General features: G+C 30.1%; 58 protein-coding genes. 32 read left to right on the top strand and 26 right to left on the bottom strand.

The window, feature by feature from the left end:
* Nucleotides 1–70: 70 nt before the first annotated feature.
* Together ACTF56_RS09445 and ACTF56_RS09440 are read right to left on the bottom strand one after the other, a co-directional pair.
* On the bottom strand, nucleotides 71–973 hold the full coding sequence (locus ACTF56_RS09445) for a carboxypeptidase-like regulatory domain-containing protein (RefSeq protein WP_438966657.1): 903 nt from the start codon (nucleotides 971–973) through the stop codon (nucleotides 71–73).
* Nucleotides 974–1,081: 108 nt separating this feature from the next.
* Nucleotides 1,082–1,858, bottom strand: coding sequence for a class I SAM-dependent methyltransferase (locus tag ACTF56_RS09440; RefSeq protein WP_438966656.1), 777 nt, complete (start codon nucleotides 1,856–1,858; stop codon nucleotides 1,082–1,084).
* Nucleotides 1,859–2,147: 289 nt separating this feature from the next.
* Here ACTF56_RS09440 and ACTF56_RS09435 point away from each other — a divergent pair, with 289 nt between their 5' ends.
* Nucleotides 2,148–3,155: a hypothetical protein gene (locus ACTF56_RS09435; RefSeq protein WP_438966655.1), complete on the top strand. Its 1,008-nt coding sequence runs from the start codon at nucleotides 2,148–2,150 to the stop codon at nucleotides 3,153–3,155.
* Nucleotides 3,156–3,175: 20 nt separating this feature from the next.
* Here ACTF56_RS09435 and ACTF56_RS09430 read toward each other — a convergent pair whose 3' ends face one another.
* The 3 genes from ACTF56_RS09430 to rho form a co-directional block, all read right to left on the bottom strand.
* Nucleotides 3,176–4,159, bottom strand: a complete 984-nt coding sequence (locus ACTF56_RS09430) for a YheT family hydrolase (protein WP_438966654.1) — start codon at nucleotides 4,157–4,159, stop codon at nucleotides 3,176–3,178.
* An 18-nt stretch (nucleotides 4,160–4,177) separates the two neighbouring features.
* Nucleotides 4,178–5,014, bottom strand: coding sequence for a CvfB family protein (locus ACTF56_RS09425; protein ID WP_438966653.1), 837 nt, complete (start codon nucleotides 5,012–5,014; stop codon nucleotides 4,178–4,180).
* A 157-nt stretch (nucleotides 5,015–5,171) separates the two neighbouring features.
* Nucleotides 5,172–6,887 (bottom strand): transcription termination factor Rho, encoded by a 1,716-nt coding sequence (gene rho / locus ACTF56_RS09420; protein ID WP_438966652.1) that lies wholly within the window; start codon nucleotides 6,885–6,887, stop codon nucleotides 5,172–5,174.
* Nucleotides 6,888–7,072: 185 nt separating this feature from the next.
* Between rho and ACTF56_RS09415 the strand changes: the two genes are divergently transcribed.
* Nucleotides 7,073–7,483, top strand: a complete 411-nt coding sequence (locus ACTF56_RS09415; RefSeq protein WP_438966651.1) for a DUF4293 domain-containing protein — start codon at nucleotides 7,073–7,075, stop codon at nucleotides 7,481–7,483.
* Between the two features lie 83 nt (nucleotides 7,484–7,566).
* On the opposite strand, the gene ACTF56_RS09410 is transcribed toward ACTF56_RS09415, so the two are convergent.
* Together ACTF56_RS09410 and ACTF56_RS09405 are read right to left on the bottom strand one after the other, a co-directional pair.
* Entirely contained in the window at nucleotides 7,567–8,031 is a 465-nt protein-coding gene (locus ACTF56_RS09410) for a hypothetical protein (RefSeq protein WP_438966650.1), read from the bottom strand.
* A gap of 81 nt (nucleotides 8,032–8,112) precedes the next feature.
* On the bottom strand, nucleotides 8,113–8,607 hold the full coding sequence (locus ACTF56_RS09405) for a metallophosphoesterase family protein (protein ID WP_438966649.1): 495 nt from the start codon (nucleotides 8,605–8,607) through the stop codon (nucleotides 8,113–8,115).
* A 119-nt stretch (nucleotides 8,608–8,726) separates the two neighbouring features.
* Between ACTF56_RS09405 and truA the strand changes: the two genes are divergently transcribed.
* The 3 genes from truA (at nucleotide 8,727) to lpdA (ending at nucleotide 12,971) form a co-directional block, all read left to right on the top strand.
* Nucleotides 8,727–9,464, top strand: coding sequence for a tRNA pseudouridine(38-40) synthase TruA (truA, locus tag ACTF56_RS09400; protein WP_438966648.1), 738 nt, complete (start codon nucleotides 8,727–8,729; stop codon nucleotides 9,462–9,464).
* Between the two features lie 64 nt (nucleotides 9,465–9,528).
* Nucleotides 9,529–11,283: an ABC transporter ATP-binding protein gene (locus tag ACTF56_RS09395; RefSeq protein ID WP_438966647.1), complete on the top strand. Its 1,755-nt coding sequence runs from the start codon at nucleotides 9,529–9,531 to the stop codon at nucleotides 11,281–11,283.
* A 299-nt stretch (nucleotides 11,284–11,582) separates the two neighbouring features.
* Nucleotides 11,583–12,971 carry a dihydrolipoyl dehydrogenase gene (lpdA, locus tag ACTF56_RS09390; RefSeq protein WP_438966646.1) on the top strand — a complete coding sequence of 463 codons (1,389 nt, stop codon included), beginning with the start codon at nucleotides 11,583–11,585 and terminating at the stop codon, nucleotides 12,969–12,971.
* A gap of 96 nt (nucleotides 12,972–13,067) precedes the next feature.
* On the opposite strand, the gene ACTF56_RS09385 is transcribed toward lpdA, so the two are convergent.
* The 4 genes from ACTF56_RS09385 to ACTF56_RS09370 form a co-directional block, all read right to left on the bottom strand.
* Entirely contained in the window at nucleotides 13,068–14,246 is a 1,179-nt protein-coding gene (locus ACTF56_RS09385; RefSeq protein WP_438966645.1) for an AIR synthase related protein, read from the bottom strand.
* A 140-nt stretch (nucleotides 14,247–14,386) separates the two neighbouring features.
* Complete coding sequence (locus ACTF56_RS09380) at nucleotides 14,387–15,253, bottom strand: OmpA family protein (RefSeq protein WP_438966644.1); 867 nt, start codon at nucleotides 15,251–15,253, stop codon at nucleotides 14,387–14,389.
* A 58-nt stretch (nucleotides 15,254–15,311) separates the two neighbouring features.
* Nucleotides 15,312–16,064, bottom strand: a complete 753-nt coding sequence (locus ACTF56_RS09375) for an OmpA family protein (protein ID WP_438966643.1) — start codon at nucleotides 16,062–16,064, stop codon at nucleotides 15,312–15,314.
* Between the two features lie 88 nt (nucleotides 16,065–16,152).
* Nucleotides 16,153–18,342, bottom strand: coding sequence for a glutamine synthetase III family protein (locus ACTF56_RS09370; RefSeq protein ID WP_438966642.1), 2,190 nt, complete (start codon nucleotides 18,340–18,342; stop codon nucleotides 16,153–16,155).
* A gap of 175 nt (nucleotides 18,343–18,517) precedes the next feature.
* Between ACTF56_RS09370 and ACTF56_RS09365 the strand changes: the two genes are divergently transcribed.
* Nucleotides 18,518–19,462 carry a TerC family protein gene (locus tag ACTF56_RS09365; protein ID WP_438966641.1) on the top strand — a complete coding sequence of 315 codons (945 nt, stop codon included), beginning with the start codon at nucleotides 18,518–18,520 and terminating at the stop codon, nucleotides 19,460–19,462.
* Nucleotides 19,463–19,533: 71 nt separating this feature from the next.
* Here the strand turns inward: ACTF56_RS09365 and ACTF56_RS09360 are convergent, their stop codons facing one another.
* On the bottom strand, nucleotides 19,534–20,040 hold the full coding sequence (locus tag ACTF56_RS09360; protein ID WP_438966640.1) for a hypothetical protein: 507 nt from the start codon (nucleotides 20,038–20,040) through the stop codon (nucleotides 19,534–19,536).
* A gap of 88 nt (nucleotides 20,041–20,128) precedes the next feature.
* On the opposite strand from ACTF56_RS09360, the gene ACTF56_RS09355 reads away from it, so the two are divergent.
* Both ACTF56_RS09355 and ACTF56_RS09350 read left to right on the top strand, forming a co-directional pair.
* Complete coding sequence (locus tag ACTF56_RS09355) at nucleotides 20,129–20,707, top strand: DUF1543 domain-containing protein (RefSeq protein ID WP_438966639.1); 579 nt, start codon at nucleotides 20,129–20,131, stop codon at nucleotides 20,705–20,707.
* A gap of 2 nt (nucleotides 20,708–20,709) precedes the next feature.
* On the top strand, nucleotides 20,710–20,850 hold the full coding sequence (locus ACTF56_RS09350) for a hypothetical protein (protein ID WP_438966638.1): 141 nt from the start codon (nucleotides 20,710–20,712) through the stop codon (nucleotides 20,848–20,850).
* A 33-nt stretch (nucleotides 20,851–20,883) separates the two neighbouring features.
* Here the strand turns inward: ACTF56_RS09350 and ACTF56_RS09345 are convergent, their stop codons facing one another.
* Entirely contained in the window at nucleotides 20,884–24,309 is a 3,426-nt protein-coding gene (locus ACTF56_RS09345) for a methylmalonyl-CoA mutase family protein (protein ID WP_438966637.1), read from the bottom strand.
* A 132-nt stretch (nucleotides 24,310–24,441) separates the two neighbouring features.
* Between ACTF56_RS09345 and ACTF56_RS09340 the strand changes: the two genes are divergently transcribed.
* Nucleotides 24,442–25,155 (top strand): DUF4197 domain-containing protein, encoded by a 714-nt coding sequence (locus ACTF56_RS09340; protein ID WP_438966636.1) that lies wholly within the window; start codon nucleotides 24,442–24,444, stop codon nucleotides 25,153–25,155.
* A 167-nt stretch (nucleotides 25,156–25,322) separates the two neighbouring features.
* Here ACTF56_RS09340 and ACTF56_RS09335 read toward each other — a convergent pair whose 3' ends face one another.
* Together ACTF56_RS09335 and ACTF56_RS09330 are read right to left on the bottom strand one after the other, a co-directional pair.
* Nucleotides 25,323–26,105 (bottom strand): alpha/beta fold hydrolase, encoded by a 783-nt coding sequence (locus ACTF56_RS09335; RefSeq protein ID WP_438966635.1) that lies wholly within the window; start codon nucleotides 26,103–26,105, stop codon nucleotides 25,323–25,325.
* A 58-nt stretch (nucleotides 26,106–26,163) separates the two neighbouring features.
* Nucleotides 26,164–26,970, bottom strand: coding sequence for an ABC transporter substrate-binding protein (locus tag ACTF56_RS09330; protein WP_438966634.1), 807 nt, complete (start codon nucleotides 26,968–26,970; stop codon nucleotides 26,164–26,166).
* A gap of 34 nt (nucleotides 26,971–27,004) precedes the next feature.
* Here ACTF56_RS09330 and ACTF56_RS09325 point away from each other — a divergent pair, with 34 nt between their 5' ends.
* Nucleotides 27,005–29,014 (top strand): T9SS type A sorting domain-containing protein, encoded by a 2,010-nt coding sequence (locus ACTF56_RS09325; protein ID WP_438966633.1) that lies wholly within the window; start codon nucleotides 27,005–27,007, stop codon nucleotides 29,012–29,014.
* 1 nt (nucleotide 29,015) lies between these two features.
* On the opposite strand, the gene ACTF56_RS09320 is transcribed toward ACTF56_RS09325, so the two are convergent.
* Nucleotides 29,016–29,519, bottom strand: a complete 504-nt coding sequence (locus ACTF56_RS09320) for a hypothetical protein (protein WP_438966632.1) — start codon at nucleotides 29,517–29,519, stop codon at nucleotides 29,016–29,018.
* A 1-nt stretch (nucleotide 29,520) separates the two neighbouring features.
* A complete protein-coding gene (gene pyrF / locus ACTF56_RS09315) occupies nucleotides 29,521–30,339 on the bottom strand; it encodes an orotidine-5'-phosphate decarboxylase (protein WP_438966631.1) in 819 nt (272 codons plus the stop codon).
* A 154-nt stretch (nucleotides 30,340–30,493) separates the two neighbouring features.
* On the opposite strand from pyrF, the gene ACTF56_RS09310 reads away from it, so the two are divergent.
* The 13 genes from ACTF56_RS09310 to ACTF56_RS09250 all read left to right on the top strand — a co-directional run bounded on the left by ACTF56_RS09310 (nucleotide 30,494) and on the right by ACTF56_RS09250 (nucleotide 39,452).
* Nucleotides 30,494–30,679, top strand: coding sequence for a CsbD family protein (locus tag ACTF56_RS09310; protein WP_438966630.1), 186 nt, complete (start codon nucleotides 30,494–30,496; stop codon nucleotides 30,677–30,679).
* Between the two features lie 106 nt (nucleotides 30,680–30,785).
* Nucleotides 30,786–31,907, top strand: a complete 1,122-nt coding sequence (locus ACTF56_RS09305) for an AI-2E family transporter (protein WP_438966629.1) — start codon at nucleotides 30,786–30,788, stop codon at nucleotides 31,905–31,907.
* A gap of 3 nt (nucleotides 31,908–31,910) precedes the next feature.
* Nucleotides 31,911–32,750: a mechanosensitive ion channel family protein gene (locus tag ACTF56_RS09300; protein ID WP_438966628.1), complete on the top strand. Its 840-nt coding sequence runs from the start codon at nucleotides 31,911–31,913 to the stop codon at nucleotides 32,748–32,750.
* 43 nt (nucleotides 32,751–32,793) lie between these two features.
* The gene (locus ACTF56_RS09295; protein WP_438966627.1) at nucleotides 32,794–33,360 is read left to right on the top strand and encodes a helix-turn-helix domain-containing protein; all 567 of its coding nucleotides are present in this window, start codon (nucleotides 32,794–32,796) and stop codon (nucleotides 33,358–33,360) included.
* A gap of 6 nt (nucleotides 33,361–33,366) precedes the next feature.
* The gene (locus ACTF56_RS09290) at nucleotides 33,367–33,813 is read left to right on the top strand and encodes a response regulator (protein ID WP_438966626.1); all 447 of its coding nucleotides are present in this window, start codon (nucleotides 33,367–33,369) and stop codon (nucleotides 33,811–33,813) included.
* Nucleotides 33,813–36,035 (top strand): PAS domain-containing protein, encoded by a 2,223-nt coding sequence (locus ACTF56_RS09285; protein ID WP_438966625.1) that lies wholly within the window; start codon nucleotides 33,813–33,815, stop codon nucleotides 36,033–36,035. The genes ACTF56_RS09290 and ACTF56_RS09285 overlap by 1 nt, the downstream gene beginning before the upstream one ends.
* 95 nt (nucleotides 36,036–36,130) lie before the next feature.
* Nucleotides 36,131–36,685, top strand: a complete 555-nt coding sequence (locus ACTF56_RS09280; RefSeq protein ID WP_438966624.1) for a hypothetical protein — start codon at nucleotides 36,131–36,133, stop codon at nucleotides 36,683–36,685.
* A 206-nt stretch (nucleotides 36,686–36,891) separates the two neighbouring features.
* Complete coding sequence (locus ACTF56_RS09275; RefSeq protein ID WP_438966623.1) at nucleotides 36,892–37,539, top strand: porin family protein; 648 nt, start codon at nucleotides 36,892–36,894, stop codon at nucleotides 37,537–37,539.
* 14 nt (nucleotides 37,540–37,553) lie between these two features.
* A complete protein-coding gene (locus ACTF56_RS09270) occupies nucleotides 37,554–37,706 on the top strand; it encodes a lmo0937 family membrane protein (RefSeq protein ID WP_438966622.1) in 153 nt (50 codons plus the stop codon).
* Between the two features lie 18 nt (nucleotides 37,707–37,724).
* Nucleotides 37,725–37,994: a YtxH domain-containing protein gene (locus tag ACTF56_RS09265; RefSeq protein ID WP_438966621.1), complete on the top strand. Its 270-nt coding sequence runs from the start codon at nucleotides 37,725–37,727 to the stop codon at nucleotides 37,992–37,994.
* A gap of 8 nt (nucleotides 37,995–38,002) precedes the next feature.
* Entirely contained in the window at nucleotides 38,003–38,398 is a 396-nt protein-coding gene (locus ACTF56_RS09260) for a hypothetical protein (protein WP_438966620.1), read from the top strand.
* Nucleotides 38,385–38,744 carry a hypothetical protein gene (locus tag ACTF56_RS09255; protein WP_438966619.1) on the top strand — a complete coding sequence of 120 codons (360 nt, stop codon included), beginning with the start codon at nucleotides 38,385–38,387 and terminating at the stop codon, nucleotides 38,742–38,744. Before ACTF56_RS09260 ends, ACTF56_RS09255 begins: the two co-directional genes overlap by 14 nt.
* Nucleotides 38,745–38,789: 45 nt before the next feature.
* Nucleotides 38,790–39,452, top strand: coding sequence for a hypothetical protein (locus ACTF56_RS09250; RefSeq protein ID WP_438966618.1), 663 nt, complete (start codon nucleotides 38,790–38,792; stop codon nucleotides 39,450–39,452).
* A gap of 69 nt (nucleotides 39,453–39,521) precedes the next feature.
* On the opposite strand, the gene prfA is transcribed toward ACTF56_RS09250, so the two are convergent.
* The gene (prfA, locus tag ACTF56_RS09245) at nucleotides 39,522–40,595 is read right to left on the bottom strand and encodes a peptide chain release factor 1 (RefSeq protein WP_438966617.1); all 1,074 of its coding nucleotides are present in this window, start codon (nucleotides 40,593–40,595) and stop codon (nucleotides 39,522–39,524) included.
* A gap of 201 nt (nucleotides 40,596–40,796) precedes the next feature.
* Between prfA and ACTF56_RS09240 the strand changes: the two genes are divergently transcribed.
* A complete protein-coding gene (locus tag ACTF56_RS09240; protein ID WP_438966616.1) occupies nucleotides 40,797–42,962 on the top strand; it encodes a TonB-dependent siderophore receptor in 2,166 nt (721 codons plus the stop codon).
* Nucleotides 42,963–43,098: 136 nt separating this feature from the next.
* A complete protein-coding gene (locus tag ACTF56_RS09235; RefSeq protein WP_438966615.1) occupies nucleotides 43,099–43,647 on the top strand; it encodes a PepSY-associated TM helix domain-containing protein in 549 nt (182 codons plus the stop codon).
* A gap of 53 nt (nucleotides 43,648–43,700) precedes the next feature.
* Here the strand turns inward: ACTF56_RS09235 and ACTF56_RS09230 are convergent, their stop codons facing one another.
* A complete protein-coding gene (locus tag ACTF56_RS09230) occupies nucleotides 43,701–45,167 on the bottom strand; it encodes an aminoacyl-histidine dipeptidase (RefSeq protein ID WP_438966614.1) in 1,467 nt (488 codons plus the stop codon).
* A 95-nt stretch (nucleotides 45,168–45,262) separates the two neighbouring features.
* Here ACTF56_RS09230 and ACTF56_RS09225 point away from each other — a divergent pair, with 95 nt between their 5' ends.
* Nucleotides 45,263–46,324 (top strand): DUF3810 domain-containing protein, encoded by a 1,062-nt coding sequence (locus ACTF56_RS09225; RefSeq protein ID WP_438966613.1) that lies wholly within the window; start codon nucleotides 45,263–45,265, stop codon nucleotides 46,322–46,324.
* 14 nt (nucleotides 46,325–46,338) lie between these two features.
* Here the strand turns inward: ACTF56_RS09225 and ACTF56_RS09220 are convergent, their stop codons facing one another.
* On the bottom strand, nucleotides 46,339–46,836 hold the full coding sequence (locus ACTF56_RS09220; protein WP_438966612.1) for a YkgJ family cysteine cluster protein: 498 nt from the start codon (nucleotides 46,834–46,836) through the stop codon (nucleotides 46,339–46,341).
* An 89-nt stretch (nucleotides 46,837–46,925) separates the two neighbouring features.
* Between ACTF56_RS09220 and ACTF56_RS09215 the strand changes: the two genes are divergently transcribed.
* On the top strand, nucleotides 46,926–47,627 hold the full coding sequence (locus tag ACTF56_RS09215) for a class I SAM-dependent methyltransferase (protein WP_438966611.1): 702 nt from the start codon (nucleotides 46,926–46,928) through the stop codon (nucleotides 47,625–47,627).
* Nucleotides 47,628–47,630: 3 nt separating this feature from the next.
* Here ACTF56_RS09215 and ACTF56_RS09210 read toward each other — a convergent pair whose 3' ends face one another.
* Nucleotides 47,631–48,263: a 7-carboxy-7-deazaguanine synthase QueE gene (locus ACTF56_RS09210; protein ID WP_438966610.1), complete on the bottom strand. Its 633-nt coding sequence runs from the start codon at nucleotides 48,261–48,263 to the stop codon at nucleotides 47,631–47,633.
* Between the two features lie 126 nt (nucleotides 48,264–48,389).
* Between ACTF56_RS09210 and ACTF56_RS09205 the strand changes: the two genes are divergently transcribed.
* A complete protein-coding gene (locus ACTF56_RS09205; RefSeq protein WP_438966609.1) occupies nucleotides 48,390–48,755 on the top strand; it encodes a cupin domain-containing protein in 366 nt (121 codons plus the stop codon).
* Nucleotides 48,756–48,757: 2 nt separating this feature from the next.
* Here ACTF56_RS09205 and ACTF56_RS09200 read toward each other — a convergent pair whose 3' ends face one another.
* Nucleotides 48,758–50,104: an FAD-dependent oxidoreductase gene (locus ACTF56_RS09200; RefSeq protein ID WP_438966608.1), complete on the bottom strand. Its 1,347-nt coding sequence runs from the start codon at nucleotides 50,102–50,104 to the stop codon at nucleotides 48,758–48,760.
* Between the two features lie 140 nt (nucleotides 50,105–50,244).
* Here ACTF56_RS09200 and ACTF56_RS09195 point away from each other — a divergent pair, with 140 nt between their 5' ends.
* Genes ACTF56_RS09195 through ACTF56_RS09180 form a run of 4 tightly spaced genes read left to right on the top strand, consistent with a single transcriptional unit; the run spans nucleotide 50,245 to nucleotide 53,903 of the window.
* On the top strand, nucleotides 50,245–50,901 hold the full coding sequence (locus tag ACTF56_RS09195; protein ID WP_438966607.1) for a flavin reductase family protein: 657 nt from the start codon (nucleotides 50,245–50,247) through the stop codon (nucleotides 50,899–50,901).
* Nucleotides 50,882–51,046 carry a DUF2256 domain-containing protein gene (locus ACTF56_RS09190; RefSeq protein ID WP_438966606.1) on the top strand — a complete coding sequence of 55 codons (165 nt, stop codon included), beginning with the start codon at nucleotides 50,882–50,884 and terminating at the stop codon, nucleotides 51,044–51,046. Before ACTF56_RS09195 ends, ACTF56_RS09190 begins: the two co-directional genes overlap by 20 nt.
* Nucleotide 51,047: 1 nt before the next feature.
* Entirely contained in the window at nucleotides 51,048–52,337 is a 1,290-nt protein-coding gene (locus tag ACTF56_RS09185) for a DASH family cryptochrome (protein ID WP_438966605.1), read from the top strand.
* A gap of 33 nt (nucleotides 52,338–52,370) precedes the next feature.
* Nucleotides 52,371–53,903: a cryptochrome/photolyase family protein gene (locus tag ACTF56_RS09180; protein WP_438966604.1), complete on the top strand. Its 1,533-nt coding sequence runs from the start codon at nucleotides 52,371–52,373 to the stop codon at nucleotides 53,901–53,903.
* On the opposite strand, the gene ACTF56_RS09175 is transcribed toward ACTF56_RS09180, so the two are convergent.
* The 4 genes from ACTF56_RS09175 to kynU all read right to left on the bottom strand — a co-directional run bounded on the left by ACTF56_RS09175 (nucleotide 53,900) and on the right by kynU (nucleotide 57,365).
* Nucleotides 53,900–54,508 carry an NUMOD4 domain-containing protein gene (locus ACTF56_RS09175; protein WP_438966603.1) on the bottom strand — a complete coding sequence of 203 codons (609 nt, stop codon included), beginning with the start codon at nucleotides 54,506–54,508 and terminating at the stop codon, nucleotides 53,900–53,902. The genes ACTF56_RS09180 and ACTF56_RS09175 overlap by 4 nt on opposite strands.
* A 5-nt stretch (nucleotides 54,509–54,513) precedes the next feature.
* Nucleotides 54,514–55,596: an agmatinase family protein gene (locus ACTF56_RS09170; protein ID WP_438966602.1), complete on the bottom strand. Its 1,083-nt coding sequence runs from the start codon at nucleotides 55,594–55,596 to the stop codon at nucleotides 54,514–54,516.
* Between the two features lie 80 nt (nucleotides 55,597–55,676).
* Complete coding sequence (locus ACTF56_RS09165; RefSeq protein ID WP_438966601.1) at nucleotides 55,677–56,039, bottom strand: four helix bundle protein; 363 nt, start codon at nucleotides 56,037–56,039, stop codon at nucleotides 55,677–55,679.
* Between the two features lie 51 nt (nucleotides 56,040–56,090).
* On the bottom strand, nucleotides 56,091–57,365 hold the full coding sequence (kynU, locus tag ACTF56_RS09160; RefSeq protein WP_438966600.1) for a kynureninase: 1,275 nt from the start codon (nucleotides 57,363–57,365) through the stop codon (nucleotides 56,091–56,093).
* Between the last annotated feature and the right edge of the window lie 306 nt (nucleotides 57,366–57,671).

The raw sequence follows: 57,671 nt of genomic DNA, 5'->3' as shown, positions 1-57,671 counted from the left end.
ATTGGTTCGTATTGGTAGTGATAAAAAGTTAAAAAGATTTTGCTCACTATCATACCTGTTTTTTTGAAACTTATTTTTCTAAATAAATTTCATAATAATTGTTGTCCGTTACTTTAATTTCTTTTTCAGATAATCCAAAAAAATTAACAACCAGAATATCATTAAATGATGCCGTAATTTCAAACTTGCCATAAACATCACTAAAGGTTTCTGTATCTGTTTTTTTATTTTTTATAATCGCACCAAAAATTAATTCATTAGTTGCTTTTTCAATAATTTTTCCAATGACTTTTTTCTCTTTAAGAATTTCATTGTCTGGAATTGTTTTTACTGAATAATCTGAGACTTTATTTTGAGTAATTGGCGGTTCAACCTCTTTAATTCGTTCTATTTCTTCTAATTGAATGTTGACTTCTTCCCTATCCACTTTAACTTTTCTCGTTTTCATTCCTGCCAAACTAAAAACTAAAGTATCATTTGAAGAAGCATTTAGGTAATATTTTCCGCCAAAATCAGTAGTTGTACCTCTTGTGTTTTTGTCAATTTTCACTGTTGCAAAAGGTAAAGGTTCTCCATTATTTTTATTTAAAACTTTCCCATACACTTTAAGATCAAAAACATTTATGTTAACTTTTATCACATTTTCGTTTTCCTGATTATTTACAGCAACCGTAAATGAGTGTCGAAAATTACCCACTGCGTTATTCAAAATTTTGACGTTTAAAGTATCTGACTGATTTGGAAGAATTGGTTTTTTATGGTGTTCAATAGTAGATGTTGCGTTAGAACTTTGACATTTTGTAATTAATAAGGGCTCCTTTCCAATATTGGAGAAAGGAATTTTTAAAGTGGTAGTCTGCCCAATGGATACAGGTGGAAGATTATATTCTAAAGTACTAAACTTTATTTGACCTTGACTGAACGCAAATAAAGGAAAAAGAAATAGAAATTGTATACACATAGTTAATTTCATAATCTTATTATTTTAAATGTACATTTTGTTTCATCATGAATTTGATCCCATTGAACAGCTGCATTAAATGTTTTGTAAGAGGTTAAATATTGCTATCCTGCTTTTCATCTAATTTCCTTTGTATTTGCAAACCATTATTTGTTTTTCCGACTCATTGTTGAATGTTTCTTCGTTAAAATTTCCAAACTTGTGAATAATCGTAAAACCAGAAGTTTTTAAATAGCTGTCTAATTCTTGCGGAAAATACATTCGCATGTCTAAATTTTGTATCGAATGGAATTTGTCATTTATGAAATAATGCCATTGAATTCTATTAATTTGGGTTGCATTTTCATACTTCATAGTTTGCTCAATTACTACTTTTCTATTGTCGGTGGTTGTATATGATGCTATTTTATTTTGTACTTTTTCGGCTTCAATTATATAGCGCATGTTTGGGTTATAGCAATCTAAAAGAAATAAACCTTCCTTTTTAAGGTGTTTTTTTACGCTACTAAAGGTATCAAACAAATCTTGATTTTGATAGAGGTGATGAATCGAATTGAAGGGAATAAAAATTAAATCATACTTATTAGGTAGTGCTAAAGTTCGAATATCGGCTTCTATAAAATCTATATCTAAATGTTCCTGTTGGGCTTTTAAATTTGCTTGTTTTAACATGGATTTTGAATTATCAACACCGCAAATGTGAAGTCCTTCATTTGCAAGAGGAAGCGTAAGTCTGCCCGTTCCACAACAAAGTTCTAGTACTTGAGCTTCTTTATTTGTCGGCATCCATTTTTTATAAAACTGTAAATCTGTAAGAAACGTATTTAATCCATCGTATAAGTTGGCATCATAAATCAAATCTCCAACTTTGTATTTAGTGTTTGTTTTATCTTCCAAAATTCATTTTTTTAATAACGTTGTTGTGACTTTAAGAATGTATTTGTGCGTTCATTTTAACCTTGATTTTACAAATTCAAAAGATTCTTTGTGTAAAAATCGGAATAATCTTTGAAATTGCTGTTACTTGAAACAACTTTTTATTGGTTTTGCTTTTTGAACTATGACCAGCTGATTTGATGGATTTTTTGGTGTCAGAAAGACGAACTAATTTATTTTTTTTTGTATAATGGGTAACAATTTATAAACTCATTTGATATGAGGATAATAACTCTAAAATTATATCCAAATGAAAAATCTAAATCCAACCTTCAAAACTGTTTTTTTTGCAACACTTGTTTTCTTCGCTCTTAGTTGTGATAATGAAAATCAAAACGACAATCCTAATGAAAATCAAAATGAAACCTTAGAACTTTTAAGTATTAGTGCTTCTTCTACCGATAATGCCTGCAATGAATGGAATCTACTTTCCGGAAATACTGTTGGCACTATAGCTTCTTTTCCAAGTTTTATAAATTTAAGATCTTTAGACCCTATCACTTCTCCTGCAGGATTATTAGCCCAAACCACAATGACGCATCAGTGTTCTGCTTATGACAATATCAATAAAAAATATGCTGTAGCTTTGGGTGAAACTGTAGTTATTTATGATTTAACATCACCTGCTGTTCCTGTTCCTACCAGTTATTTAATTGCACCGCCAGGGAGTTCAACCTCATCATATATTTTAGCTATGGAATATGTTGGCGGTCAATTATACGTAGTGCATGGCGGAGAAATCAAAACTTTAATTGCTGGTGTTCCAACTTCTTTTGGTGTTCCTGTTGTATTGCCAAGTATAGGCATCATGTCGGATACGATTTCTAATTTTACCAAAAATGGAACTACAATCTATTTTATTTTAAAAGGAAAACTATTCACTTTTGATACTCTTACCAACAGTTTGACTAATGTACCTGTTTCAGGTTGGTCGTCTGGAATTGATTATAATGGAGTAGAATTTTATTCAGGAAAACTGTATGCTGCCAAACGTCACTCCCTAACTTGGGGTACACCCGATGATTTTGCAACCATTACATTAACTGGTTCAGAGTCTCTAATTCCAATTACAACTTATGCAGTAGATTTTAGTAGAATTTCATCAGCTGTAGATCCAAATACAGGAATTTACTATTTAAGTAGTTCTGACGGATTTGGAGTTAATACCAATACTTTAACAGAGATTAATTTGATAAGCAACACCCATAACACGAGCACTATTGCAGGGTATCAGTTTGGATTGCAAATCAAAAATTAAATTAGTAAACCGTAATGCTATTAAGTGTTACGGTTTATTTTTTGGATGGATTTAATAAATTCTAAAGCTCTAATTTCTGCATAAGAATAGTTAGAATTTTTAACAGGAAAAGCGCAATGTCCTCCATATTTAGGAGTTTCTAAATGAATGTTGGTTTTATTTTGAGCTGTTGCTGTAGGAAAACAACCTGGTCCTAAAAAAGGGTCATCAAAAGCATTAAGAATTAATACTGGTAAAGTAATATGGTTTAAGCTTCGTGCTGGTGACACTTTATTGTAGTACTCTTCTTTATCGGCAAAACCGTGCATGGGTGCAGTAAAATGATCGTCTAAATAATCAAAATCTTTGCATTTTTTGATGTTTTCCCAAGGCATTAAATTGGGAAACATTGCCGCTTTTATATGAAGTTTCTTTTTCAAATCCAGTACAAAGTTTTTCATATAAATTTGATTGAACCCTTTTTTTAAGGCTTCTGCACAAGCTTTTACTTCAACGGGAACAGAAATAGCTATTCCAGCTTTAATTTGAGAATGTATTTCTGAATGTCTTCCTAAATAATTGAGCACTTGTCCAGCACCTAATGAAAAACCAATTAAGTAAATTTCTTGACTCTTTTTACTTAAAGCAAATTGAATGACAGCATCTAAATCTTCAATAGAAGCATGATGGTATAATTGAGGCAATCGATTCATAAATCCACCACAACTGCGATTATTCCAAGCAAATACTGAAAAATTTTCTTTTAAAAAATAATCCGCACAACTGTTGATGTACGTTCGTTGCGAATTGCCTTCTAATCCGTGACATAAAATAACCGTTTTATGGTGATTCTGCAGTTTATAATCTACCGTTAAGAAATCACCATCTTTTAATTCGAGTTGTTCACGAGTGTATTTTGGTGCAGCAAATGTTTTAAATTTTGCTGCGTAAATGGTCGAAAAATGGGCGTTTTTATGAAAAAAAGGAATTAATGCGTCATATTTTGAACGGCTGAAATAGGGCATATTTATTTCATTTAAGCTTTAAACTAAATAAATTCCGTTTTCTTTAATTTCAATCAATTTTTGACGGTATAAATTTCCTACAGCTTTTTTGAACGTTTTTTTACTCATTTTCAAAACCGTTTTAATGTCTTCAGGATGTGAATTATCATTTAAACCTAAAAATCCTCTGTTGGCTTTTAATTCGTCCAAGATTTGTTGCGAATTGGGTTCAATAGCTTCTACTCCAACTTTTCTTAAATAAACATCAATTTTTCCATCTTCACGAACTTGCTTAATGTAGCCTTTCATTCGTTTGCCTGGTTTTATGTCGTCATAAGTTTCATTAGCATAAGCCAACCCTTTGTGTTTTTCATTAATGATAACATTGATTCCTGCTTCAGTAATGTGCGAAACAATTAAATCTACTTCTTCATTATTTTCTAAAGTTACATTGTCATTGGACAAAAATTTATTGGTTCTGCTTGTTGCCACTAACCTATTCGTTTTTTCATCTAAATAACAATATACCAAATAACGCTTATCCACTTCCATTGGACGTGCTTGTTCTTTGAAAGGAACAAACAAATCTTTTTCCAATCCCCAATTCATAAAAGCACCAAATTTATTGATGTAATTGACTTTTAAATGGGCAAATTCATTTAATTTAATGTAAGGTTTTAGCGTAGTTGCTACAGGTCGTTCTTCATGATCTAAATATACAAAGACCGTAATTTCGTCACCAATTGAAAATTCTTTGGGTACATATTTATTGGGAAGTAAAACGTCATGTGCTTCGTTTTCACCATCACCTAAAAATAATCCGACTTGTGTATCTCTAAGTATTTTTAAGGTATTGAATTGTCCTAATTGTAGCATTTTGTATTTATTTTGAGCAAAGTTAGTTTAAAAGTTTAAGAGTTTAAAAGGTTTGGAAATTTAGTATAAAAAAAACTCCCAAATCAATGAGAGTTTTATATAAATTTTATTCGGTTTAAAGAGTACTGAGTACTAAAAACTGAACACTAAACACTTCCTAATTATTCATTGAAATTAAGAATTCTTCATTATTTTTCGTTTTCTTGAATCTATCATTTATAAAATCCATAGCTTCTACAGGATTCATGTCTGCTAAATATTTACGCATGATCCACATTCTCTGAATGGTATTTTCATCTAAAAGTAAATCATCTCTTCGTGTACTTGAGGAAACTAAATCAATAGCAGGGAAAATTCGTTTGTTGGCAATTCTTCTATCCAACTGAAGTTCCATGTTACCAGTTCCTTTAAATTCTTCAAAGATTACTTCATCCATTTTAGAACCTGTTTCTGTTAATGCAGTTGCGATGATACTTAATGAACCTCCATTTTCAACATTACGTGCTGCTCCAAAGAAACGTTTTGGTTTTTGTAAAGCATTGGCGTCAACACCACCACTTAACACTTTTCCTGAAGCGGGTTGCACCGTGTTATAAGCTCTAGCCAAACGAGTAATAGAATCTAATAAGATGACTACATCATGACCACATTCGGTTAAACGTTTTGCTTTTTCTAAAACGATATTGGCAATTTTAACATGTTCTTGAGGTTCACGGTCAAAAGTGGAAGCAATAACTTCTCCTTTTACACTTCGTTGCATATCGGTAACCTCTTCAGGTCTTTCATCAATAAGTAAAACTATTAAATATACTTCTGGATGATTGGTTGCAATAGCATTAGCAATGTCTTTTAATAACATTGTTTTACCCGTTTTTGGTTGCGCAACAATCATTCCACGTTGTCCTTTTCCAATTGGAGCAAATAAATCTAAAATTCTTGTAGAAATAGTGCTACCTCTTTCTGCTAAATTAAATTTCTCTTTTGGAAAAATTGGCGTTAAATGTTCAAATGAAATTCTATCTCTAACTACTTGCGGGTCATGACCATTAATTTTAGATACTTTCACTAATGGAAAGAATTTTTCTCCTTCTTTTGGAGGACGAACTACTCCTTTTACAGTATCTCCTGTTTTTAATCCAAACAAACGAATTTGTGAAGTTGATAAATAAATATCATCTGGTGACGCTAAGTAATTATAATCCGATGAACGTAAAAATCCGTAACCATCAGGCATCATTTCTAAAACACCTTCACTTTCAATAATTCCGTCAAACTCATAATCGGGTTCTCTAAAATTATTCTTTTTTGGAGCTGGTGCTTTTACTTCTTTTTTTACTGGTGCTTCGGTATTTGCAACCTTTGGACCAATATAACTTGGATGGTTCGGGTTGTTTTGATTGGCTTTTTCAATAATAGCTCTTCTTTGTTCCTCTGTTAATTGTGGGCCTTTCTTTTCTGGCTTTGCCGCTTCTTCTTTTGCAGGAGCATCCTCTTTTACAGGTTCCTTTTTTACAGGTTTTACTACTGTTTTAACAGATTTGTTTTCAGGTGCTTTTGCAATCCCTTTTGCTTCAAGCTTTTCTTCAGCAATACCTGCTGTATTTGCCGCTGTTACTTTAGGAGTTACTTTTGGTTTTGGTGCAGCCTTAGCTTTTGGAGTTGCTTTGGGTTTTGCACTAGTAGTTGGCTTTACAACTTCTTTTGTTTTTGCTTCTACAATTTCTGTAGGAAGTGGATTCATAGCTTGATGATCTAATATTTGATAAATTAATTCATCTTTTTTTAAGCTACTTATTTTTTTGATTTTTGCAACTTTGGCTATTTCTTGCAAATCAGAGAGTTTCATCTCATTTAATTTTTCAATATCAAACATAAATGTTTTTGGGTAAAATTAGTTTTTTGTGGAATACTAGTTAAATTTTTCTATGTAAGAAAGTAATATAACTTTTCGTAAATGAAGTGATTACGATTTTGTTGTGCAATAATACAATTTTTTTACTACAAAACAATAGTATTTTAAAAAAAGAAAACTTAATTTTGGCAAATAAACCATAAAAAATGATTCAAAGGATACAATCTCTATATTTATTTGTGGCATCGCTTTTAACAGGTGTAGTACCTTTCTTTTTTCCTATTTGGAAGAATGCAGCAAAGCAACCTGTTTTTATGACAAGCGATGTTGTTTATATAGTTTTGTTTGGATTATCAACTGTAATGTCGTTGATTTGTATTTTATTATTTAAAAATAGACAAAATCAATTTGTTTTAAACCGATTGAATATCATATTGAACTTTATTTTAATAGGATTATTTGTGTATCGAACGCTAAGTTTATCTGGAGAAATGCAAGTTTCTGAGAAAGGTATTGCGATGTTTGTTCCTTTATTTTCTATCTTATTACTAGTTTTGGCCAACAAAGCTATTAAAAAGGACGAAGATCTCGTAAAATCTGTGGATCGATTAAGATAAACCTATCATCTTAGTTTATTAGTGCGAAGAAAACCCGATTCGAAAGTTTCGGGTTTTTTTGTGGTCTAAAATGAATGCAATAACTACATTCTTTCCATTAGGGTTGTTAAATACATGAAGGTGCCTTTTTCATTAAAAACTAAAATAAAATAATTGGTATCATCGGAAATTGCGACATTATAAAAAACTTTATCTTCTTCTTTTACAATAAACGAAGCTTGGTTTAACTCAAATGAAGGGTAATTATCTATTAAATAACTAGTAATATTTTCATTTAATGAGTTTACGGAAATACTTTTTTCAATTGCTTTAATTGCACCATCTTCTGAATAACTTACAAGATATTTTGAATTTCCTTTTAAAAATTCAGCTTCAAATCTTAGATCATTATTGTTTTTTCCTCTATAAAAAATAGACCAACTTAAATCTAAAACATCTTTAAACTCTTTATCAAAATTAGATTGTACCACAAAAGGCAACGCTATTTTATCTTGAGCGTTAGATAATAAAGTGAAAAATAAAATTAGAATTGTAAATGATTTTTTCATAATGTTGTTTTTTTAATTTGTTATAATTTACAACATATATTGCTCAAAATCAAGGTCTTTAATAAAACTTTATCATAAAAGTTATTTTCTTCCTATTTCAACCACTTCTAAATCTTTAATTTTATCCTTATCAATCACAAATCGCAACATAGTTCTAATTTGATGGAATCCCGATTTTCCAGCTGCTCCGGGATTCATGTGTAACAGATTTAATTTTTTATCAAATTGTACCTTTAAAATATGGGAATGACCACAAATAAAAAGTTGGGGCGGATTACTGCTAATTTCATCTCTAATTGCTTGGTTGTATTTACCAGGATAACCACCAATATGCGTAATCCAAACATCAACATCTTCACACATAAAACGATTGTTTAGTGGAAATTCTAATCGTGCCTTATCATCATCTATGTTACCAAAAACAGCTCGCAACGGTTTAATTTTCTTAATTGCATCCGTCACTACCAAGTTTCCAATATCACCTGCATGCCAAACTTCATCTGCTTGATGAACGTATTTTAAAATGGTGTCATCTATATGACTGTGTGTGTCGGAAAGCAGTAATATCTTAATCATATCACAAAAATAGCTTAATTATTTAAATTGAAATTGTCATTGCTGCTGAATTTTGTAATTTTGCTGACTATGTGAGAAATCTTATAACCTTTTAAACACATAACCTTTTAACCTCTAGAATGAGATACTTCATAGAATTTTCATATCACGGTAAAAATTATCACGGTTTTCAAACACAACCTAATGCTACTTCTGTACAAGAAACGTTGACAAAAGCCATGCAATTATTGGTAGACAAATCTATTGAAATTGTTGGTGCAGGAAGAACAGATTCGGGTGTTCATGCCAAGCAAATGTTCGCTCATTTTGATGTTGCAGATGTTATTGACACTTCTTATTGGATTCCAAAACTGAATGCCTATTTGCCAAAAGATATCGTAATTTATAATATTTTTGAGGTTTCAAAGGAAGCTCATGCTCGGTTTGATGCAAAGTCAAGAACTTACGAATACTACATTCATACTTTTAAAGATGCTTTTTTAGAAGACACAAGCTGGTACTATTTTCAGCAATTGGATGTGGACCAAATGAATAAAGCTTGTCAAATTCTTTTTGAATATATTGACTTTGAATGTTTTTCAAAAGTTCATACGGATGTTCACACTTTTAATTGTACAATTACAGAGGCAAATTGGAAACGAGTAAACAATCAATTAATCTTCACTGTAAAAGCAGATCGATTTTTAAGAAATATGGTTAGAGCAATTGTAGGTACGATGATTAATGTTGGGAACGGAAAAACAACTCTGGAAGAATTTAGAGTAATTATAGAAAGTAAAAACCGTTCTAAAGCAGGATTTTCAGTACCTGCTCATGGGTTATTTTTAGTTGCTATCGAATATCCTTTTAGAAGTTAGAAAAATAAATTGTCGTTCGGCTTTTGCCAACGGAAAACAGATACTGAAATAAGTTCAGCATTATATGAAAAATAAAATAAAAACCAAATCTTTAAAGAAAGTACTTGCCTACGCAAAACCCTATAAATCAAGGTTTATTTGGGTAATTGTTTGGGCTATTTCCTTATCTATTTTTGCCGCAGCAAGACCTTTTTTACTAAAAAAAACAGTCGATAATTATATCGATCCAAAGGATGAAAGTGGCTTGCTAATTTATATCGTACTAATGGGAATTGTTTTACTTCTAGAAGTGCTGACACAATTCTTTTTTACGTATTGGGCGAATTGGCTTGGACAAGATATTATTAAAGATATTAGAGAAAAATTATTCCATCATATTGCAGCTTTTAAAATGAAATATTTTGACAATGAGCCTGTGGGTAAACTTGTCACGCGTTCAGTTTCAGATATAGAATCTATTGCGAGTATTTTTAGTCAAGGGTTATTTATGATTGTGAGTGATTTGCTAAAAATGATTGTAATTTTAGGAATTATGATTTACATGAATTGGCAACTTACACTTATTGTTGTTTTAGCCATGCCTTTTCTAATAGTAGCGACGAATATTTTTCAGAAGAAAATGAAAGTCGCTTTTAATGAAGTTAGAAACGAAATTTCCAACTTAAATACTTTTGTACAAGAGCGTTTGACCGGAATGAAAATTGTGCAACTTTTTAACAGAGAAGCTATTGAGTTTGAAAAATTTAAAGAAATCAATCAAAAACACAATAAAGCTTGGTTAAAAAACATACTTTATAACTCTATATTTTTCCCAATTGCAGATATTGTTTCGTCTTTGACTTTGGGAGTTATCATTTGGTACGGAGGATTTTCTATACTTAATGGAGAAACAATGACCTCTATAGGTGATTTATTTGCATATACTCTTTTCATTACGATGTTATTCAATCCTTTACGACAAATTGCAGATAAATTTAACGTATTACATATGGGAATTATTGGTTCTGAAAGGGTTTTTGAAATTTTAGAAACAGACAGTCAAATTCAAAATAAAGGAACCCTTGTAGCTGAAAATTTTAAAGGAAAAATAAGTTTAGAGGATGTTAGATTTGGATATTTAGAAAACGAAGAAGTTTTAAAAGGAATTAATTTAGAAATCAATCCTGGAGAAACTATTGCCATCGTAGGAAGCACTGGAGCAGGAAAAACAACCATAATCAATTTATTAAATCGCTTTTACGAAATAAATTCGGGAACTATTAAAATTGATAAAATTGATATTAAAGACTACACTTTAGAAAGTTTAAGAATGCAAATTGCTGTGGTACTTCAAGATGTGTTTTTATTTGCAGATACTGTTTACAACAACATAACTTTATACAACCAAGAAATCACTAGAGAAGATGTAGTTAGTGCTGCTAAAAAAATTGGAGTTCACGATTTCATAATGACCTTGCCTAACGGTTACGAATATGATGTAAAAGAACGTGGAGTAATGCTTTCGTCAGGACAAAGACAACTTATTGCTTTTTTAAGAGCTTATGTCAGCAATCCAAGCATTCTAATTTTAGATGAAGCCACTTCATCCATTGACACCTATTCTGAAGAATTAATTCAAAAGGCAACAGAAACCATTACAAAAGACAGAACATCCATTGTAATTGCTCACCGATTAGCTACAATTATTAATGCAGACAAAATCATAGTAATGGACAAAGGAATGATTGTAGAGCAAGGAACACACAGCGAATTATTGGCAAAAACTTCTGGTTTTTATAAAAATTTATATGAAGCCCAATTTGAAACTAAAGTGGAATAAAAAAGTTTAAAAGTTTATGAGGTTAAAGGGTTAAAAGGGATTGCGAGAAAAAAACATCAAAAAGTAGAGTACTTTGTTTCTAAACCTTATAACCTCATAACCTTTTTAACCTCAAAAAATAACAGTTGTTCTTTACAAATAATTTCCATAATTTCGCAAACGTTATTCAATAAAGAAAATTATATACAAATGACACGAGCTTTTGCGGCTTCATTTTTTAAATAAATTAAATAATTCAAAAAAAATGACACTAGCTTTTGCGACTGCATTTATCACAATAATAAATAAACTCTCGAAAAATGAAATACGATATTATAGTTTTAGGTAGTGGTCCTGGTGGATATGTAACTGCCATTAGAGCTTCACAATTAGGCTTTAAAGTTGCTGTGGTAGAAAAAGAAAATTTAGGAGGAATTTGCCTTAACTGGGGATGTATTCCAACTAAAGCACTACTAAAATCAGCTCAAGTATTTGATTATTTAAAACATGCTTCAGACTATGGTTTAATAGTAGATTCATTTGACAAAGACTTTAGTGCTGTTGTAAAACGTTCAAGAGACGTTGCTGATGGAATGAGCAAAGGGGTTCAATTCTTAATGAAGAAAAACAAGATTGACGTTATTTATGGCTTTGGAAAGCTAAAAGCTGGAAAAAAAGTTGACGTTACTGATAAAGACGGAAAAATTACTGAATATAGTGCAGATAACATCATTATTGCAACTGGTGCGCGTTCTCGTGAATTGCCTAATTTACCTCAAGATGGTAAAAAAGTAATTGGATACAGACAAGCAATGACGTTACCCGAGCAACCAAAAACTATGATTGTAGTCGGTTCAGGTGCTATTGGTGTTGAGTTTGCTCATTTTTATAATGCAATGGGAACTGATGTTACTATTGTTGAATTTATGCCAAATATCGTTCCTGTTGAAGATGAAGATATCTCAAAACAAATGGAACGTTCTATGAAAAAAGCTGGTGTAAAAATCATGCTAAACTCTTCTGTAGAAAAAGTAGACACTTCTGGAAATGGAGTTAAAGCAACAGTAAAAACTGCAAAAGGAGAAGAAGTTTTAGAAGCAGACATCTTACTTTCTGCTGTAGGAATCAAAACAAATATTGAAAACATCGGACTAGAAGATGTTGGTATTGCTACAGATAGAGATAAAATCTTAGTGAACGATTTTTACCAAACAAATATTCCTGGTTACTACGCCATTGGTGATGTAACTCCAGGTCAAGCTTTGGCACACGTGGCTTCAGCTGAAGGAATTTTATGTGTAGAAAAGTTAGCAGGAATGCATGTTGAACCATTAGATTATGGAAACATTCCGGGTTGTACTTATGCAACTCCAGAAATTGCTTCTGTAGGTTTAACAGAAAAACAAGCCAAAGAAAAAGGATACGAGTTGAAAATTGGAAAATTCCCATTCTCAGCTTCTGGAAAAGCTAGTGCTTCTGGAACAAAAGATGGTTTTGTGAAGGTAATTTTTGATGCTAAATACGGTGAATGGTTAGGTTGTCACATGATTGGTGCTGGTGTAACCGATATGATTGCAGAAGCTGTTGTAGCTCGTAAATTAGAAACAACTGGACATGAAATCTTAAAAGCGGTTCATCCTCATCCAACCATGAGTGAAGCAGTAATGGAAGCTGTAGCTGATGCTTATGGAGAAGTGATTCACCTTTAATAAATTCAGAATTAAGAAATATATAAATCCTTGACAATTTGTTGAGGATTTTTTTTTTGAATCTAGTATTCTAAAAGCTGGGAAGAACTTAAAAAACTAATACTCAAAAGTTCCAAATTCACTTGTAATGGTTAATTTCTTAGTTGCACTGGCTTCTACTCTACCAACAATTTGAGCATCAACATTAAACGATTTTGAAATTTCAATAATGTCGTTTGCTATATTTGCATCAACATATAATTCCATTCGGTGACCGCAATTAAATACTTGATACATTTCTTTCCAATCGGTTTTGGATTGTTCTTGTATCAATTTGAATAAAGGCGGAATTGGAAATAAATTATCTTTAATTACATGAACATTATCTACAAAATGTAAGACTTTCGTTTGCGCTCCACCACTACAGTGCACCATTCCACAAATTTCTTTTGGTGAATATTTGTCTAGAATCTTTTTAATAATTGGCGCATAAGTTCTTGTTGGAGAAAGTACTAATTGTCCGGCATCAATAGGGCTATTTTCAACGGAATCCGTTAATTTAGTTGCTCCTGAATATACCAACTCAGAAGGTACAGAAGCATCAAAACTTTCAGGATATTTTTCAGCCAAATACTTATGAAAAACATCATGACGGGCTGAAGTTAAACCATTGCTTCCCATACCACCATTATAACTTTTTTCGTAAGAAGCTTGTCCAGAACTAGATAATCCTACAATAACATTTCCTGGTTTAATATTGGCATTATCAATCACAAGTTCTCTTTTCATACGAGCTGTAACTGTTGAATCGACTATTATGGTTCTAACCAAATCACCAACATCTGCAGTTTCTCCACCAGTAGAATGAATGGTAACTCCAAAAGATTTTAATTCGGCAATCAACTCTTCCGTTCCATTGATAATAGCTGACAAAACTTCGGCAGGAATCAAATTTTTATTACGACCAATAGTAGATGAAAGTAAAATATTATCTGTTGCACCAACACAAAGTAAATCGTCAATATTCATTATTAAAGCATCTTGAGCAATTCCTTTCCATACAGAAATATCTCCAGTTTCTTTCCAATACATGTACGCTAAAGAAGATTTTGTACCAGCACCATCAGCATGCATAATAATACAATAAGCTTCATCATTAGTTAAATAATCGGGAATAATTTTACAAAAGGCTTTAGGAAAAAGACCCTTATCGATATTTTTTATGGCATTATGAACGTCTTCTTTGGCAGCAGAAACTCCACGAAGATTGTAACGTTGACTGGTATCCGAACTCATTTTGTTGTTTGTTGTGTGGATTGCAAATATATGAAATTCTGATACTATATTCTAATGAAAAAGTTATGGATGTTTGTAATGAAGATTTTTGAATTACTGATTTTTTAATTTTGGAAAATAGTGGAAAGAAAAACATGATTCTATTTGTTGACTATCAAAATCTCTACTCTTCTGTTGGCTTTTCGCTCAGATTCATCTTTTTCTGGTATTGCAAATCTAGGTTTAGAAGCACCAAAACCTTCAAAAGAAACTCTTTGAGCTGGAATTCCGTTAGCCACTAAAAATAATTTCATGGCTTTGGCTCTTTCTTTAGAAAGTTTTAAAGAATATTTGTCTTCTGGATTGGTATTGCAACAAACATGACCTTGAATTTGAATAACCAACCTAGGATATTTTCTCATAATATCTAAAAGTTCATACATTACCGGTCTAGATTCATTCATCACAGCAAATGAATTGTAATGAAAATTGATGTTTTCAATAATGACGGTTTTTCCAACTTTAGTTTTAATGATTTTATCTTGTAGAGGAGCATTATCATCAATTACCTCTTCCACCTCAACAATTTCGGTAGTACTCGTATCGACAGCAATTTCATTTTCTTCAATACCTAAAATTTCATTTTCTCTTATCAAATCTTTTTCTTCGATAAAGTAAATCGTTACTTTTCTGTTTTTTGCCTTATCTTTTTCTTGATTAAAATTTTCTCCAAAACTTCGACTTTTAAAATCGGCTCTAAAAGGAACATTTTCTTTAATTATATTAAACACAAAGTCTACTCTTTTTTTTGCTAAAGTATCATTGTAGGCACTAGAACCATCTTCATCAGTATAACCATTAATAGCTACAACTTTATCCTTTGAATGCACTGCCATCCAATCTTCTAATTTTTTAGATTCTTTGCTAGTAAGTTCAAATTGATCGCTATCAAAATAAACCACAAATTGTTCTTGAGCATAAGTTGTAAATGTAAAAAAAAGAAGAAAAAGAGAAAAAAATGATTTCATTAGGAGTAGTTTGATTTTAAATGGGATATATCTTAATACTATAAAAAACGTGCCAAAGTTAGTTTTCTATGATTTCTATTTCAACTCTTCTGTTGGCATCTCGTTCTTCTTCATTATTTTCAGGAATAGCATAAATTGGTTTAGAACTTTTAAAACTTTTATAACGTAATCTGTCTTTAGAAATTCCGCTTTCAATTAAATGAGTATAAATGGCATAAGCTCTCACCAAAGCAATATCTTCAATTTTCTCAGCTTGTTCAATAGTTTGACAACAAATATGACCTTGAATTTCAATTTTTAATTTGGGATTATTGCTCAATATTTCCAACAATTCTTCTAAAACAGGCAGTGATTTTGGCAAAATACTTCCCGAATGGTTATAAAAATTCATGTTTTTAAGAATAATTTTATCTCCTTTTTTACCTTCTGAAATTTCAGTTGTCATCTCAGAAAGGACTTCTTTGTAATAAATTTCAACTTTCCTGTTTTTTGCTAAATCTACATCTTGTTTGAAATTTTCGCCTTTACCCTCTACTAAAAAATCTTTTTGATTCGTTAGTTTTTCTATCACATTTTTTACAAAATTAGCTCTATTTAAGGAAAGCGAATCGTTATGAGAATTACTTGCTCTAGAATCACAATAACCTATAACTTTAGTAATTTTCATTGATTTTTCGTTAAGAAAAGCATCTAATTTCACTAATTCCTCTTGATTTAATTGATACGAATCGGTGTCAAAATAAACCGTAAATTTTGATTGAGAAAGGGCTGTTAAAGAAAATAACAACCAAAAAAGAAATAATTTATTCATGCTAAAAAGTTGAAAATTTTGATTTTATAAATATATAAAAAAACCTGCTCAATTAAGAACAGGTTTTCAACAACTTTAAAAATAAGTATTATTTAATAAATAATAATTCTCTGTATTTAGTTAATGTCCACATTTCATCATCAATCAGTAACTCTAATTTATCCGCATGTTCTCTGATAATTTCAAAATAAGGTTTTACTTTATCACAATATGCAGCGGCCATTTTTTCCATATCTGTTAATGCGTTTGCTTTTTTGCGTTCCTCAATCATCTTATCAACATTTGAGTTAATCCCTTCAATATGTGCCGAAATTTCTTTGATCATTACTATTTGTTCTTTGGCAACTTTTTCAAAATCTTTACCAAAAATATCTTTTAAACCTCTAACATTTTCAATTAATGTATTTTGATATTTAATAGCTGTTGGTACGACATGATTACGAGCAATATCACCTAAAACTCTTCCTTCAATTTGAATTTTTTTAGTGTATTCTTCTAACTCAATTTCGTATCTAGCCTCTACTTCAACATGATTCATAACTCCTAAAGCTTCAAACAAATCCATTGCTTTTTTAGAAACTTTAGCTTTTAAAGCTTCTGGAGTAGTTTTATGATTGCTTAGTCCGCGTTTTTTAGCTTCTTTTTCCCAAGCATCACTATATCCATCACCTTCAAACAAGATGTTTTTTGTAGCTTTGATATATTCTCTTAGTACGTTAAATATAGCTTCATCTTTCTTTAAATCTTTTTTCTCAATTAAAGCATCTACTTCTTTTTTGAAATCTTGTAATTGTTTAGCTACCATGGCATTCAATGTAGTCATTGAAGTAGCACAATTGGCAGAAGAACCTACCGCTCTAAATTCAAATTTATTACCTGTAAAAGCAAATGGAGATGTTCTGTTTCTATCTGTATTATCTAACAATACATCTGGAATTTTTCCAACAACATTTAATTTCAGGTCTGTTTTTTCTTCTGGAGAAAGTTTCCCTTTAGTCACACCTTCTAACTCAGCCAAAACTTTTGTTAATTGATCACCAATAAAAATTGAAATAATTGCTGGTGGTGCTTCATTTGCTCCTAATCTATGATCATTACTTGCAGAAGCGATTGCAGCTCTTAATAATTCTTCGTTATCATGAACTGCTTTAATAGTATTTACAAAGAAAGTTAAGAATTGTAAATTACTCATCGGAGTTTTTCCTGGAGCTAATAAATTTATTCCTGTATCAGTTGCTAAAGACCAGTTGTTATGTTTTCCCGAACCGTTAACACCTTTGTATGGCTTTTCATGAAATAAAACTTTATAATCATGACGTTCAGCTACTTTTTGCATTACATCCATCAATAAAGAGTTGTGATCTACAGCTAAATTAGTTTCTTCAAAGATAGGAGCTAATTCAAACTGACTTGGAGCCACTTCGTTATGACGTGTTTTTACTGGAATTCCTAACAACATACATTCGTTTTCCAAATCTCTCATATAATTTAAAACACGAGTTGGAATTGAACCAAAATAATGATCATCTAATTGTTGTCCTTTTGCAGCAGTATGACCCAATAAAGTTCTACCTGTAGCCATAATATCTGGACGAGAATTAGCTAATGCTTTGTCCACTAAGAAATATTCTTGTTCCCAACCTAAAGTTGGAGTAACTTTTTTTACATTTTTATCAAAATATTTAGCCACATCAGTTGCAGCTTCATCTATAGCACTCAAAGCTCTTAATAAAGGTGCTTTGTTATCTAAAGCTTCACCTGTGTAAGAAACAAATACGGTTGGAATACATAATGTAGTTCCAAAAATAAATGCTGGTGAAGTTGGATCCCAAGCCGTATAACCTCTTGCTTCAAAAGTATTTCTAATTCCACCATTTGGAAAAGAAGAGGCATCTGGTTCTTGTTGTACTAATTGATCACCGCCAAATTTTTCAACTGGATCACTTCCATCAAATGAAGTCTCAAAAAAAGCATCATGTTTTTCTGCAGTTCCACCTGTTAAAGGCTGAAACCAATGTGTGTAATGAGTAACTCCTTTTGAAAGAGCCCATTCTTTCATTCCCATTGCAATGTAATCGGCTAATTTTCTGTCAATTTTTGTTCCATGTTGTGTAGCACTTTTAACTGCTTTAAATCCTTCTGAAGTTAAAAACTTACGCATTGCTTTTTCGTTAAAAACGTTGCTAGCAAAAATAGTTGACTTTTTATCTAATTCTTCCACCTTAACTGGTGTTCTAGAAGTAGCTTTTTCAAGTGCATTAAAACGAATTGTTGACATAATTAATGTTATTTTATATTAAACCCTTTTATTACACTGCAAATATATACAAAAAATCAAATAAAAATATTTTTACCCCTATTTTTTTAGGGTAAAATTAATATTACTATAAAATAATAAGAATTCTGTAGTATAACAGTAATATTATATCTTTGTAAATTAAATTGATACATATATGATAGTTTGGGTATTGTTTTTAGCTGCTATTTTTTTCTTTTTAGCTCTTGATTTGGGTGTTTTTAATAAAAATCCTCACATCATAAGCAGTAAAGAAGCTGGAATTTGGACTGCAATTTGGGTTACAATATCTTTTATATTTTCTGGTGTAATCTATTGGATATATGCCAATAATTATATTGAAAATCCTTCTAACTTATCACCTTCATTGGCTTCCATAAAGTTTATCACAGGTTATTTGATTGAACTTTCCTTAAGTGTTGATAATATATTTGTAATTGCAGTTATTTTTTCGTCATTTAAAATTCCACAAAAATACCAACACAGAGTTTTGTTTTGGGGAATTCTTGGGGCTATTATTTTTAGAGGTTTAATGATTTATTTTGGAGTTATGCTAATCAATAAGTTCATTTGGATGACTTATGTTTTTGGAGCTTTTTTAATTTTCACTGCTGCAAAAATGCTATTTAAGAAAGAAGATGAAGAAGTATTTAATCCAAAAAAATCTTTTGTATATAAAAGTTTAAGAAAAATAATGCCCATTACCTTGCACATGGAAGGTGAACATTTTTTTGTTAAGAAAAGAAACATCTTATTTGCAACACCATTATTTGTAGCATTAATTGTTATTGAATTAATGGATGTACTTTTTGCAATGGACAGCGTTCCTGCAATATTAGCTATTACTTCAGATGGGTTTTTAGTATTTAGTTCTAATATTTTTGCAATACTTGGTTTAAGATCTATGTATTTCTTTTTAGCTAATATGTTAGAAAAATTTAGTTATTTGGAATATAGTTTAATTGCCATTTTAACTTTTGTAGGAATTAAAATGCTTGCTCATGACTATATTGAATTGCCTGAATGGACTTCACTAGGCTTTATTGCTTTATCATTGTTAGTTGGAATTTTCTATTCGCTACATAAAGATAAAACTAGTTAATAAAAAAGAGGTCACTTCCCAGCAACCTCTTTATTAACAAACTAAACTAACCAAACAAACTATATTAAATTTTATTTTAAATCAATGATTTTTGCATCTTTATAACCAAATGCATTTATTGTAGCATCATAATCGTTATAATCAATTGGAGCAGCACCTTTAGCAAAATAACCAGGAACTACAACTATTCTGAACGTTTGATTTTGTAACCAAGCTGATGAAAAAGAGCCTAAATTTACATTTGAATCTAAAAATAAGTTTACATCAAAAGTGGTGAAATCAAAATTATAATCTAACTCAACACCGTTATCAAAGTAATAGGTTTGAGGCATTAATCTCCAAACATCAGAACCATTAACAACATCGTATAAATGATATACCAAAACCGCATCTGAATTGTAAATTGGTGGATTAAAAGACACAATTCTACTGTAATTGTTTCCAGATGAAAAAGAAGTGGTAACCTCAAAAACTTCTGCAATAGTATCATAATCAACAGTATCCTGCACATCATTTATGGTACAACTATTTAGCGAAATCATCCCGATAAAAGCTAAAACTAAAGTAATTTTTTTCATGATTTTATATTTAAAGATTAATGATGTAAAACTACATTCAATTGCCGTGCCAAACTTTTTATTTAACAAAAAATTGTACTTTTGAAGCATGAAAAAACCAAATTACTTATACATGGTCATGTTGGGCTGTAGACCAAAAGGAAGACTTACTGAGCAACATGATATTTTTTTTGGCATTGGAAAATCTTTAGCTGAATTAATTCCAAATATGAAACAATTTTGGACAGAAGCTAAAGGTAAAATTCATATTGACGCTTGGCAAAAAGTAACTTTTATCGATGGCTTTTCTATAGAAGTTGTGGATAGATGTGAAGAAATAACAACTAATGAAAAGCTATTTTTCATCAATCTTGGAGGTTATAAGGAAAATGAATTTGAAGAATATCATTACAAAGTTTTAACAGTAGCAAAAAACAAAGCTGCTGCAATCAAAAACAGTAAAAAAACCACTTTCTTTAAACATTGTGGTTTTGAAGGAGCTGGAGCTTCTCATATTGATGATAAATTTGGAATAGATGTAGATGATATTTATAGAGTTAACGACATTTTATCGGATGATATTAAATCAAAATTTCAATTAAAAATCACTAAAATAGAAAATGGAATTGAAGATGAAAGACATATTGGTTATCTAAAACTAGACAAAAAAAACACCTTAAATTTATAATTATGGGAAGAAACAATGAAAAAAACATCAAGAAACACAACGATAAACTGCACAAAGAGCAAGACAAAGCAAAAGCTAAAAAAGTGGCTCGTGCTGAAAAATTAAAAGCTATTGTTAGAAAATTTAATGAAGAGAAAAATTAAACCTGACAGGTTTTAAAAGCTGTCAGGTTTTTTTTACATATTCCTTCTATACTGACCACCAACTTCAAACAAAGCATTGGTAATTTGTCCAAGAGAACAAACTTTGGTAGCATCCATTAGTTTTTCAAACATATTTTCGTTTTTAATGGCTGCATTTTGTAAAATTTCAATTTGCTCTTCTACTCTATCTTCATACGTTATATGCAATTGGTTCAACATATCAATTTGATATTGTTTTTCTTCTTCTGTAGCACGAATAACCTCAGCTGGAATAACCGTTGGAGAACCTTTTGAACTTAAGAATGTATTCACACCAATAATTGGAAATTCACCTGTATGTTTCAACATTTCATAATACATGGATTCTTCTTGAATTTTACTTCTTTGGTACATTGTTTCCATAGCTCCTAAAACTCCACCTCTTTCAGTAATTCTGTCAAATTCAGTTAAAACAGCTTCTTCTACTAAATCCGTTAATTCTTCAATAATGAACGAACCTTGAATTGGATTTTCGTTTTTCGCTAAACCTAATTCTTTATTAATAATCAACTGAATGGCCATGGCTCTTCGCACTGATTCTTCTGTAGGAGTTGTAATCGCTTCGTCGTAAGCATTGGTATGCAATGAATTACAGTTATCGTAAATCGCATATAAAGCTTGTAAAGTTGTACGAATATCATTAAAATCAATCTCTTGTGCGTGTAAGGAACGACCAGAAGTTTGAATGTGGTATTTCAACATTTGGGCTCTTTCGTTAGCACCGTATTTATTTTTTAAGGCTTTTGCCCAAATTTTTCTTGCAACACGACCAATCACAGCATATTCTGGATCAATTCCGTTGGAGAAGAAGAATGATAAGTTGGGTCCAAAATCATTGATGTTCATGCCACGACTTAAATAATATTCCACGTAAGTGAAACCGTTAGAAAGCGTGAATGCTAATTGTGTAATCGGATTCGCTCCAGCTTCAGCAATATGATATCCTGAAATAGAAACGGAATAAAAATTACGAACATTTTGCTTGATGAAATATTCTTGCACATCACCCATCAAACGTAAAGCAAATTCTGTTGAGAAAATACACGTATTTTGTGCTTGATCTTCTTTCAAAATATCCGCTTGAACCGTTCCACGAACTTGCGTTAAAGTTTTTACCTTAATATCATTATAAACTTCTAATGGTAAAACTTGATCACCTGTAACACCTAACAACATCAAACCTAAACCATTATTACTTTCTGGTAATTTTCCTTGGTATTGAGGTCTTTTGGTTCCTTTTTTCTTATAGATTTCGTTAATTCTTTCTTCTACTTCAACTTGTAAACCATTTTCAATAATATATTTTTCACAGTTTTGATCGATAGCAGCATTCATAAAGAACCCTAACAACATAGGTGCTGGTCCATTAATTGTCATAGAAACCGAAGTTAAAGCATGACTCAAATCGAAACCTGAATACAATTTTTTAGCATCATCTAAACAACAAATAGAAACTCCAGCATTTCCGATTTTTCCATAAATATCTGGACGTAAATCTGGATCATTTCCATATAAAGTTACACTATCAAAAGCTGTTGACAAACGTTTTGCGGGCATTCCTTGACTTACATAATGGAAACGTTTATTAGTTCTTTCTGGTCCACCTTCACCAGCAAACATTCTACTTGGGTCTTCTCCTTCACGCTTAAATGGATATAATCCTGATGCAAATGGAAATTCTCCAGGCACATTTTCTTGTAAATTCCATTTTAAAATATCACCCCAAGCTTTATATTTTGGTAACGAAACCTTTGGAATTTGAGAATGTGATAAAGATTCCGTATGCGTTGCAATTTTGATTTCTTTATCACGAACTTTAAACGTGTAAAATTCGTTTTTGTATTTCTGAACTTTTTCATCCCAAGTAAGAATTACTTCCCAATTGTAGGCATCTAAGTCCATTTTAATTTTATCAAATTGTTGCATTAACAATACTAAAAAAACTTTATTTTCTTCTGTTCTATTTAATGAATCAGCTACAATTCCAGTCTTATCAATTTGAGGAAGATTACCGTTTACCGATTCAATCGTTTTGAAAATACCATATAATTTTTGAGCCACTTCAACTTGTGTTAAAGCAATTTCATCGTATTTTCTGTTGTTTTCTGCAATTTCTGACAAATAACGTGTTCTGTGTGGTGGAATTACGAAAATTTTCTCACTCATTTCACGTGTAATTTGGAAAGTCGATTTTAAATCAACACCTGTTTTTTCTACCATTTTATCCATGATAGACTTGTACAAAGTATTCATTCCTGGATCGTTGAATTGAGAAGCAATTGTTCCAAAAACTGGCATTTCATCTGGATTTACATCCCAAAGATTATGATTGCGTTGGTATTGTTTTTTCACATCACGAATAGCATCTAAAGCTCCACGTTTATCAAATTTATTTAGCGCTACCAAATCCGCAAAATCCAACATATCGATTTTTTCCAATTGCGTTGCAGCTCCAAATTCTGGTGTCATAACATATAAAGAAACATCTGAATGATCCATAATTTCAGTATCCGATTGCCCAATTCCAGAAGTTTCAAGGATGATTAAATCATATTTTGCAGCTTTCAGTACTTGAATCGCTTCATTTACATATTTCGACAACGCTAAATTCGATTGACGAGTTGCCAAAGAACGCATATAAACCCTAGGATTATTGATGGCGTTCATACGAATTCTATCTCCTAAAAGTGCTCCACCGGTTTTTCTTTTTGATGGGTCAACTGAAATTAATCCGATTGTTTTTTCTGGAAAGTCGATTAAAAATCTTCTAACTAATTCATCTACTAAAGAAGATTTTCCTGCACCACCAGTTCCTGTGATTCCTAAAACAGGAGTTTTAGAAGTTTCATTCTTTTTGTGAATGGCATCCATAGTTTCCTTTGCAATTTCAGGAAAATTTTCAGCTGCAGAAATTACTCGAGCAATAGCTGTTGGCACTTTTTCTTCTAAATGATTGATTTCACCATTTAATTTATCACCAATCGGAAAATCAGAACGTTTTACTAAATCGTTAATCATTCCTTGTAATCCCATAGCACGACCATCGTCTGGAGAATATATTTTTTCTATTCCGTAAGCATGTAATTCTTCTATTTCTGTTGGAAGAATAACTCCACCACCACCAGCAAAAATTTTAATATGACCAGCACCTTTTTCATTTAGTAAATCATACATATATTTTAAATATTCTGTATGTCCACCTTGATAAGATGTCATGGCTATTGCATTCGCATCTTCTTGAATCGCTGTGTTTACAACTTCATCTACACTTCTATCGTGTCCCAAATGAATCACTTCACAACCTGTAGATTGGATGATTCTTCTCATAATATTAATTGCAGCATCGTGACCATCAAAAAGTGAGGCAGCTGTAACAATTCTTACTTTATTTATAGGAGTATAAGGTAACTGTGGTTCCATTTTAAATAATTATCAATTTTTAATGGTGCAATTTACGAATTAATTAAATTTTATACGATTTAAATGATTTAAAATTTGAATTCTAAAATGAGGCATTATATTTGTAAAGAATTTATAAATAAAAAAAATATCATGAAAAAAATAGTCTTGATCTCATTAACATCTTCATTAATCTTAGGTTGTGCTGAATTGCAACAAGTTGTAAATCAGTTACCACAAGGTTCAGTTGGTTTGAGTCAATTAGACATTGCAAATGGTTTGAAAGAAGCTTTAGATAATGGTATAGAAAAACAAGTTTCAAAGTTGACTGCTACAGATGGTTTTTTAAAAAATGAAGCGGTTAAAATTTTATTACCCGAAGAGCTTCAAAAAGTAGATAAAGGATTAAGAGATATAGGTTTATCAAGTTTAGCTGACGAAGGTTTAAAGGTATTGAACAGAGCTGCTGAAGATGCTGTAAAACAAGCTACTCCAATTTTTGTAGATGTTGTAAAAAACATGACTTTTAATGATGCTAAAAACATTTTAATGGGTGATAATTCTGCTGCAACCTCTTATTTACAAAGTACAACTTCAACTGCCTTGTATTCGAAATTTAATCCCGTTATTCAAAATTCATTTGCTAAAGTTGGAGCTGACAAAGTTTGGACAAACATTATTACAAAATACAACAGCATCCCTTTAGTAAAGAAAGTAAATCCAGATTTAACAGATTACACTACCAATAAAGCTATGGAAGGAGTTTTTAAAATGATAGCTGTTGAAGAACAAAATATTAGAACAAGTATAAGTTCTCGTTCATCAGATTTATTGAAAAAAGTTTTTGCTTTACAAGATCAAAAATAGTTTTTAGAAAATTTTATGTAATTTTATAGAAATCAATAACATAGATATAACAATGAATTAACATTAAACCAGAAAAAACTTCTGATATTTGCAACATGTAAAATACATATTAAGTTTGTTTGGTTAAGTTAGTTAAAGAAAACTGGTAGAAAGTCTGTCAGTTTTTTTTATGCCAATTTTTTAAGAAACTGAAGAGTAACTTCATTAAATTTTTGCGCTTGCTCAATATTAACCACATGACCACAATTATCAATTATTGTCAATTTTGAAGAATTGTAATGCTTTTTAACGACTTCTTTTATGGAAGGTAAAAACATATAATCTTCACTTCCCATAACATATAAAGTTGGAATTGCAAGTTCAATTTGTCTGAAATATTTCAACAATGGATTAATTTCGGCGGTAAGTTTAAACCATTTTATAAATTCTTTTTGATATAATTTTTTGGCTTCGTTTATAAAGAATAATCTGGATTGTTTGTGATTTTCTTTTGGCATTATTATAAACGCAAATAAACGATATAAGACTAAATAGGGTAACACATATTTAAAAATATTTCCAACTTTCATAAGTATTTGTGAGCGAAAATTCATTTTTAAAATGGCACCACCAAGTATCATGCTTTTTACTCTTGTTGGATGATCTTCGGCCAATTGTCTAATTAAAATAGTTCCTAAAGAAATACCTACAAAGTGAGAAGATTGAATTTTTAGATGATTAATCACCTCTAAAATATCATCTGTGATGGCTTTAAAAGTATATTTAGAAGAAGTTAATTTTATTTTATTTTTAGATGCACCATGACCGCGTAAATCTAAAAGTAAAACGTTATAGTACTTTTGAAATTCTCTAATTTGCTTGAACCAAATTGAAGAACTTCCTCCTGCTCCATGAACAAAGGTGATCCATTCTTGGCTAGTTTCGTTGTTATAAATAGTATAGGATAGCAATTAATTATTTTTTTTCAAATTTAGAATATAAAATCATAAAACAAGATTTAAATTAATACTAAATTTTATCATGCAACATTTTAAAATAATCAAAAGATTTAAGAATACGACTTCCATACCAAGAAAACATTTCGCCATCGACAAAAATGGTTTTGGCATGATGGGTAAAACGACCAATTTCGAAAGCATCTTCATCTTTAAAAGGATAAGGCTCTGTTGAGAGAAAAACCAGGTCTGGATCACCTTCTAAACGAATCTTTTTTAATTCTACTTCTGGATATCTTCCTTTGTCTTTGTAAATGTTTTCAAAATGATTTAGTTCTAATAAAGAATTGATAAACGTATCTTTTCCTGCAACCATATGTGGATTTTTCCAAATGAAATAGGTTGCTTTTTTTGAAGGTTTATCTTTGATAAAGTTTTGAAATTCTAGGTAAGCAAAATTGATTTTATCATACCATTTTTGAGCTTCTGTGCGCTTGTTAAACAACTTTCCAAAATCTAAAATCATTTGTAAATTATCTTCAATTGTATAAATATCTGTTACAATAACTGGACAAATATGACTTAATTCATCAACAATTTCTTTAGTATTTTCTTCTTTATTGGCAATAATTACATCAGGTTGAAGCAATTTTATTTTTTCAAATTTGATGTTTTTTGTGCCACCCACTATTGTTTTTGTTGCTCTAAAGTGGATTGGATGTACACAAAATTTTGTAATACCTACAATCGCATCTTCCAAACCTAAATCATATAATAATTCAGTTTGTGAAGGAACTAATGAAACAATACGTTTTGGTGTGGTTTCAAATGAAAAATTAATCTTTTCACCTTCTTTAAAGGTTGTATATTTGGTATTCAAAATAGTATTTTATAATTTAATGTAAATTAAGAACATGAAAAACAAAATTACTCTCATAATTTGCTTTTTAACAAGCCAAATATACGGACAAATTAATTTTAATTATAATTTTAATACAACGGGCCTACGTGTTTGTTTAGTTTCTGCAAATGTTACTGAAAATCCAGCAAGTATAGTCATTAATTTACATGATAATAATCAAAATACTACGCAAGATTATACCATTAAAAGAAGACCCATTAACAGTCAAAATACGGATTGGATAGTGGTAGCTTCCAATATTCCTGCAATTACAACTTCTTGGACTGATACAAATGTGACACTTGGAAGTGCTTATGAATATCAAATTTCTAGAAATACTGGAAGTCAAATTGCCACTGGATATGTCACGGCTTGTATAAGATATGATCAATCTGATTACAAAGGCAGAATGATTTTAGTTATTGATAATTCGTTTCAAACCTCATTATCTGCTGAAATTGCTCAACTCAAGAAGGATTTAATTTTTGAAGGTTGGTTTGTAGAAGAATTATATGTTAATAGAGCCACAACTTGGGAAACAGAACCAGAAATTATAACAATTAAAAATCAGATTACTACAATATACAACAACGCACCTGCCAATGATAAACCGAAACATTTATTTTTATTAGGACATATTCCTGTTCCTCGTTCTGGTCAGGGAGCTTTTGCACCAGACGGACATGATGAGAATAAAGGAGCTCGTGGAGCAGATTGCTATTATGCTGATATTGATGGTGTTTTTACTGATGTTGCAACCTATAATCCAGGAACTATTGACTCAAAAGCCATTAACTTACCTAACGATTTAAAATGGGATCAAGATTTTATTCCAAGTGACTTGGAAATGGCATTTGGAAGAGTAGATTTTGCTAACATAGGTGGAAGTTCGCAAACTGAATTACAACTTTTGCAAAGCTATTTGAATCGTTTGCACAATTACAGAATTGTGGCAACAGGTTTTGATATGGAAAATAAAACTGCTTTCCACTTTGGATATGACAATTCCAATGATGGTTCTTACAGAAGTTTGATTCCTCTTTCTGGAATTAATAATGTATATCAGCACACCGATAGTTCGATTTTTTCGCAATGGGTTCAACAAACAGGACCTTATCAAGTGTTTATGCAAAATGTTCAAGTTCCCAATCCAAATGAATGGGATCAATATGGTATGAATGCTACCATTTTTAGTTCAGATCAAAGTTATTGGGGTTATTGGGATGATGCCCAAAACTCTTGGGGTGCAGGACATATCAGAAATTTACTTTCAAAACCTACAAAATGTTTGGGAATACTGTACACTACTTCTGCGGTAAATTTATTTCATCAAACCGGCATGGGAGAAACTATGGGTTGGAGTATAAAACGAATTATGGACCACAACCAAACCAATAATTTATACCAAAAACCAGAACAAGATTATGATACTTGGGAATTTTGGGGAAGAACACATTTGCAATATCATGGTGATCCAACTTTGCGATTAAATCAAGTTATTCCACCAACTAATATTGAAGTTGGTTTGAATAATGGTCATTTAATTACTTGGAATGCTTCAACTGACTCTAATATTATTGGATATCATGTGTATAGAAGTTATATAGAAAATGGACCTTTTACACGATTAACTAGTGCTCCAATTACGGATTTATCTTTCACAGATGATGACTTAACTACTATGATTAGATATTATTTAGTTAAAGCCATAAAATTAGAGAATACAGGAAGTGGCACTTATTTGAATCCAAGTATAGGAATAATGGCTACAAATGCCTTAAGTAGTGCAAGTTTTTCTGAAAATTCAGTTCAAGTTTTTCCAAATCCAGCACAAAATGAAATAATTATTAGCTCAACTGAAACATTAATTTCTAGTGAATTATATGATGTTAAAGGACAAAAAATAGCAACGTTTAATCCAAACAACACTATTAACGTATCTAATTTGAGTCAAGGAATATACTTTTTGAAAATTTATAATAATGAAGGTTTTTGGGTTGTAAAAAAAATAGTTAAGTTCTAAGTTATTTTTTATCAAGATAGGCAGATAAGATCTTATAATTTGCAATTAAAAACAATCCAATTATTATATTTACAATCCCAACTATAAAATTAAAATAATCAACTTCATATCCATAAATTGAATTGCTTGAAGATTTAGTTTTAAATATATTTATCATTTCAAAAAGAACTCTTGGAAAATTATCTACGATTAAAAAACCAGCAATAAGAATTAAAGCAAACTTAAAAATTTGCTCATTTTTAAAATCACCCAAAATTATGATATTTTCATCATAGCCTTTATCTAAACCTAATTTATCAATTATAAAATCCGTTTTAAAAAGTAAAATTAGAAATAGTGCTACAGTTAAAAACATAGAACCTAAAACTATAAAAATAAACCACAATTCTTCTTTATACATTACAAAATTAGAAATATTAGAAGGTATAAAATTAAACAACGTTAAAATCATTGAATACAACCCAAAAAGTTTTATAATTATTCTAAAAAAATCTCTTTTTGTCATATTATCTATTATTTAAAATCAATTCCATTTCTTGTTGTAATTTCAAAGCTTCTTCCCTAGCCTTTTGAGCAAAATCCTCTTTATTGGAAGCATATATAATTCCACGAGATGAATTTATTAATAATCCAACCTCATCATTCATTCCATACTTACAAACGTCTTGTAAATTTCCGCCTTGAGCACCAACTCCAGGCACCAAAAGAAAATTATTTGGAACAATTTTTCTGATTTCAGTAAAATATTCTGCTTTAGTTGCGCCTACAACATACATTAAATTTTCTGAATTTTTCCAACCTTTTGAAATTTCTAAAACTTGTTTGTACAACTCTTTTCCATTAGTTTCTAAAACTTGAAAATCAAAAGCACCTTCATTAGAAGTCAAAGCCAACATAATAGTATGTTTATCTTCAAAAGCTAAAAAAGGTTCTACCGAATCTTTTCCCATGTAAGGAGCAACGGTTACTGAATCAAAATTTAAATCTTCAAAGAAAGCTTTAGCATACATGGTTGAAGTATTTCCAATATCACCGCGTTTTGCATCAGCAATCGTGAAAATTTCAGGATACTTTTCGTTGATATAATGAATTGTTTTTTGAAGTGATTGCCAACCTTTTATTCCGTAAGCTTCATAAAATGCAGTGTTTGGTTTATAAGAAACACACAAATCATGAGTAGCATCAATAATCGCTTTATTGAATTCATAAATTGGGTCTTCTAATGCTAATAAATGGTTTGGAATCTTATTCAAATCCACATCTAAGCCAATACAAAGAAAAGATTTTTTGGTTTGAATTTGGTCAATAAGTTGTTTTGTAGTCATTTGTAGTGTTGTTGTTTTGCAAATTTACAAATTGGAAAGCAATAAACTTTAAATTTTATAAGATTCCTTGAAAATTATGTAATGAAGTCAGGTGTTTGAAACAATATCTTTGTAAAGAACATTTTAATAGAATAGTAACCCTTAAAAAAACACTATGAATACTACAGAAATTAAAGGAAACTGGAACGAATTAAAAGGTAAATTAAAACAAAAATATGCCGATTTAACTGATGATGATTTGCTTTACGAAGAAGGAAAAGAAGAGGAACTTTATGGAAAACTTCAAGAAAAATTAGGAAAAACAAAAGATGAAGTTAAAAAATTTATTGCTGAATTATAAAATAAAGTATTATAACGCTTAATCAAGTGAACTGTCTATATTTAATTGGTAACTTTTACTAGATATTAATGGATATAGACAGTTTTTTATATAAAAAAAATCAAAAATGAATACTCTAAAACATAAAAAACATATTGTAAATGACTTGCTAGCTTTTATATTAATTGTATTCATGGCATATATTTTACAGGATTTTTTAATTCCTATCTTTTTTGCGTTAATATTAAGCGTTTTAATTTTTCCAATTGTAAAATATTTTGAAACTAGATTGTGCTTTAACCGAATATTTTCTATTTCACTTGCCATTATAATTTTTACAACAATTATCTTTTTCATTGTTGTGTTGATTGGGATTCAATTTGAAGAAATAATGAGTAAAAGCGATATGTATTATGCTAAAATTGGAAGTAAATTAACAACCATAATTGAGCAAACCGAAAATACTACAGGCATTGCAAGTGCTGATATAGTTGGAAGTAAAAACATAGAAGTAAAACAATTATTAAAACAAAACTCGGCTAAAATATTTGATTTTATAACAGCTTCTGGAGGTATTTTGGGCGACTTTGTACTTTCGCCACTTTATATGTTTTTGTTTTTATTGTACAGAAATTTTTTAATTAGTTTTCTTTATCGAGCGACTTCAATTATTAGTACAAAACAAAAAATGCGTTTCATTTTAACCGAATTGTATAAAGTACAACAAAACTATTTGCTAGGTATGGTTAGTGTGATGTTTATTGTTGGGTTGTTAAACAGTTTAGGACTTTTAATTTTAGGTATTGATCATGCTTTTTTCTTTGGATTTTTATGTGCGTTACTTTTGTTAATTCCTTATGTAGGAATAATAATTGGCTCTATTTTACCAGCATTAATTGCCTTAGCTACTAAAGATTCTTATTGGTATGCGTTTGGAGTAATTGCCATTTTTGGATTTATACAGTTTATTGAAGGTAATTTTATTACACCAAAAATTACAGGTTCTAAGGTTTCCTTAAATGCTTTGGTTTCTATATTGGTAATTGTATTATTTTCAATGCTTTGGGGAATTCCAGGAATGATTTTGGCACTTCCAATAACGGCTTCTTTAAAAGTAATTTTTGATAATTCTGAAAAATTTAAACCGATAGGATTTTTATTAGGTGAAGCGGAAGAAAAATATTTTAGCAGTAGAGCAAAAAACAGATTAAAAATTTGGAGAAAAATTAGAAAACAAAAAAAAAGTTAAAACATGAATGCTGAAATAAATACATTTACAAATTCAACATATGAATCTTGGAACAATTTAATTAATCATTTACCAACTGTTTTATTAGCAGTTTTAATTCTTGTATTAGGATTATTTAGTATAAAAATGATTAACAAATATGCTAAAAAAACCCTCATTAAAAAAGCAAAAGACCCTTTAATTGCCGATTTCATGTTGAGTATAATTTCTTTAGTTTTAACAGTATTTTTGCTGGTCATTTGTTTAGGCGTTTTAGGATTTGATAACGTAACAAACAATATATTGGCTGGTGCTGGAATAACCACTTTTATTATAGGTTTTGCATTAAAAGATATTGGTGAAAACTTTTTAGCGGGAATTTTAATGGCTTTTCAACGTCCATTTAGAATTGGAGATTTAATTCAAATTGAAAATATTAAAGGTAAAGTTATTGAAATGAATTTACGTTCAACAACAGTAAAAACCCTTGATGGAATTGATGCTTACATTCCAAATGCTTCCATATTAAAAAATAATTTAGAAAATTTTACTATCGATCAATTAATGCGAAATGATTTTACAATAGCCATTAATCATGATGAAAACACAGAAAATGCCTTAAAAATTATTGAAACGCTGCTTGAAGAAAATGAATTTGTTTTAAAATTTCCAAAATATGCTGTCGTTGTTGAAAAAATTGAAAATGATATCGTTTTTATTGCTGTATTTTATTGGTACAGAACAGATGAAGTAAAAGCTCCTGGCGGAAAATTGAAATCCGATTTACAATTATTAGTGTATAAAACCTTAAAATCGGAAAAATACAATTTGCCAAGTACAACTGTTTCTATTGAAAGAATATAAAACATTAAATAAATTTATATAAATTTACAACAAAACCATTTCTATGAAGATATTCATCAAGTTTGATTTTAATGCCGTTTGCAATAAAATTCTAGAAGAAAAACTGGAACAACATCAACTTAAACACAGAGTTTTAGGCTTTGGTGAAGTAGAGTTTTTAGAAAATATTACTGATGAAAAATTAAATGATTTTAGTCAATCGTTAGCTCCTTTCGGAATTGAAATTGTTGAAAATCAAAAATCAATTCTCATCCAAAAAATAAAAGACGTTATCATTGACATGGTTTTTAATGAAGATGCAAATGTAACTGTGAAAAGTTCTGTTTATATTTCTGAAAAATTAGGACATAGTTATGGCTATTTATCTAATTTATTTTCTGAAATCACCTACACTTCAATTGAAAACTTTATCATTCTTCAAAAAATAGAATATACCAAACAACTGATCATCAACAATCAATTGTCATTAACCGAAATTGCTTTTAAACTTAATTATTCAAGTGTAGCTCATTTAAGTACACAATTTAAAAATACAACCGGAATAACTCCATCTGCTTTTCAAAGAATTATTAAAAAAAGAAGAGAAATTGCAACTCAAAATTTAAACTAAAACTATATGCAAGAAGATTTTATCCTGATAACTTTAGCTGATGATGACGAAGATGATAGATTGTTTTTTACCGATGCTTTTGATGAATTAAAAATAAACACAATTGTAAACACGGTCAATAATGGTAAAGACTTATTAAATTTTCTGAATCATTCCGAAACAGTTTTACCTAACATTATTTTTTTAGATTTAAATATGCCAATTTTAAATGGTATTGATTGTTTAAAGGAAATCAAATTGAACAATAAATTTAAGGATATTGCAATTGCTATTTATTCTACTTCATCATCTGAGCAAGATATTGAAAACACTTTTGTTTTAGGTGCCAATATTTACATTAAAAAACCAAGCAACTTTAACGATTTAAAAAAAATTCTGTCGGATGTTGTTACCATTAATTGGCAATATCACACCAACGGACTAAATAAAGATAATTTTTTACTAAGAATGTAATGCCACTAACCGAGAGAAAATACAAGTCTTCTGTTTATCATAAAATTATTTTTACAATAAGTTTATTTGTGTTGCTATTTATTGGTGCCATAACATTTAAACACATCAATAATATTTCCGATTCATCCAATTTACTTATTCATACTTACGAAGTGAATTTAGAATTAGAACATCTTTTTTCATACATAAAAGACTCTGAAAACAGCATGAGAGGTTATTTAATCTCAAAAGATACTATTTACTTAACACCTTACAACAATGCTACAAAAAACATCAATACTACTTTTTTAAATCTTAAAAGGTTGACTACCGATAATAAAAAACAGCAAAAAAATCTCGAAGAACTCTATGAAATAGTCAATAAACGAAATGAATTTATTTCAAACTATGCTGATATTGAAGAAAGTATTGATTTAACAAAAAGTAATAAATTTAAAAGAAATTTTAGAGAAAGTAGTCGCTTATTAGTCACCATCAGAGAAAAATTAAACAGCATGGTTGCTCTCGAAGAATCTTACTTAAAATCGAGAAATTCTGTATATAAAGACCAAATTTATCTAACTCCTATTCTTACTTTAGGCATATTATTTATTACACTATTACTAATTATTTATGCTTATTATCAAACAACAAAGGATATTGAAATATTACAAATTACAAATACACAACTCAATAAATCACAATTTTTAAGTTATCAGGCCGAAATTTTATCTGATTTCGGAACTTGGGAATGGAATTTAACAACTAATGTTTTAAAATATTCTGATAATTTATATCGAATATTAGGTGTTGAACCGCAATCATTTGAACCTAGCCAAGAACGTTTCCTACAATTTGTACACCCAAATGATACTGAAAATGTATCTGCTATTTTCACCAAAATACTTACAGATGAAGATTTACCAAAATCTTATTTTAGCATTATAAGACCCAATGGAGAAACCAGATTGTTAAGAGCTACCGGAAAATTATTTACTGATAAATTGGGAAATAAAACAGTTTTGGGCGTTTCTGAAGACATTACTTTAGAAAATAATAAAACCGAATTATTAAAAAGCAATTATGAAGATTTAATAAAAGTAAACAACAATTTAAAAATCTTTGAAGAGTCTAGTAAACAAGCCGAAATTTTAGGAAATTATGGCAGTTGGATATTAAATTTTAATACCAATAAGTTTACTTATTCAGATAATAAATTTAGACTTTTAGGTTTTGAACCGCAATCTTTTGATCCGACCATTGAAAAACTTCTGGAATTTATTCATCCTGATGATAAAAATACAGTTGTAAAAGCATACGAAAGTGCTTTAAAAACATTCACAATTCCATCGATGGATTATAAAATCATTACAAAAGATGGAGCAATAAGGCATTTTAAAACCATTGCAAAATCTTACACTGACTTACAAGGCAACCAAAGCATGATTGGAACAACTCAAGATGTTACCGATGAGTATGAAAAAAATCAGCACATTAAAGATCGAAACAAAGAACTAGAACAAAAAATTAAAGAACTAAATGAATTTAATCATGTTGCCAGTCACGATTTACAAGAGCCTTTAAGAAAAATTCAAACATTTATTTCCAGAATTAATGATAAAGAAAAAGAAAATTTATCTGAATTTGGTTTAGAATATTTACACAGAATTGAAAAAGCTTCAAACAGAATGCGCATTTTAATTAATGATTTACTTCAATACTCAAGAACCAACAGAGCAGAAAAAAACCTCATAAAGGTAGATTTAAATGAATCTTTAAACAATACACTTTCAGAATTATCTCAATATATTGAAGAGAAAAAAGCCGAAATAAGTTTTGAAGTTCTTCCTGTAATTGATGGAATAGATTTTCAAATACAACAACTTTTTTTGAATCTTATAAGTAACTCATTAAAATATTCTAAAGAAGAAATTGCTCCAATAATTAACATCAAATACGAAGAAGTTAATGCAAATAATGAAGCTCTTTTAAAAGATTCATCTACCAAAAAATATTACAAAATAGATTTTTCAGATAATGGAATTGGATTTGAACAAGAGCATGCTGATAAAATATTTTTATTGTTTAATAGATTGCACGGAAAAACAGAATATCATGGAACAGGTGTTGGATTAGCCATTTGTAAAAAAATAGTTGAAAATCATAACGGTTTTATTTTTGCTAAAAGTCAAGTCGGAATTGGATCAACTTTTACCATTTATATTCCATTGATCATAAAGTAACAAACCTTAATGGTGAGGGAATTCTATAACATCTTAATGAAATAATATAACACCTTTTTTAGCCAATATTCAGACCTTTGTTTTAAAACATTGCTATGAAAAAAATTAAAATAATCAATCACAAACATTATTTGATGCTAGCTTTTATTTTGTTTTTTATTGCTTCATGTAATAATTCAGATAAAAATTCTAGTAGATATTATCCTAATATAAGTAAAAATAATGCAGATGATAATTTAAAAATTAGTTATAAATCCGTAATTAATTTATACATCAATAATAAAAAAATCATTGATATTGCTTCCCGTGCTTTTGTTGAATCCAAACAATTTAACGAATCAAATACTATTTTACAAATTAAAAAAGACCATCTAAAAATTGAAAATGATATAAAAAAATACACTTCAAAAAATTTAATAATTATTCCTAAACCTATATATGATTTAAAGTTAAATCAAACCTATTTAAATAGGGAAGCATCAAATTTTTACTTAATCACACTTTTAAAAAAAGAAATTAACAATCAAATTCAGTTGATAGATTCTATTATTAAAACTTCAAACGACGAAGAATTAAAAAAAATTGCTGAGGATTCTAAAAAAAATATTCAACACAGTAGTAAAAAACTGGAATCTATTAATAAAGGTTGAAATACATAAGTTACAAAATCAACCAACAAGCTATCTCCTCTTAAAAAAGAGGAGTTTTTTTATGCTCTAAAACTTCACAAAAGCAATAATGGAAATTCTATAAAACATGTAAAATATCTTGTAACAAAAAAGGGTCAAAACAATCGCACCTTTGTAATGTAGCAATCGAACTACAAAACACAATTATAAAACTAAAAAAAATTATCATGAAAAAACAAATCAAATTATTAGCCTTAGTTGTAGTTGTAGGAGCAACTTTTACATCTGCAAATGCACAAACTAACTCATCAAACGGTGCGCATATAGGAATTAAAGGTGGTGTTAACTTCTCTAACATGTACACTGAAGATGTAGATGACAATAATGTTCTAACAAGTTTTAATGCTGGTTTATATGCTAATTTACCTGTAACTAATTTCATATCCATTCAACCAGAGTTTTTATTCAGTAGAAAAGGTTCAGAATTAACATATAACAATGCCTTAGCAGATGGAACGGCAAAGTTTAAATTAAATTATATTGAAGTTCCTGTTTTATTGAAGTTGAACTTAACGAGAAATTTAAATATTCATGCAGGACCTTACTTCGCCTACTTAATTGACGCACAAGTAACTAACGAAACTGCCAGTGGAAATTTTAATTTTGAAGATAACTTTAATAATGATGACTTCAATAAATTTGACGCAGGTATTGCTGTTGGTGCAGGTTTAGATTTTGATATGATTGGAATTGGTGCTCGATACAATTATGGGCTTTCAACTGTAGGAAAAGAAAGAACTTTTGCAGGAACAAGTTATACTTTTCCTGACGGAAAAAACAGTAATCTAAGTTTGTACGTTTCTTTCAAACTTTAAAAAATAAAAAACGCATGCAAAACTTATTATATACAGCAGCAGTAGTACTGATAATATGTTGGGCTTTAGGATTCTTTGTTTACAATTTCGGATCGTTGGTTCATATTTTATTAGTAATAGCAGCCCTAGCAGTATTATTACGAATAATAAAAGGAAAAAAAATATAAACAATAAAATACATACACATGAAAACAAGTAAAACAATAATCGGAGTATTAGGTGGAGTTGCAGTTGGTGCAGCATTAGGAATATTATTTGCTCCAGACAAAGGATCTAAAACAAGAAAAAAAATAGCAAAAAAAACCAATAATGCTAAAGAAAGCTTGAAACATAGTTTTGATGAATTTTTGGATACCCATTCAGAAAAATATAATACAATTATTGAAGATGGTGAAGAGTTGCTAGAAGAAGGAAAAGAGGAATTAAAAAAAATCAAAAAAGAAATTTCTAAATAATAATTATAATGGAAAATGTTGCAACAAACATAGAATTACTTTATGAAAAAGCTAAAAATTATACTGAAACAAGTATAGAATTATTTAGACTAAATGCAATTGATAAAACTGCAGACGTAGTTTCGTCTTTATTTGCTAGATTAATTCTAATCATGGTTGTTGCAATGTTTACATTATTCATTAACATAGCTTTAAGCCTGTTTATTGGATCACTTTTAGGAGCTACTTATTTGGGATTTTTGATTGTTTCAGGAATTTATTTAGTTCTTTCTATCATTATTTATAATTACAACGAAAAGTTAATTAAAATACCATTGACCAATTTAGTGATTTCTAAATTATTAAAAACAAAAATTAGAGCATCAAACGACTCAAATGAAAATGAAAATAATGAAATCCTATAAAAATCAAAGTTTAGAATTGGACAAATCCATTACTATTTTAGAACAACAACGAAAATTAATGTTGGTTGATTTAAAACAACAATTGAATGTAACCTATGAAAGTTTAAGACCAATTAATGTGATCAATGCTACTATTGATGATATTAGAAACTCAACAGAATTAAAAAATAATGTTTTAGAAACTGTTGTAAGTGTTGCAGGTGGTTATGCGTCCAAAATGTTTCTTGTAGGAAAATCAAATTCTATATTCAAAAAAATATTTGGAGCATTATTACAATACGGAGCTACTAATTTAATTTCGAATAAAGTTCATAAAAAAATAATCAAATATTTTTCAAAAAAATAAATGATTTGGATTTAAAAATAACGCTAACTATTAAAAAAAAAGCAAATGAAAAATTTAAAAATAACAATAATGCTTATAGCATTAACAACAGCTTTTACTTCATGTAAGGATGAAAATCAAGAAATGGCAAAAAAATCAGTCACTTCATTTCAAAAATATGTGGATTCAATTAGTACTGTTACTCAAACGGAAGCTGCTGAAAACTGGGATGAAATTCAGGCCAATTATGAAAAAATGAAGATGAATGTAGAAAGCTCACTAGCAAATGCAACTGAAAAAGAAAGTCTGCAAAAGGAAATTGATAATGCTTTTGCAAAATATGACGATTTTAAAGTTAAAATTGTTGCCGAAAAGGAAAAAATGAATGCTGAAAAAGAAAAAATGATGCTTTATAAATCGTTATTTGGCTCATTTTATATAGGTGATGATATGAAGTTTAATTGGGTTAATAAAGACAATATTTTAAGTGTCTACGAAAACTTTTACAAAACTACAGAAGCCAACAAAGACGCTTATTCTAGAGAAGATTGGGATGAAATAAAATTAGCTTATGAAGCTTTAGATACAAGAAAAAACACAGTAGAAAAAGAAGGATTATCTACAAAAGATAATTTAAAAATTGCAGGAATTAAAATGAAATTTGCTCCAATGTACACACTTAACAGAATGGGCACAAAATCTGAGGAAAATTCTGAAGCCAAGAAATAAAAAAAAACCAAAAAAAATAGCGAGAAATTTCTCGCTATTTTTTTTATAAATTTGATTACTAAGAAAAGCTTAGAAAACTTCGGATTCTTTTAACTTTTCAGTGTTACTTACCAATTGTAATTCACTTACAATCTTTTGAATATCACCGTTCATTATATTTCCTAAATCGTATAATGTAAGTCCAATTCTATGATCTGTAACACGACCTTGTGCATAATTGTACGTTCTAATTTTAGCCGAACGGTCACCACTACTTACTTGTGATGTACGTTTTGTAGCATCTTCAGCTTCTTTTTTGGCTAATTCCATTTCATATAAACGAGAACGTAATACATTTAAAGCTTTGTCTTTATTTTTATGTTGCGATTTTTGATCTTGGCATTGTGCTACTAAACCTGTTGGGATATGTGTTAAACGAACAGCCGATTTTGTGGTGTTTACCGATTGACCACCAGGACCAGACGAACAGAAAAAATCTACACGTACATCATTCATATCAATTTGAACATCAAATTCTTCGGCTTCTGGTAAAACCATAACAGTTGCCGCTGAAGTATGAACACGACCTTGTGTTTCTGTTTGAGGAACACGTTGTACACGGTGTACACCAGCTTCAAATTTTAAAGTACCATAAACATCTTCACCAGTAACCTCAAAAATAACTTCTTTAAAACCACCTGATGTTCCTTCATTCATATCTACAGTAGAAGTTCTCCAACCTTTACTTTCACAGTATTTAGTGTACATTCTATATAAATCTCCAGCAAAAATAGAGGCTTCATCTCCACCAGTTCCTGCACGAATCTCAACCATTACATTTTTGGCATCTTCAGGATCTTTTGGAATCAACATAAATTTGATTTCTTCCTCTAATTCTGGTAAACGATTTTTTGCTTCATCCAATTGCATTTTAGCCATTTCAACCATTTCTGCATCTGATCCATCAGCAATTATTTCGTTTGCTTCTTCTATATTTCCTGTTATGTTTATTAATTCTTCACGTTTTTCCATCAAATCTCTCAAACCTTTGTATTCTTGGTTCAAAGAAACATAACGTTTTTGATCGGCAATTACATCAGGTTGAATAATCAAATCTGATATTTCATCGAAACGTTGTTTTACATATTGAAGTCTTTCTAGCATTTTTGTATTCTTTTATTGGAGTGCAAAGATAAGGAAAAAAGTGTTCAGTTTGTAACCTAGTGATTACAGTTTTTAGAATATGAAAATCAAGCCTTTAAAAACTTTAACACATGCTTATTTAAATTAAGTCTAAATAAATTTTGTAATTACAATTGTACCTGTTAATTTTGCATCACTATTTTAATTAAATCTAAATAAACGATGAAAAAAATAATTTACACCTTAAGTGTAGTACTTACAAGCCTATCTGTTTTTGGTCAAGACAGTTACAATAATGATGATAATTTTTCAATTGAAAATGACACGGTAAAGAAAACAACTTTGAAAGAAATTATTTTAATAGGAAGTACAAAAGAGCATCCTGTGAATGTAGGTAAAGCCTCAATTAAACCAATGGATTTACCACAAGCATCAGCAGTTATTACCTCTGAAACACTAAAAACACAACAAGTAAATTCTATTACAGATATTTTAAAAAATGCCAATGGAGTTTATATCATGGGAACTACAGGTGGTTATCAAGAAGAAATTGCTTCTCGTGGTTTTTCACTTTCAAGTTCTAATACATTTAAAAATGGCATCAGATATTTTAACGGCATGCTCATTGAAACTTCTGGTTTAGAAAAGGTAGAATTTTTAAAAGGAAGTGCTGCAATGCTATTTGGAAATGTTGCGCCTGGTGGAATTTTAAATTTAGTTACCAAAAAACCTAAATATGAATTTGGTGGGGAAATTGGATTCAATTTTGGAAGTTTTAACACCGTAAAACCTACTGTGGATGTATACAATAGTTTAGGAAAAAACAAAAAAGCTGCTTTTAGAATCAATGCTTCATACGAAAATGCTGAAAGTTTTAGGAATTATGTAACCTCAGAACGTTACTATGTAAATCCTTCCTTTGAAATTAAACTTTCTGAAAACACAGAATTAGTAATTGAAACTGATTTCACAAAAGATTCAAGAACACCCGATTTTGGTGCAGGAATTATAAACTATGAAGTTGTTGAAATTCCAAGAAATAGATTTTTAGGGGTTTCTTGGGGAAAATATGACAGTCAACAATTTTCAAATACAATTACTTTAAGTCATTATTTTGATACCAATTGGAACATCAATTTTGTTAATGGAATTCGTTATTATGAAACAGAATTGTTTTCAAACACCAGACCAAATACCGGATCAGGTGGAGCTGTTCAGGCCAATGGTGATTGGAACAGAAGCATTCAAAGAAACAAAGCAAAAGATAATTACTACATGCAACAGTTGGATTTAAAGGGGGTGTTTTCTACAGGAAAAATTGATCATAATCTTTTAATTGGTGCTGATTTAGAAACTTTTAAAACATTAACAACCTCTTTTAATAATAGTACCAATTATGATGTAATCAATATTTTTGAAAACTATATTCCATCCAATGAACCTGCAATTCCAACTTTAACAGAAAATACTTTAACAACTGCTCCAATAAATCGTTTTGGAATTTATGCACAAGATTTAATCAGTTTTACAGAAAAAATTAAAGTCTTAGCCGGAATTCGATACAGTTATCAAGACACTAGAAGTAATGTTTTACAATATTCAAGCAGTGCAATTACTACAACAAAAAATTATGATGGTGCTTTTTCTCCTAGAGTAGGTTTAATTTATCAACCCTCAAAAAATCAATCGATATTTGCTACCTATTCTAATTCATTTAATATTAATACAGGTCAAGACGAAGCTGGAAAAGCATTGAAACCATCAATTGTAGACCAATATGAAATTGGAATTAAAAACAAGTTATTTGACGATAAATTATTTTTAAACGTAACAGCTTATCAAATTTCAAATGATAAATTTTATCAACAATCGTTAGCCAACGGAAATTCATATTCATACATAAGAGTTTTAACAGGTGAAGTTAGAAGTCAAGGTATAGAAATTGATGTAACATCTAAACCAATAAAAGGACTAAACATTATGGCTGGATATAGTTTTAATGAAACTAAATTTTTAGATGAAGGGTATTATATTGCTGGAAGTTTACTAAGATATAATCCAAAAAATACAGCGAATTTAAGTGCGAATTATCAGCTAGAATCTGGAAAATTAAAAGGAGTCAATTTAGGATTAATTTCAACTTATTTTGGAGAAAGATATGCAGGGCGTTCAACAAGAACTCAGGTAGAAAATGACAACCGTCAATTAATTTATCTTGAAGATTTTATTCAAGTAGATGCCATTTTAGGGTACACTTACAATAACTTTAGAATTAGTACTAAATTGAGTAATATTTTTAATGAATTAAATTATAATGTTCATGATGATAATAGTGTAAATCCTATTGCACCAAGAAATTATTCAGTAGCTTTGAATTATAAATTTTAGTACAAAAAAATCGCTCTTAATGACTCATTTGCTGCAAACAATTGACAAATCAAAAATCTCTTGTTAAAAAAAATAATTGTGAGAGAAACATCAATAAAAAAGCGATACCCAATAACCCAAAATAAAATTTACACTTATGAAAAAAATAAACACCAGAGAATTACATAGAGATTTAGGATATTTTTATTTAGGATTAATCATCACATTTGCCTTTTCAGGAATACTAATGAATCATAGAGATAGCTTTCATGCAGAAAAATATACTATTGAAACCAAAGCTGTTGAAGTGAAAATAGCCCAAGATAAAGAAATTTCAGAAGATCAAGCAAAAGCTATTGGGGAACAATTAGGCATAAAAGATAAATTCAGAAGACATCGTGTTAGAAAAAACGAATTGAGTATATCTTATGAAAAAAATGATGTAGAGATTGATTTAAAAACTGGAAAAGGTGAAGTAACTTCATTTATAAAAACACCAATAATTAGTCAGATGATGAAATTACATAAAAACACTTCCAATTGGTGGATTTATTTCTCAGATATTTTTGGGATTTCTCTGATTTTTATAGCCATTACAGGTGCTATGATGATAAAACATGGCAAAAATACCTTCATGAGAAAAGGATGGAAATTAGCTCTTGCTGGACTTTTATTTCCTATTATATTTCTTGTCTTTTTAAGTTAAAACAGAAAACCTCGTTCTTTATGAACGAGGTTATTTATAAATAATATATTTTTTTATTTTTTAGCAGGAATATTTTCCAAAACTTCTAAAACAAATTTCCAATATTTTTGAGCGGAAGAAATACTAGCTCTTTCATCAGGACTGTGAGCTCCTTTGATGGTTGGTCCAAAAGAAATCATGTCCATATGAGGATAATTGGTTCCTAAAATTCCACATTCTAATCCAGCGTGACATGCAACAACATCTGCTTTCTTACCGTTTTGTTTCTCATAAATTGAACTCAAAACATCTAATATTTCAGAATTTGCATTCGGTGTCCAACCCGGATAACTTCCGGAAAATTCCACTTCACAACCCATTAATTCAAAGGCCGAACGTAAAGCATTTGCTAAATCAAACTTAGCCGTCTCCACAGAAGAACGTGTTAAACATTGCACGCTTAATTTTCCATCACCAACAATTACTTTGGCAATATTATTAGATGTTTCCACTAAATCAGCAAAATCAGCACTCATTCTGTATACTCCATTATGAGCAGTATATAACGCACGAACTAAGAAATATTGAGCCATTGGAGGCATCACTTTTGTTGGTGTTGTTTCCGATTTTTCTATAACAACTTCCAAATTGGGTTCAGTTGTTTTTAATTCAGTTTTAATTTCATTAATAATTCCTTGCATATCAAATACAAAAGCTTCATCATAAACACCTGCAATGATAACTTCTGCAACACTTTCACGCGGAATAGCATTACGTAAACTTCCGCCTTTTATTGAAGCAATTTGCAACCCAAAATCATCAAAACCATCAAATAAAAGACGGTTCATAATCTTATTTGCATTTCCTAGTCCTTTGTGAATATCCATTCCAGAATGTCCTCCATTTATTCCTTTAACTGTTATGGTATAACCCACAGCATTTTCTGGAGTTTCTTCTTCGTCATATTCAGCAGTAGCGGTTACATCTACTCCACCAGCACAACCTATGTCAATTTCGTCATCTTCTTCAGTGTCTAAATTCAAAAGAATTTCTCCTTCTAATATGCCACCTTGTAAACCCATTGCACCAGTCATTCCCGTTTCTTCATCAATAGTAAACAAAGCCTCAATTGCTGGATGTTTGATTGTTGTACTTTCTAGAATTGTCATAATTGTAGCAACTCCTAATCCATTATCTGCTCCAAGAGTTGTTCCTTTAGCACGAACCCAATCTCCATCCACATACATTTCAATTCCTTGTGTGTCGAAATCAAAAACCGTATCATTATTTTTTTGATGCACCATATCCAAATGCGATTGCATTACAATGGTTTTTCTATTTTCCATTCCTGCAGAAGCTGGTTTTTTGATGATCACATTTCCAACTTCATCTTTTATAGTTTCGAAGCCTAATTTTTTTCCAAAATCCATCATAAAAGCAATGACTCTTTCTTCTTTTTTTGAAGGTCTAGGCACTGCATTTAGGTCTGCAAATTTGTTCCAAAGTTCTTTAGGTTCAAGGTTTCTTACTTCTTGGCTCATTATTTTTGTTTTTGTAAGTTTGAAAGTGCAAAGTTACAAAGTTTAATTTCCTTAGGAATTGAATTGTAGTTATATTTACATTTTAAATTAAAGCAGTGCAAAAAAAACATCTTTTACCCATATTATTATTTGTCCAAATTATTATTGTTAAGACTTTGGCCTTCTTTCCTGAAACTGTTGAGAACTATTACAGTAATGGCTTTTATCCAATTGTTTCTAAAGGGTTAAGAAGTTTTTTTGGCGGATTTTCTTTTTCGTTTGGTGATGTTATTTATGGTATATTAATTATCTCATTAATGAAATGGATTATTAAAAACAGAAAAGATTTTTTTAAAAACTACAAAGCTAACTGTTTAAAATTTTTAGGAAAATTATCCGTTTTCTATTTCTTTTTTCATTTTTTATGGGGAATGAATTATTACCGAATTCCCTTAAACGAAAAATTATACATTGAAAAAGAATATTCTGAACAAGAATTAGAGGATTTTACAGAAAAAATGATTCAAAAAACCAATCAAATACACCTAAAAATCACTTCAAATGATTCTGTAAAAGTAATCAATCCCTACACTGATAAAGAAATATTTGACTTAGCCCAAAACGGCTATCACAACTTACCAAATAATTTAAAACAGTTTGATTTTCAAAACAAAAGCATCAAATCATCTTTGTTTAGTTTGCCTTTGAGTTATATGGGTTTTGGTGGTTATTTAAATCCTTTTACCAATGAAGCACAAGTCAATTATATGAAACCAAAATACATTACTCCTTTTACTACATGCCATGAAATGGCTCATCAAACAGGAATAGGTTCTGAAAGTGAGTGCAATTTTATTGGTTTTATAGCTGCGGTAAATAATTCAGATGATTATTTTAAATATGCGGCTTATAGTGCTGCTACACGCTATTGTTTAAGCAATTTAGAAGAATATGGAGAAGGCAAATCAAAACCTTATTTAGAAAAAATTAATTCTGGAGTACTGAAAAACTTCAAAGAGAGTAAAGATTTTTGGGAAACATACCAAACTCCAATCAATACTTTTTTTGAATATTTTTATGATAATTTCCTAAAAGCAAACCAACAAAAAGATGGTTTAGAAAGTTATAGTAAGTTTATTGGATTGCTGATTGGTTATGAGAAAATAACTACAGATTAATTAATATTTTAAAATTACAAAGGCAATTTTTCTTTCATTTTCTCTACAATATTGTACGCTGCTGGACAAATTGGAATGTTTTTCAGTGTTAAATCTGTAATTTGATTGAACTTTTTTCTATCTGTATGAGGAAATTCGCGACAAGCTTTTGGGCGAACATCATAAATAAAGCAAGTATTATCAGCATCTAAAAAATTACAAGGAACACTTTGTAAAACATAATCATTGTCCTCATCAATGCGTAAATAGTTGGCTATAAATTGTTGTGGCTTTTGCTTTAAATACTTGGAAATTCTTTCAATATCAGCACTTGTAAACAATGGACCAGTAGTTTTACAGCAATTGGCACAATCCAAACAATTGGTTTTCTTAAATTCGGCATCATGTAAATCTTGCATTACATAATCTAAATTTTTAGGTGTTTTCTTTTTTAGCTTATCAAAATACTTTTTTGTTTCGTTATGAGTATCTTTGGCAAGTTTTGGAAGTTCATTTAGATTTGGTTTTAACATGATTAATTTGTTTCAATTTTTTGTTTCAAGTAATAAACAAATTTAAACTTTTAAACCTATAAACTTCTAAACAAATAAAACTATTTTATATGAAAGACCTTTTTGGAAAAGCCATTTTAGATTACCAAACTAATAATTATCCTCAAGATTTAATTACAGAAACTTCTATTTCTGAAGCAGATGAAATGGCAGTTTCATACCTTTTTAGAAATTTTGAAGAAATGCCAAAATTGGAACAAAAAGCACTTCAACTCTCAAAAGGAAAAATTTTAGATGTAGGCTGCGGTGCTGGAAGTCACTCTTTATATCTTCAAGAAAAAGGTTTTGATGTAACGGCAATTGACATTTCCGAAAACGCTATCAAAGCATGTAAATTAAGAGGATTAAAAAAAGTAAAAGTGAAAGATTTAGCTTCAATAACTAATGAAAAATTCGATACTATTTTACTTTTAATGAACGGAACAGGAATTTTTGGTACTTTGGAAAAATGTGGTTCTTATCTTTCAAAATTAAAATCACTTTTGAATGAAAATGGACAAATCTTAATAGACAGTTCCGATATTATTTACATGTTTGATGAAGATGAAGATGGTGGAAAATGGATTCCAAGTGATGGATATTATGGCGAATTAACGTTTACGATTCAATACAAAGGAGAAACTGAAGAAACTTTTCCTTGGTTGTATTTGGACTATAATACGTTACAAAATGCTTGTTTTGCAAATGATTTACAATGTGAATTAATTTTGGAAGGAGAACATTTTGATTATTTGGCTAAAATAACACTATAAAATTTAAGGAATATTCAAATATTTGTGGGTTTGCAAAGACACTCTCCATTTTGGATTATTCATAACATAATCAACAATTTGAGGAGTCATTTCTTCTTTTTTACTCCATTCAGGTTGTAAAAATAATATGGCATTTGGGTTAACTTTGGCCGCTTGTTCTTCTGCAAAAATAAAATCGTGTTTGTTATAAATAATCACCTTTAATTCGTTCGCAATAGCATAAGCATCAGCAACTGGCAATTTATTTTTCTTTGGAGAAAGACAAAACCAATCCCAATTTCCAGTCACTTCATAAGCTCCTGAAGTTTCTATATGAACGTTTAAATTTTGTTTTTTTAGTCTTGAGGTTAAGATTGACATATCCCACATTAAAGGTTCTCCACCAGTAACCACAACAGTTTCTGCGTATTTTTTTGCATTTTCAACAATAACATCTGTTGCTGTTGGAGGATGTAATGCAGCATTCCAACTTTCTTTTACATCACACCAATGACACCCAACATCACAACCACCAATTCTTATAAAATAAGCTGCAGTTCCTGTATGAAATCCTTCTCCTTGAATGGTATAAAACTCTTCCATTAACGGAAGCATTTCCCCTTTATTTACTGCAATTTGAGTTTCTTTATCTAACATTTTACTTAAAAATAGTCAGCAAAGATAAGGATTAGTGATTAGTAAATAGTAATTAGTGACTAGTAATTAGTAGTTTTTTTACTATTTTTGGAATAATATTAGTCTAGCAAATTATCAAAAAAACAAATGAAAAAATATTTCATACAAAAAGAACCTTTTGTGGTTCCAACGACTGACGGAAAATTGATTGAGGAACATCATGGCATTCCAACAACTGGAAATAAAGACATTTCAATTGCTCACATGGTTGCACCACCAAAATGGAGCGAACCTTTTCAAACCCCTGAATTTGAAGAATATACTTATATCATTTCAGGCAAAAAACAATTCATTATTGAAGATGAAATAATCATTTTAGAAGCAGGACAATCTATAAAAATTGAAGCCAACACTAGAGTTCAATATTCCAATCCTTTTGGTGAATCTTGCGAATATATTGCTATTTGTACACCCGCTTTTGATTTTAATAGAGTACATCGAGAAGAAGAATAAATCTATTTTTCTTGTAAAAGTGCTAAAATTCGTTTTTCAACCAATTCAGAATTCCAAATTTCATCGATACCATTTATAGATAGAACATCTTCCATAATCTCATTTTGTCTGTCACCAACAGCTAAAGCCTCAGCATAAGGTTGGTGACTAAAAGTGACTCTACTGTACAAAGGAATCCATTTTTCTGGATGTTTTTCTGAAAACCATTTTTCGATTTTCTTTTGTAATAAAAATTTAGGATCAGCAGTTTTTGTACTCATTTCCATGAAATTTCTATAAGATAATTCGGCAATTGCATCAGCATTAGGCTTTCGTGAATTTTCATATTCATTGAAAATCGTTTGCCAATCATCACCGTATTTTTCCATAAATTCACTTAAAATAGTAATGTCTTCAAAACCTGCATTCATTCCATGACCATAAAAAGGAACAATAGCATGACAGGCGTCGCCAATCAAAGCAACCGTATCATTATGCGTCCATGGAAAACACTTCATTGTTACCAAATAACTTTTAGGATTTTTAAAAAAATCTTTTACCAAATCAGGAATAACTTCTGTTGTAGAAGGAAAATATTTTGCAAAAAAATCAACCAAAGTTTTTTCGTCATTTAATTCCTCAAAGGAATTTTCTCCTTTAAAAGGCATAAACAAAGTACACGTAAAACTTCCATCTAAATTAGGTAAAGCTATTAACATGAAGTTTCCTCTTGGCCAAATGTGTAAAGAGTTTTTATCTAATTTATGGGTTCCATCAACGTTTGCAGGAATATTTAATTCTTTGTAACCAATTTCTAAAAATTCTTGCGAATAATTAAACATACTTTGACGTTGCATTCTGTGTCTCACTCTCGAAAAAGCGCCATCAGAACCAAAAATCATATCGTATTTATATTCGGTCCACTCGCCTCTTTCATCTTCACCAATATGCAAAATAGCATCTGAAAGTGATACATCCCAAACTTTATGCTCAAAAAAGAATTCTACTCCATTTTCTTCAGCTAGATCAATCATTTTTCGGTTCAAAATACCTCTCGATAACGAATATATTGCTTCACCATCTTTACCATATTTTTGAAAATTTAGCGATTGATCCATATTGTGAATAGCACGCTTATCCATGGGAATTCCGATTTTCTTAACCTCATCAGCTATTCCAATATTTTCTAAAGCTCTCCAGCCACGATTTGACATTGCTAGATTGATACTTCTTCCCGAAAATTGAATTTTTCTAATATCTGGACTTCTGTCGTAAACATGAACATTATGACCTGCTTTTTTTAGATATATAGCTAATAATGAACCCACTAAACCTGCTCCTACAACAGCAATTTTCTTAGAACTTTGCATAATTATTCTTTTCTAACTACAAAAATAACGATTATTAATAGTTTTAAAGCAACTTTTTAATTCAAATAATATATTTTTTTGTTTAACATTTAGTCAAAAATATTAAACATTTTGATTATATTTGAATTCAATTTAAAAATATGATTCAATTTACTAAAAATACCATTCAAGACTTACCAAAAATCAATCGTTTAAATCTTATAAATAGTTGTACTGGCTACAAATCAGCCAATCTTATTGGGACAAAATCTAAAGATGGGAAAACAAATGTTGCTATATTTAGTAGCATAACTCATTTAGGAAGTGATCCTGCTTTATTGGGATTTATTTTACGTCCAGCAACTGTACCAAGAAACTCTTATTCCAACTTGAAAGAAACGGGTTGTTTTACGGTAAATCATGTAACGGAAGAAATTATTACTCAAGCGCATCAAACTTCAGCTGCTTATGATTATGGTGTTTCAGAATTTGACATTACAGGTTTAAATGAAGTTTATTATGACGGAATTTACGAACCTTTTGTCGCAAATAGTCCTGTACAAATTCTTTGCAAATATGTGTCTGAATATGTAATAAAAGAAAATAATTGCATCCATATTTTAGCATCAATAGAAAAAATATTTTGCAATGAAGATTTAATCACTAAAGACAATTGGTTGCAATTAGAAAAAGGAAATGTTGTTACTATAAATGGATTAGATGGCTACTGCTTACCCAAATTATTGGACCGTTTTGAATACGCAAGACCTAATACTAAAACAAAATCAATGTTAAAAAATGGCGCACAAAAAAGTTAATTTACCTGAAAAAAATTGTGCGGTTTGCCAATTACCTTTTTCATGGCGAAAAAAATGGGAAAAAAATTGGGACGAAGTAAAATACTGTAGTGATAAATGTAGATTAAATAGAAATTCCAATAATAAAATTCCAAATTCCAATTAAAATGAACAATCTAGTTTGGTTTAGAAATGATTTACGTGTTCAAGATAATAATTCTCTTTTTGAAGCATCTAAAAATAAAGAAAACACAATTGGTGTGTATTGTTTAGATCCAAGACAGTTTGAAACAAACAAACACGGATTTAAAAAAACAGAAAAATTTAGAGCCAAATTTTTATTAGAAACCTTGCGGGATTTAAAAAACAATCTGGCTGACTTAAACATTCCACTATATATTTTCCACGACATTCCTGAGAAGGTTGTACCCGAATTAATAAACAAACATGCTATAACAAATCTTTTCTTGCAAAAAGAATGGACACCAGATGAAGTTTTAATAAATAACAAGGTAAAAGAAAACATAAATCGCACTGAAGTTAAATGGATAGAAACCTACGATCAATTTTTGTTTCATCCTAACGATATTCCGTATGTAAGCTTTGATAAAATTCCAGAAGTTTTTACCGAATTTAGAAAAAAATGTGAAAAAGAAAGTAAAATTCGACCTTGTGTTTCAATAACTGCAATGCCGAAAGAAAATTTCTTTGTAACTTCTAACATAATACCTAGTTTGGAAGATTTAGGATTAGAAAATTTCAAATTGCATAAAAATGCTGCTTTTCCTTTTCGAGGTGGCGAAACTAATGCCTTAAAAAGAATAGAACATTATTTTTTTGAAACCGAAAATTTATCTGTTTACAAAAAAACAAGAAACGGATTAATAGGAGAAAGTTACAGTTCTAAACTTTCGGCTTGGTTGGCAAATGGAAGTATTTCGGCTCGAACAATTTACTGGGAAGTACAAAATTACGAAAGAGAAATTTGTAAAAATGAAGATACCTATTGGTTAATTTTTGAACTAATTTGGCGTGATTATTTTAAATATATTTCCTTAAAACATGGTGATAAAATTTTTAAATTAAACGGAATTTTAAATAAAGAATACGAATGGAAACTTAATGATAAGGCTTTCAGACAATGGACCAATGGCAACACTCGTGAACCTTTTGTAAATGCCAATATGATCGAATTACAAAAAACGGGTTTTATGAGCAATCGCGGTAGACAAAATGTAGCGAGTTATTGGGCTAAAGAATGGGAACAAGATTGGAGAATTGCTGCAAAATATTTTGAAAGCATGCTGATTGACTATGACGTTCATTCAAATTATGGAAACTGGATGTATAATGCTGGTGTTGGAAACGATCCAAGAGACAGAAAATTCAATATCAAACGACAAGCTGAAATGTATGATGCCAAAGGTGAATATCAAGATTTGTGGAATAAAAAATAAAACCTGAAATAAGTTCAGGTTGACATAAAGTAGATGAAAACATTAAGATTACTATTAGGAGATCAATTAAATAGTCATCATTCTTGGTTTAAAGAGGTTGATACTAACATCATTTATTTGATGGCAGAAATGCGTCAAGAAACCGATTATGTGAAACATCATATTCAGAAAGTAGTTGCATTTTTTCTTTCGATGCGAAATTTTGCTGAAGAATTACAATCAAAAGGACATGATGTGATTTATTTTACAATTTCTGATGAAACTAATTTACATGATTTAGGTAAAATCATTTCAAAATGTATTGAGAAACATCAAATTACAAATTTTGAATATCAATTGCCTGATGAATATCGATTGGATGAACAATTGAAACAAATAGGCTCTAATTTAAAAATTGAAACTAAAGTTTTTGATACGGAACACTTTTATACTTCTAGAACAGAACTTACCGAATTTTTTGAAGGCAAGAAATTATTGTTGATGGAAAACTTCTATCGAATGATGCGTAAAAAACATGAGATTTTGATGCAAGGTTCACAACCTGAAGGCAATCAATGGAATTACGACAAAGACAATCGCTTGAAATACAAAGGGCAAGTTCCTGTTCCAAATGCCATTGTTTTTAAAAAAAATGTCGAAGAACTTTTAGCTGAAATTGAAAAAGCAAACGTCAAAACTTTTGGAAACATTGATGCTTCAAAATTTAATTGGCCTACATCAAGAAAAGAATGTTTTGAGCAATTGGATTTTTTCTGTAAGAATTTATTACAACATTTTGGAGATTATGAAGATGCTTCTCACACTGATGAAAAATTTTTATTTCATTCGCGTTTGTCGTTTGCTATGAATAGCAAAATGCTTTCTCCAAAAGAAGTTAATGATAAAGTAGTAAATTATTATTATGTGAATAAAGACGATATTACTATTTCACAAGTAGAAGGATTTGTGCGTCAGATTTTAGGTTGGCGTGAATATGTTCGTGGCATTTATTGGAAGGAAATGCCGAAATATTCCAAAATGAATGCTTTAGAAAATCACAACAAACTACCTGATTTTTATTGGACAGGAAAAACCAAAATGAATTGCATGCAAAAAGCCATTTCACAAAGTTTGGATGAAGCTTACGCACACCATATTCAACGTTTAATGATTATTGGTAATTTTTCTTTACTAACTCAAATGCATCCTGATGAAGTTGATGCTTGGTATTTAGGGGTTTATATTGATGCTATTGAATGGGTGGAATTACCCAACACTCGTGGCATGAGTCAATATGCTGATGGAGGAATTTTGGCCACAAAACCTTATGTTTCTTCAGGAAATTACATTCAAAAAATGAGCAATTATTGCGACAAATGTCATTATAAAGTAAAAGATAAGTTTGGTGAAAAAGCATGTCCGTTCAATACTTTATATTGGAACTTTTTAGACGATAAAAAACAGTATTTTGCCAACAATCAAAGAATGGGAATGATGTTGAATTTGTTAAATAAAATGAATCCAGAAGAATTAGCCAAAATAAAAGAAAAGGCTAAGCATATTATTGAAAATTTAGAGCAGTATTAATTACTTTCTCTTTTTACTGGAATTTCAACTTTAATATGACCCCAATTTTCACCTCTTTTGATTCTGTTGAGTTGCTTTTCAGAAATACCAAATTCTTTGGCGATTAAACGCAATCTGGTTTTTCTATTTGGATCCAAAATTTTTTTTTTCAAACGAATTACATCAGTTGAAGTTAACTTAGCACCATCTCGTTTAATATTATATTCTTGTAATCTTTTGAATGCAGCTTTCACAGCAGGACTTTTTGAGCCATGAGTTCTCATTTCATCATAAGTTGCCCATTTCAAATTACTGATATGATTATTTACTTTATCATAATCTAAATGCAAAACATATTCTTGCAGATCATTATCTTTTGGGATAAACAATTCGGCTACCATTTTATGAATACTATGCTGATAATTTGTGATCTTTTTATTATTAAATCGTTTGTATCTTAAAAAAAGAAATCCTTCGGTTAGAGAACCTTTTAGAATTCTTCCCGCAGTGATATCATCAGTAAAACTTTTTAATCTTCCATGATTAGAAACCGCATATCTAACTTTTCCTTTAACTTCGATTTCATATTCCTTCCATTCTTCTTTTACTCGAACTAAATTTGACATTTCTTTTATTTTTGAAAAATTATTTTTTCACCTACATTCATTTTTTGTGATTTGGCTAAAACACCACACATGTGAAACAACATTCTAGCTCCAACATTTCCATCCCAATCATCATCTCCAGGAGCTACTTCCACTAAGTCAAAACCTATGATTTCTTTATTGGATTCGGCCAAACGACTTAATAAATATGTTGCTTGTTCATATGACATTCCACCTGGAACTGGAGTTCCTGTATTGGGTGCATATAAGCGACTCATTCCATCAATATCAAAAGAAATACATACTTTTTGCGGCAACGAATAAATTAAATGATCGCATAAATGTTGCCAAGTATTTCCTTCAAAAAGTTGCTTTTTTATATCCGTATCCGTGTGCACTAAAACTCTTCCTTGCTGATTTTTTACAACTTCAGCTTCTTGTTCACAAAAATCACGAATTCCCACCTGAACTATTTTAGAAATTTGAGGGATTTGCAAAGCATTATACATTATGGATGCGTGAGAATACGTAAAACCTTCATAAGCAATTCGCAAATCCATGTGAGCATCTAAATGTAAAATTCCAAAATTTTCGTATTTAGTTGCTAAAGCTTTATAATATCCTAAAGGAGTTGAATGATCACCTCCAAGAAGTGCCACTTTTTTTCCTTTATTTAACCAATGTAAAGTTTGTTGTTCTACAGCTTCTACCATATCCGCACAAGCATAATTGATTTTTTCTAAATCTTCATTTAAGCTTGGGTTTTCTGCAATAGTTTCACCATCTTCTAATACTTTTATAATAGGCTGCGCTAATTCTTTAAATTTTTTAGAATTAGACGATAAATCTTTCGGTTCTTCATCTAAATAAATTCCTAATTTCCATAATTCTGGGAACTCTTGGTGTAATAAATCTATTTGAAAAGATGCGTCTAAAACAGCTTCTGGACCTTCACTGGCTCCTGCTCCATAACTTACGGTTACTTCCCAAGGTACAGGAATTACAATGATTTCTGATTGTTCTGCTGAAAAAGGCAATCCAAAAACAGTTGCATCAGCTAAACCTGGTTGGCTTGGGTCGAAACTCTCAATTATTTCTTGTTTTGTCATTTTAAGATGTCGGATTTTCAGATATTAGATTTTCGGATAATATGCGTAAATCTAGAAATATCTATATTTATTGAAATTTATTATTTTGATTGATTTTGTAAATATTTCATAAAATTAATTATCATTTTTATGATTGATGAAAGTTCAATTGTCATCAATTCATAATCAGCTTCTTTTATGTAACTTAAATCTTTTGAAACTAACAATTGTGTTTCTATTTCATAACATGAGCCTAGAGAATTTTCTAGAAAAATTAAAAAATGTTTATCAGATGATTTTGCTGAACCTTCTGCAATATTAGAGGGTACTGAAATGACTGCTCTAGTCAATTGACTTATTAATCCAAATCTTTCAGAATCTGGAAATGTTGCTGTAATCTTATAAATCTTTGGGCAAAATTTGACACTTGCTTTCCAAATTTCTAATTCTTTATAATTGTGCATCTTTTTTCAATATACGTTGTCCGAAAATCTAATATCTGAAAATCCGAAAATCTATTCTAAAATTCCTTGCTTCAAAATTTGCCCAAATTCATACATGTCTTCAAATGAGGTGTATAATGGCACAGGTGCTAATCGTATAACATTTGGTTCTCTCCAATCTGTGATAACACCGTTTTTCATTAAGTAATCGAATAAACTTCTTCCTTCACCATGCAAAAACACAGATAATTGACAAGCTCTTTCTTCTTGATTAGAAGGAGTAATAATTTCGAATGTGCTATCCACTTCTTTATCAATTTCGTGAAGAATATATTCTAAATATGCTGTTATTAAATTCCGTTTTTGAATTAATTTATGCATTCCAACTTCGGCAAACATATCTACTGAAGCTAAATAAGGTGCTAAAGATAGAATGGGTAAGTTACTGATTTGCCAGCCGTCTGCACTTCGAGCAGGATCAAAATTAGGTTCCATTAAAAAACGACGCTCTTTGTTATGTCCCCACCAACCTGCAAATCTTGGTAAATCTAAATCGTTATGATGCGCTTCGTGAACAAAATAACCTGAAGCATTTCCTGGTCCTGAATTCATGTATTTGTAGCTACACCAAGCAGCAAAATCTACGTTCCATTCATTCAATTTTAGTTCTATATTTCCAGCAGCGTGTGCTAAATCCCAACCTACATAAGCTCCGTATTTGTGGCTTGCTTCTGTGATGGTTTTCATGTCAAATACTTGGCCTGTGTAATAGTTTACTCCACCGATCAATACTAAAGCTAACTCATCACCAACTTCATCAATTTTAGCTAAAACATCTTCTAATCGAATGTTGTGTTCGCCTTCTCTTCTTTTGATTTCAACGATGGTATCTTCTGGTTTTAAACCATGAAAATGTACTTGACTTTGAAACATGTATTGATCAGATGGAAAAGCTTTTTCTTCGCAAATGATTTTATATTTTTTTGGAGTTGGCTTGTAAAAAGATACTAAAAGTAAGTGAAGATTTACAGTTAAGGTATTCATTACTCCGACTTCTGTGGGTTTAGCTCCAACAATTTCTGACAATGGTTGACAAAAACGTTCGTGATAATCCCACCAAGGCTTATCTGCATAAAAGTGACCTTCTACAGCTAAATTTGCCCAATCATCCATTACTTCGTCTACATATTTTTTTGTTCTTTTAGGTTGTAAACCTAAAGAATTTCCTGTAAAATAAATTACTTGTTTTCCATTTACTTTTGGAAAAATAAATTCATCTCTGTAATGTTTTAATTGGTCTTGTGCATCTAGTTGTTGTGCAAATTCTCTTGTGTTTTGAAAATCCATTATTTTTGTGTTGTTTATTTTAGACTAGTCGCGACTTGTCTGTACGGAACAAAAATAAGGAAAAGTTTAGAGCTTTAAAAGAAGTTCTTTGAAAGTTTATTTTTGTGAAAGACAATTATTATCTAGCCCTGATGCAAAAATTGTTTGAGCTCTCCTTTTTAAGGAAGCGAGTTTTTGCAGCAGGAAAATGGTTTACTAAAATGCCCGAAAGTTTAGCTCCAAAATCTTAATATGAGTTGTCCTAAAAAAGGTTGACTCGTTAATAATTCAAATATAGTTAAATCGTAACAGAATTAATTCTGTTAC

This window comes from Flavobacterium sp., assembly GCF_965657075.1.
Classification (GTDB): Bacteria; Bacteroidota; Bacteroidia; order Flavobacteriales; family Flavobacteriaceae; genus Flavobacterium.
The sequence above is the reverse complement of the archived record's forward strand: the minus strand, read 5'-3'. Positions and strand labels throughout refer to the sequence as shown.

Excerpts from the sequence above, each read along its gene's own strand:
- ACTF56_RS09195 (WP_438966607.1), top strand. The coding sequence starts at position 50,245 with ATGATTCAATTTACTAAAAATACCATTCAAGACTTACCAAAAATCAAT.
- ACTF56_RS09355 (WP_438966639.1), top strand. The coding sequence starts at position 20,129 with ATGAAAAAACCAAATTACTTATACATGGTCATGTTGGGCTGTAGACCA.
- ACTF56_RS09230 (WP_438966614.1), bottom strand. The coding sequence starts at position 45,167 with ATGAGCCAAGAAGTAAGAAACCTTGAACCTAAAGAACTTTGGAACAAA.
- ACTF56_RS09325 (WP_438966633.1), top strand. The coding sequence starts at position 27,005 with ATGAAAAACAAAATTACTCTCATAATTTGCTTTTTAACAAGCCAAATA.
- ACTF56_RS09415 (WP_438966651.1), top strand. The coding sequence starts at position 7,073 with ATGATTCAAAGGATACAATCTCTATATTTATTTGTGGCATCGCTTTTA.
- ACTF56_RS09370 (WP_438966642.1), bottom strand. The coding sequence starts at position 18,342 with ATGTCAACAATTCGTTTTAATGCACTTGAAAAAGCTACTTCTAGAACA.
- ACTF56_RS09375 (WP_438966643.1), bottom strand. The coding sequence starts at position 16,064 with ATGAATAAATTATTTCTTTTTTGGTTGTTATTTTCTTTAACAGCCCTT.
- ACTF56_RS09215 (WP_438966611.1), top strand. The coding sequence starts at position 46,926 with ATGAAAGACCTTTTTGGAAAAGCCATTTTAGATTACCAAACTAATAAT.
- ACTF56_RS09430 (WP_438966654.1), bottom strand. The coding sequence starts at position 4,159 with ATGCCCTATTTCAGCCGTTCAAAATATGACGCATTAATTCCTTTTTTT.
- ACTF56_RS09270 (WP_438966622.1), top strand. The coding sequence starts at position 37,554 with ATGCAAAACTTATTATATACAGCAGCAGTAGTACTGATAATATGTTGG.
- ACTF56_RS09175 (WP_438966603.1), bottom strand. The coding sequence starts at position 54,508 with ATGTCAAATTTAGTTCGAGTAAAAGAAGAATGGAAGGAATATGAAATC.
- ACTF56_RS09425 (WP_438966653.1), bottom strand. The coding sequence starts at position 5,014 with ATGCTACAATTAGGACAATTCAATACCTTAAAAATACTTAGAGATACA.
- ACTF56_RS09340 (WP_438966636.1), top strand. The coding sequence starts at position 24,442 with ATGAAAAAAATAGTCTTGATCTCATTAACATCTTCATTAATCTTAGGT.
- ACTF56_RS09260 (WP_438966620.1), top strand. The coding sequence starts at position 38,003 with ATGGAAAATGTTGCAACAAACATAGAATTACTTTATGAAAAAGCTAAA.
- ACTF56_RS09250 (WP_438966618.1), top strand. The coding sequence starts at position 38,790 with ATGAAAAATTTAAAAATAACAATAATGCTTATAGCATTAACAACAGCT.
- ACTF56_RS09165 (WP_438966601.1), bottom strand. The coding sequence starts at position 56,039 with ATGCACAATTATAAAGAATTAGAAATTTGGAAAGCAAGTGTCAAATTT.
- ACTF56_RS09320 (WP_438966632.1), bottom strand. The coding sequence starts at position 29,519 with ATGACAAAAAGAGATTTTTTTAGAATAATTATAAAACTTTTTGGGTTG.
- rho (WP_438966652.1), bottom strand. The coding sequence starts at position 6,887 with ATGTTTGATATTGAAAAATTAAATGAGATGAAACTCTCTGATTTGCAA.
- ACTF56_RS09265 (WP_438966621.1), top strand. The coding sequence starts at position 37,725 with ATGAAAACAAGTAAAACAATAATCGGAGTATTAGGTGGAGTTGCAGTT.
- ACTF56_RS09380 (WP_438966644.1), bottom strand. The coding sequence starts at position 15,253 with ATGAAATCATTTTTTTCTCTTTTTCTTCTTTTTTTTACATTTACAACT.
- ACTF56_RS09220 (WP_438966612.1), bottom strand. The coding sequence starts at position 46,836 with ATGTTAAAACCAAATCTAAATGAACTTCCAAAACTTGCCAAAGATACT.
- ACTF56_RS09405 (WP_438966649.1), bottom strand. The coding sequence starts at position 8,607 with ATGATTAAGATATTACTGCTTTCCGACACACACAGTCATATAGATGAC.
- ACTF56_RS09210 (WP_438966610.1), bottom strand. The coding sequence starts at position 48,263 with ATGTTAGATAAAGAAACTCAAATTGCAGTAAATAAAGGGGAAATGCTT.
- ACTF56_RS09205 (WP_438966609.1), top strand. The coding sequence starts at position 48,390 with ATGAAAAAATATTTCATACAAAAAGAACCTTTTGTGGTTCCAACGACT.
- ACTF56_RS09200 (WP_438966608.1), bottom strand. The coding sequence starts at position 50,104 with ATGCAAAGTTCTAAGAAAATTGCTGTTGTAGGAGCAGGTTTAGTGGGT.
- ACTF56_RS09310 (WP_438966630.1), top strand. The coding sequence starts at position 30,494 with ATGAATACTACAGAAATTAAAGGAAACTGGAACGAATTAAAAGGTAAA.
- prfA (WP_438966617.1), bottom strand. The coding sequence starts at position 40,595 with ATGCTAGAAAGACTTCAATATGTAAAACAACGTTTCGATGAAATATCA.
- ACTF56_RS09345 (WP_438966637.1), bottom strand. The coding sequence starts at position 24,309 with ATGGAACCACAGTTACCTTATACTCCTATAAATAAAGTAAGAATTGTT.
- ACTF56_RS09445 (WP_438966657.1), bottom strand. The coding sequence starts at position 973 with ATGAAATTAACTATGTGTATACAATTTCTATTTCTTTTTCCTTTATTT.
- ACTF56_RS09365 (WP_438966641.1), top strand. The coding sequence starts at position 18,518 with ATGATAGTTTGGGTATTGTTTTTAGCTGCTATTTTTTTCTTTTTAGCT.
- ACTF56_RS09295 (WP_438966627.1), top strand. The coding sequence starts at position 32,794 with ATGAAGATATTCATCAAGTTTGATTTTAATGCCGTTTGCAATAAAATT.
- truA (WP_438966648.1), top strand. The coding sequence starts at position 8,727 with ATGAGATACTTCATAGAATTTTCATATCACGGTAAAAATTATCACGGT.
- ACTF56_RS09280 (WP_438966624.1), top strand. The coding sequence starts at position 36,131 with ATGAAAAAAATTAAAATAATCAATCACAAACATTATTTGATGCTAGCT.
- lpdA (WP_438966646.1), top strand. The coding sequence starts at position 11,583 with ATGAAATACGATATTATAGTTTTAGGTAGTGGTCCTGGTGGATATGTA.
- ACTF56_RS09235 (WP_438966615.1), top strand. The coding sequence starts at position 43,099 with ATGAAAAAAATAAACACCAGAGAATTACATAGAGATTTAGGATATTTT.
- ACTF56_RS09360 (WP_438966640.1), bottom strand. The coding sequence starts at position 20,040 with ATGAAAAAAATTACTTTAGTTTTAGCTTTTATCGGGATGATTTCGCTA.
- ACTF56_RS09170 (WP_438966602.1), bottom strand. The coding sequence starts at position 55,596 with ATGACAAAACAAGAAATAATTGAGAGTTTCGACCCAAGCCAACCAGGT.
- ACTF56_RS09435 (WP_438966655.1), top strand. The coding sequence starts at position 2,148 with ATGAAAAATCTAAATCCAACCTTCAAAACTGTTTTTTTTGCAACACTT.
- pyrF (WP_438966631.1), bottom strand. The coding sequence starts at position 30,339 with ATGACTACAAAACAACTTATTGACCAAATTCAAACCAAAAAATCTTTT.
- ACTF56_RS09180 (WP_438966604.1), top strand. The coding sequence starts at position 52,371 with ATGAAAACATTAAGATTACTATTAGGAGATCAATTAAATAGTCATCAT.
- ACTF56_RS09350 (WP_438966638.1), top strand. The coding sequence starts at position 20,710 with ATGGGAAGAAACAATGAAAAAAACATCAAGAAACACAACGATAAACTG.
- ACTF56_RS09305 (WP_438966629.1), top strand. The coding sequence starts at position 30,786 with ATGAATACTCTAAAACATAAAAAACATATTGTAAATGACTTGCTAGCT.
- ACTF56_RS09275 (WP_438966623.1), top strand. The coding sequence starts at position 36,892 with ATGAAAAAACAAATCAAATTATTAGCCTTAGTTGTAGTTGTAGGAGCA.
- ACTF56_RS09185 (WP_438966605.1), top strand. The coding sequence starts at position 51,048 with ATGAACAATCTAGTTTGGTTTAGAAATGATTTACGTGTTCAAGATAAT.
- ACTF56_RS09410 (WP_438966650.1), bottom strand. The coding sequence starts at position 8,031 with ATGAAAAAATCATTTACAATTCTAATTTTATTTTTCACTTTATTATCT.
- kynU (WP_438966600.1), bottom strand. The coding sequence starts at position 57,365 with ATGGATTTTCAAAACACAAGAGAATTTGCACAACAACTAGATGCACAA.
- ACTF56_RS09240 (WP_438966616.1), top strand. The coding sequence starts at position 40,797 with ATGAAAAAAATAATTTACACCTTAAGTGTAGTACTTACAAGCCTATCT.
- ACTF56_RS09300 (WP_438966628.1), top strand. The coding sequence starts at position 31,911 with ATGAATGCTGAAATAAATACATTTACAAATTCAACATATGAATCTTGG.
- ACTF56_RS09385 (WP_438966645.1), bottom strand. The coding sequence starts at position 14,246 with ATGAGTTCGGATACCAGTCAACGTTACAATCTTCGTGGAGTTTCTGCT.
- ACTF56_RS09190 (WP_438966606.1), top strand. The coding sequence starts at position 50,882 with ATGGCGCACAAAAAAGTTAATTTACCTGAAAAAAATTGTGCGGTTTGC.
- ACTF56_RS09290 (WP_438966626.1), top strand. The coding sequence starts at position 33,367 with ATGCAAGAAGATTTTATCCTGATAACTTTAGCTGATGATGACGAAGAT.
- ACTF56_RS09395 (WP_438966647.1), top strand. The coding sequence starts at position 9,529 with ATGAAAAATAAAATAAAAACCAAATCTTTAAAGAAAGTACTTGCCTAC.
- ACTF56_RS09285 (WP_438966625.1), top strand. The coding sequence starts at position 33,813 with ATGCCACTAACCGAGAGAAAATACAAGTCTTCTGTTTATCATAAAATT.
- ACTF56_RS09255 (WP_438966619.1), top strand. The coding sequence starts at position 38,385 with ATGAAATCCTATAAAAATCAAAGTTTAGAATTGGACAAATCCATTACT.